The sequence below is a fragment of the Bordetella pertussis 18323 genome, assembly GCF_000306945.1.
GTDB lineage: Bacteria > Pseudomonadota > Gammaproteobacteria > Burkholderiales > Burkholderiaceae_B > Bordetella > Bordetella pertussis.
On record NC_018518.1, the window covers coordinates 2,104,903 to 2,159,827 of the forward strand.

A 54,925-nucleotide genomic window follows, 5' to 3' on the forward strand; every position below is an offset into this window, starting at 1 on the left:
GATCATGGTCATGCCGTCGCGCGCCAGCTCGACCATGGTGTCGAGTACTTCCTTGACCATCTCGGGATCCAGCGCCGACGTGGGCTCGTCGAACAGCATGATGCGCGGCTGCATGCACAGCGCGCGCGCGATGGCCACGCGCTGCTTCTGCCCGCCCGACAGCTGCCCCGGATACTTGTCGGCCAACTGCGCGATGCGCACCCGTTCGAGGAACTGCATGGCGCGCCGCGCCGCTTCGCCTTCGTCCAGCCCCTTGACGCGCATCGGCGCCAGGGTGCAGTTCTCCAGCACGGTCAGGTGCGGGAACAGGTTGAAGTGCTGGAACACCATGCCGACGTCGGCGCGGATGCGCTCGATATTGCGCAGTTCGCCGTCGAGCGTGATGCCGTTGACGACGATCTCGCCTTTCTCGTGCTCTTCCAGGCGGTTGAGCAGCCGGATGGTGGTGGACTTGCCCGATTCCGACGGGCCGCACAGGATGACCCGTTCGCCCTGGTAGACATCGAGATCCAGGTCCCGCAGCACCTGGAAATCGCCATACCACTTCGAAACGCCGCGCAGCGTGATGACCGGCGCCGGCTGGTTGCATGCATCCATCGTTCTGATCCTGTTAATGCGCTATGCCTTGGAGATGTCGTGGTTCTCGCCCGCCCCGCTCCAGTAGCCCGGCACCGTCAGGCGCTTCTCCGAGCGGCGGAACAGGTGCGCCAGCACGCTGCACATGGCGAAGTAGATGGCGCCGACCATCGTGTAGACCGTCAGGGCCTGGAAGGTGGCGCCCGCCAGCATCTCGCCGGCGCGCATCAGCTCGTACACGCTGATCACGGCCACCAGCGAGGTTTCCTTGATCAGCACCAGCGCGTAGTTGCCCAGCGCCGGAAACACCGTGCGCACGGCCTGCGGCAGCACCACGCGGCGCAGGCGGTCGACCTTGTTCAGGCCCAGCGCGCGCGCCGCCTCGTACTGGCCGGAATCGACCGACTGGATGCCGCTGCGAAACAGCTCGGCCAGGTAGGCGCCGAAGTTCAGCGTCAGGCCCAGCACGCCGGCCACGAACGCATTGATCACCACCCCCAGCTCCGGCATGCCGTAGTAGATGTAGAACAGCTGCAGCAGCAGCGGGGTGCCCCGGATGATGTCGATGTACAGGCGCGCGCCGCGGCTGAGCACGCGCGACTTGGACAAGCGGCACAGGCAGACCAGCAGGCCCAGGGCGACGGCCAGCACCGCCGAACAGAAGAACAGCGCCAGCATCCACATCGTGCCTTCGGCCAGCGGCGTCAGGTACATGCGCAAGGTTTCGAGATTCATCGTCGCCTCCTGCCGCGCGCGCTTATTTGCTGATGAGGTCGGCCACACCCCACTTGCGCCCGATCTCGGCCAGTTCGCCATTGCGCTTCATCTCGGCCAGCGCGACATTGACCGCGTCCAGCAGCGCCTTGTTGTCCTTCTGCACCGCCAGGCCCACGTGCCACTTTTTCTGCGGCTGGTACTGCGTGGCCAGCTTCACGCCGGGAATCTTCTTGGTGCGGATCTGGTAGATGATGCTGGGCGGGTCGATGATGCCCAGCTCGATGCGGCCGGCGCGCACATCGGCCAGCAGGGTCGAGTAGTCCTGGTAGGTGGAGACCTTGGTGTCCGGCATGTCCTTGATCATGTTGAACTGCACCGAATCCACCAGCACGCCGATGCGCCGGCCCTGCAGGTCCTCGAAGCGCTTGATGTCGTCGGGGTTCTGCTCGCGCAACACCAGGCCCTCGCCCCATTCGTACACGGGCGCCGAGAAGTCGATCACCTTGGCGCGCTCGGGCGTGACGAACAACGGCGCCGACATCACATCCGCGCGGCCGGACGTCAGCGTGGGGATCAGGCCCGAGAACGGCACGTCCTTCAGGTTCATGGCCACGCCCAGGTGCTTGGCGACGGCGGTGCCCACGTCGACCATGATGCCTTCGAGCTGGTTGCTGGCCGGGTTCTTGAAGCCGTGCGGCGGCGCCGACGCGGTGGTCACGACATTGGCGGACTTGGCGGCGCGCACTTCGTCCAGCGTGCGGGCCGCGGCGCTGCCCGCGTGCGCCAGCATGCCCACGGTCGCCAGGATGCCCAGAGCGGCTTTGATCTTCATGTGTATTCCCCTTGTAGCGTGGCGGCTCAGTCCGGCCGCCCTTGCGGATAGGCCTGTACCGCCGCGGCGGCCAGGGCGCAGAATTCTTGCATCACGGAGGCCGCCAGGAACGCCGTCGCGCCGCCCACGTCCTGCGGCGGCGATACGGTATTGACGTCGAAGGCGACGAAGTTCAGGCCGCTCAGGGCCCGCAGCAGGTTCAGGCCCTCCTTGGGCGAGAGGCCGCCCCACTCCGGCGTGCACACGCCCGGCGCGCAGGAGGGATCGAAGATATCCATGTCGAAGCACAGGTAGACCGGCCGGTCGCCCAATTGGCCGCGCAGGCGCGCCAGCGTGCCGGCCTGGTCGCGGTCGAAGTCGTCGTACGGGATCACCGTGTAGCCGACTTCGCGGCCGTACTCGATGACGCCGCCCATGAACGAATTGCCGCGCGTGCCCACGTGGAAACTGTGCGAGAGATCGATCAGCCCTTCCTCGGCGGCGCGCGTGAAGGTGGTGGCGGTGTTGTAGCCGGCGATGGGATAGGTGTCGGTGTGCGAATCGAAATGCAGCACGGCCACGCCCGGCCAGCGGCGCGCCACCGCGCGCAGCTGCGGCAGCGTGACCGCGCCGTCGCCGCCCATGGTGATGGGAATGGCGCCGGCTTGCAGCACCTGCGCGACGGCCTGCTCGATGGCCGGATAGGAAGCCTGCGGATCGCCCGGCACGCAGGCCACGTTGCCCAGGTCCAGCAGGCGCAGGAACTCCACCGGGTTGTCCACCCCGGCGCGGCGCGCCAGGTCGTACGGGCGCAGCAGGCGCGATTGCTCGCGTATCGCGTCCGGCCCCTGCCGCGCGCCCACCCGGAACGGATGCGTGCCGCAGTCGAACGGAATGCCCAGCACACAGGCCAACGCGGCCTCTCCGGCGGGGCGCCGCGCCGGCACACCCATGAATCCCCCACCTGCCTGGACCACTGCTTCTGTACCCTGCTGCACGACGAGCTCCCGGCTTGCGCCATCAGATAATTTCACACCAGCTGCATCGACTGTCAATACGATTATGTCGCAAATAGATTATCAATGCGCGAAAGATCCGGAAAGCTAGGGTATTCCCCTTGCTCTCCCATCAAATACCCGAGTGATTCAGTCTGAATTCAGCGCGGATGGCGGGGCCATCCGATAGAACGGCGGCAGCACGCCCAGCGTGCGCGAGGCGCTGATCGCATGCGCGGTCTCCAGCACTTGCGGACCGAAAACCGCCTGCGCTTCCTCGAAGCTCCAGCGGCTCGACGGCACCGAGATATTGACCGAGCCGGCCGGGGTGCCGGCGTTGTCCAGGACGGCGGCGCTGATGGTGATGTCGCCGGGATAGTACTCGCCGTTGGAGCGGGCATAGCCATGCTCGCGCGTGAACGCCAGCTCGGCCATCAGGGCGTCCAGGTCGGTCAGCGTCGTGGCGGTGCGCGCCGCCCGCGGGCTTTGCTGCAGCAGGCGGCGCGCGCGGTCGGGCTCGAGCCGGGCCAGCACGGCGCGGCCGGCGGCGGCGCAATACATCGGGATGCGCATGCCCACCGGCATGTGCACGAACATCTGCTTGTGGGTGGCGAAACGCGCCACGTACACCATGTCCAGGCCGTCCGGCTCGGCCAGGCTGCAGGTTTCCTGGCTGGTGCGGTTCAGCGAATGCAGGAACGGGTTGCCGCCCAGCACCAGCGGGCTGGTCTGGGCATATTGCATGCCCAGTTGCAGCGACTGCGGCGACAGCGAGAATTTCTTGCTGTCCGGATTCTTGCGCAGGTAGCCCAGCGTCCACAACGTGTGCGCAAAGCGCTGCGCCGCGCTCTTGGTCAGGCCTGTCGCCTCGGCCAGCTCGGGCAGCGTCATGGCCGGCCGGCCTTCGCTGAACGCCGCGAGCAGCGTCAGGCCGCGCGCCAGCGCGGCCACGAACAGGGGCGAGTCTTCGGGTGCAACGGTGGTCATGGCGGCGGGCAGGAGGCGGAAAGCGCATAGCGTACCGCAATACGGGACAGGCGTATCGCTTGGCGATCTTGCCCGCCCCGCCGCCCTCGCCCTAGCGTATCGGCCAGGGATACATGGCGCCGCCCTGGCTCCAGAGCGCGTTGACGCCGCGCTGCAGGCCCAGCCGGCTGTCCTTGCCGACATTGCGCTCGAAGATCTGGCTGTAGTTGCCCACCGCCTTGATGGCGTTATAGGCCCACTTCTCGTCCAGCCCCATGTTCTTGCCGGCGCCGGGCGTCACGCCCAGGATGCGCAGCACGTTGGGGTTCTTGCTCTTGAGCATCTCGTCGACGTTTTGCTGGGTGATGCCGTATTCCTCGGCCTCCATCAGCGCGAACAGGGTCCAGCGCACGATGCCCAGCCAGTTCTCGTCGCCCTGGCGCACCATGGGGCCGAGCGGCTCTTTCGAGAAGCGCTCGGGCAGGATCTCGAAATCGTCGGGCTTGGCCACTTGCGTGGCGCGCACGGCCGCCAGCTGGGAAGCGTCGTCGGTGAACGCGTCGCAGCGGCCCGACTCGAACGCCCGCACCACCTCCGTGACCTTGTCGATCACGACCGGCGTGAACTTGATGCCATTGGCGCGGAACCAATCGGCCAGGTTGAGCTCGGTGGTGGTGCCCGGCTGCACGCAAATGGTGGCCTCGTCGAGCTCCTTGGCGGATTTCACGCCCAGCGCCTTGCGCACCAGCACGCCCTGGCCATCGTAGAAACTGGCCGCCACGGCCGCCAGGCCGAGCGAGGTGTCGCGCGTCTGCGTCAGCGTCACGGTACGCAGCAGCACATCGACCTCGCCCGACTGCAGCGCGGTGAAGCGTTGCTGGGTGGACAGCGCCGTGCCCTTGAATTTGCCGGCGTCGCCGAACACCGCGGCGGCGACGGCGCGGCAGATGTCGACATCCATGCCCTCCCATTCGCCCTTGCTGTTGGTGGCGCTGAACCCGGCCACGCCATCGGTCAGCCCGCATTGGACGAACCCTTTCTTCTTGACCGCGTCCAGCGTGGGGCCGGCGTGCGCCGCCTGCGCGCCCAGGGCCAGGGCCAACGCCCCCGCCGCCATTGCAATATGCCGCTTCATAGCCGCTTCTCCTGGTGAGTGCCGTGGCCGACCTCGTGCGTGGCCATCCGGCGATGGGTACCCGCGTGTGGCAGGTCCACGTGAGATTACGCCCGGCCGGCAGGCGCGGCAATCAGGAGTTACGCCCCTGGCCCGCTCAGGTGCCGGGCAGGTCGGTGGTATCGAGAGAGAAGGCGGCCGCGGCGCGGCCGATGCGGTCGTTGACCGCGTCCCAGTCGCCGGATCGCGGCGGCTGCTCGACCAGGATGCGCGCATAGCCTTGCCGGTCGAGTTCGCGCAGCAGCGCGTACAGCGCCTGCGCGTAGCGCGCCGGGCCGGCCGGGGCCATGCGCCAGTGCACGTCGGCGGACAATCCGGCAGGCGCCGGCGCCAGGGCCACGACCGCCTGGCGTACGCCGGCGGGCGCGGCCGCCAGCGCGCGCGGCAACTGCGCGGCGTCGAGCAGCTCCAGCGGCGTGCGCGGCGCGTAATGCGCCTTGAGCGTGCCCGAGGCGCGCGGCGCCGCGGCGTCCGGGCGCGCGACCGGCATGCCCAGCACGGCGGCCACCTGCGCCGCGCTGATATGGCCAGGCCGCAACAGCACCGGGCCCACGCCCTGGTCCAGGCGCGACAGGTCGATGATGGTGGATTCGATGCCGACCTCGGCATCGCCGCCGTCGAGCACCGGCATGCCGGCGGCGACTTCGCGCGGGAACTCGGCGCGCACGTGCTCGGCCCGGGTGGGCGACACGTGGCCGAACGTATTGGCCGACGGCGCCGCCACCCCGCCCTGCCCGTTGGGCTTGCCGGCCGCGAAGGCGCGCAGCAGCGCCTGCGCCACCGGGTGCGAAGGGCAACGGATGCCGATGCTGTCCTGGCCGCCGCTGACCGCCGCCCCGATGTGGGGCGCGCGCTTGAGGATGAGCGTCAGCGGCCCGGGCCAGAACGCCTGGATCAACTGGCGCGCCGCCGCGGGCACGTCGCTGGCCCAGTAATCGACATCGCCTTCGGGAGCGATATGGACGATGACCGGATGATTCGACGGCCGGCCCTTGGCGGCGTAGATGCGCGCCACCGCCTGCGGATTCTCGGCGTCGGCGCCCAGGCCGTACACGGTTTCGGTGGGAAAGGCCGCCAGCTCGCCGGCCAGCAGGCAGGCGGCGGCGTGGGCGACGGCGGGATCGGCGGCGTTCATGGCGGCGGGAATCAATGCGTCAGAGCGGCGCGGCCATGCCCAGCGCGCACGCCACGCGCGCCGCGTCGTCGCGCGCCTGCTCGGGCGTGGCGGCCACGATGGTCACGTGCCCCATCTTGCGGCCGCGGCGCGCCTCGCGCTTGCCGTACAGGTGCAGCTTGGCGCTCGGCACCGCCAGCGCGGCGGACCAGTCGGGTTCGCGCGGCGCATGCGCGCCCGGCTCGAACCACACGTCGCCCAGGATATTGAGCATCACGGCCGGCGCCAGCAGATCGGCGCTGCCCAGCGGCAGCCCGGCCATGACGCGGGCCTGCTGCTCGAACTGGCTGGTGACGCAGGCGTCGATGGTGTAGTGGCCGCTGTTGTGCGGCCGCGGCGCGATTTCGTTGACCACCAGCCGGCCGTCGCCCAGCACGAAGAACTCCACGCACAGCACGCCGTGGTAGCCCAGGCCCTGCGCGATGGCCTGCGCCGCCTGCGTGGCCTGGACCTGGCGCGCCGCGTGGCTGGCGTCGGCCGCGCCCGGCGTCACGGACGACACCGCCAGGATGCCGTCGCGGTGCACGTTGCGGGCGATCGGGAACACCATGCTGGCGCCGTCGAAGCCGCGCGCGATCACCACCGAGATTTCGTAGTCCAGCGGCAGCAGCGCTTCCAGCACACAGGGGATGCCGCCGAACTCGTCGAACGCGGCCAGCGCCTCTTCGCGGCTGGCGATGCGCGCCTGGCCCTTGCCGTCGTAGCCCAGGCGCGCCACCTTGAGGATGCCCGGGAACAGCGCCTGGGGCGCGGCCAGCAGATCGTCGCGGGCGCAGATCGCGGCGTGCGGGGCGACCTCGATGCCCTGGCCGGCGATGAAGGTTTTCTCGGCGATGCGGTCCTGCACCACGGCCACCGCGTCGGCCGCGGGGCTGACGCGGCAGCGCGCCGCCAGCGCGCGCAGGCTGTCGGCCGGCACGTTCTCGAATTCGGTGGTCACCGCGCGGCAGCGGCCGGCCAGGCGCGCCAGGCCGTCGGCGTCGTCGTAGGCGGCCTGGATATGCAGATCGGCCACCATGCCGGCCGGACACTCGTCGGCCGGGTCGAGCACGGCGACCTTGTAGCCCAGGCTCTGGGCGGCATGACAGAACATGCGGCCCAGCTGGCCGCCGCCCAACAGGCCCAGCCAGTCGCCGGAAGCAATGGGATCGAACGTGGAGGATTGCGTCATGGTCAGGCTTCGGGAGGCACTTTCATGGCGCGCGCCGCATCGGTCTGCCGCGCGCGGAACGCGACCAGCCGGGCGTGCAGGGCGTCGTCGGTGGTGGCCAGCGTGGCGATGGCATGCAGCGCCGCGTTGGCCGCGCCGGCCTCGCCGATGGCAAAGGTGGCCACCGGCACGCCCTTGGGCATCTGCACGATGGAAAGCAGCGAGTCCTCGCCGCGCAGGTACCTGGACGGAACCGGCACGCCGAATACCGGCACCTCGGTCAGCGCGGCCATCATGCCAGGCAGGTGGGCCGCGCCGCCGGCGCCGGCAATGATGGCGCGCAAGCCGCGCGCGCGCGCCGCCGCGCCATACTCGGCCATGTCCTGCGGCATGCGGTGCGCCGAAATCACGCGCGCCTCGTGCGCCACGCCGAAATCCTGCAGCATGGCCACGGCGTGTTTCATGACCTCCCAGTCGCTGGAAGATCCCATGATCACGCCCACCAGGGGCGCGCCCGATGCGCTAGAGTTGCTCGTCATAACCGGTATGTAGATAGGGATGGAAAGACGGCCCGCCAGGCGGCCGCGAATCGGCTATTTTACCGTGCCGCGGCAGGCGCCTGCCGGCATGGCCATCCCCGCGCCCACGGGCGGCGCCGCACGCAGCCGCGCGGGACCGTGATCGCGCGCTACAGGGCGGTGCCGGCGGCATTGGCCAGCACCGCCACCAGGAACAGGCCCATCACCAGCGCGCCGGGCAGCGCCACCGGTTTTTTCAGGGCGTTGTCGCCCCATTTGCGGTCGGCCGCCAGCATCAGGGTGCAATACACCAGCATGGCGCCGAACAGCAGGAAGGCCCAGCCCTGCCAGGGCGGCGCCGCCGCGCCGGCGTCCGGCGACAGCAATTGCCAGCCCGCCGCAGTCAGCCCGCCCAGCGCGGGCGCCAGCACCATGGCGTAATGCAGCGGCGACGGCCCCATGCGCACGTTCAGCAGCAGGCCGACGCCGATCAGCACCAGCGCCGCGCGCTGCAGCAGGCACAGCGGACAAGGCGCCTCGGCGTCGAGCCACTGCCAGGCCAGCGCCGACAGCAGCAGCAGGCTGACCGCCAGCAGGACCAGGGTATTGACGATGCGGGAGCCGCGGCCGGGATTGCGCAGGAAGATCATGGCGGACTCAGAGCGCCAGCGGCAAGGGCACGGGGCCGGTCATGTAGCGATGCGCGCCCACGGCGAACACCGCCAGCGTCACCAGCCAAAGTGCGAAACAGGGCCGCCGCTTGCCCAGGATGCCGAACCAGACGGCCAGTGCTCCGCTCAGAAATGGCAACATCATGAGCATTTCATCGCTCCCCTTGCGTTTGCCTTTATGGGATGAAGGGCGAGTATAACGTAACAATACGAAATAATTCACGATAAATCCGTAGCAAGGCTCAATCCGCACGGACTTCCTCCAGCAGCTCCGGATGGCGATCCAGCAGCCTGAGCAGCTTCACCAGCGCCAGCGGCGGGCGCGTCTTGCCGTTCTCGTAACGCGAGAACGCATTGGTGCCGCCGCCGAACAGCGCCGCGGCTTCGCGCTGGTCCAGCCCCAGCTTCCTGCGCACCCGCACGATGAACCCGGGGTCGACGCGGCGGGCGTTGACCAGGCGGTTGAAAGCCAGCATGGCCTCGCTCACCCGCGCCGATTCAGCGCCATCGAGCACGTTCTCGCCGCATGCCGGACACCAGTCGCCCGTCACCGCCGCAATCGTGATGGTCTCGCCCTTGTAGCTATAGGGCACATCGCGAGTATCACGCGCCAGCGCGGCCGCTCCGCATACGGGACACTTCATGGTCACAACTCCTTGAACGACACGATCGGCACGCCGTCGAGGACCGTCAGCTTCAGGTAGACGGCGCCCATCGCTGTCACCGGGCAATAGACGTCCTGCCAAATGCGATGGTCGGCATGGGTAGTCATGCTTTTGTGGAAATCCCGCGGTGTCAATGCAAGCACGATTTCGACCATGGCGCTGAAATCCAGCCCCAGCGCCGCCGCCCCGGCGCGACGCTTTTGTCCCGGCTTTTTTGTCGCCGCGCCTCCAATGAAAAAAGCCCGCGCGCCCCGAAGGGCGGCGGGCCTGGACGGCGCCGGCAGGGCTCAGGCGAGCAGGCGGTCGAGCGCTTCGCGGTACTTGGCGGCGGTCTTTTCCAGCACGTCGCGCGGCAGGCGCGGCGCGGGCGGGGTCTTGTCCCAGGGCTGGGTTTCCAGCCAGTCGCGCACGAACTGCTTGTCGAACGAAGGCGGGCTGATGCCCACCCGGTAGCCGTCGGCCGGCCAGAAGCGCGACGAGTCGGGCGTGAGCACTTCGTCCATCAGGTGCAGCGTACCGTTGTCGTCCAGCCCGAATTCGAACTTGGTGTCGGCAATGATGATGCCCTTGGTGGCGGCAAAGCGCGCCGCCTCGCCGTACAGGCGCAGCGTCACGTCGCGGATGCGCTCGGCCATTTCCTGGCCGACTTCCTTGACCACATGGGCGAAGTCGACGTTCTCGTCGTGCATCCCGAACTCGGCCTTGGCCGCCGGCGTGAAAATCGGCTCGGGCAACTGGCTGGCCTGCTGCAGGCCGGCGGGCAGCGCGATGCCGCACACCGAGCCGCTGGCCTGGTAGTCCTTCCAGCCCGATCCGATCAGGTAGCCGCGCGCCACCGCCTCGACCAGGATGGGCTTGAGGCGCTTGACCACCACGGCGCGGCCGCGCACCTGGTCGACCTCGTCGGGCGCCACCACGTCCTCGGGCTGGATCCCGGTGGAGTGGTTGGGCAGGATATGGGCCAGCTTGCGCAGCCAGAAGTCGGTCAGCTCGGTGAGCACCTGGCCCTTGCCGGGGATGGGATCATCGAGGATGACGTCGAACGCCGAGATGCGGTCGGACGCCACGATCAGCAGCTTGTCGTCGCCCACGGCGTACATATCGCGCACCTTGCCGCGCCCCAGGAGCGGCAGGGACTTGATGCTGGATTCATGCAAAGCGGAAGTCACGGGATGGCCTATGGCAAAAATAAAACTTCCCGCCCGCGCGAGGCTGGGCAGGAAGCGTCGATGACGGGCGTGCCGCGGCGGCTCGCGAGGCAGCCAGGGCCGCGGGCGCGGCACGCGCAGGCGTTAGGTTACTGCAAATGGCCCCGCCCTGTCCGGCCGCCCTCGACGCAAGCGGCCGGGACAGGTAGCCTCGGGGCATCCCTGCCAAACGGAGAGTCCGATCCCATGAGCCCTGCCCCCGCCGCCGGCACGCCGGCCGACATCCATACCTATACCGGCGGCTGCCTGTGCCAGGCGGTGCGTTTCCGCGCCACCGGCCCGCTGCTGGCCGCCGCCACCTGTCATTGCCGCGAATGCCAGTACCTGAGCGGCGGCGCGCCGGCGCATGCCCTGCTGCTGCCGGCCGGCGCGCTGCGCCTCGAACGGGGCGCCCCGCGCGAGTACCATTACCGCAGCGCGGCGGGACGCCGGGTCATGCGCAGCTTCTGCGCCGACTGCGGCACGCCGCTGTTCGGCCATACCGAAGACGCCGGCTACACCGTGGTGCGGGCCGGCGCGCTGGACGAACCGGAGCGCTTTGCCAACCAGCTCACGGTCTGGACCGCCTCGGCGCCGCCCTGGCACGCCATCGACACTGCCCACCCGCACTTCGCGGGCAATGCGCCGTCATAGCGCGAGGACATGAAAAAACCGGACGCTCGCGCGTCCGGTTTTCCATGCGGGCGGGCGGCGCCGGGCGCCGCGCCGGTCGCCGCCTTACTGCACCACCTGGGCCAGCTTGCCGGCGGCGTATTGCTGCGCCATGTCGGCCAGCGGCAGCGGCTTGATCTTGCTGGCGTTGCCGGCGGTGCCGAACTGGGTGTAGCGCTGCACGCAGATCGCCTTGGCGGCGGCGCGGGCCGGCTTGAGGTATTCGCGCGGGTCGAACTTGCTCGGGTTCTCGGCGAAGAAGCGGCGGATCGCGCCGGTCATGGCCAGGCGGATGTCGGTATCGATGTTGATCTTGCGCACGCCGAACTTGATGGCTTCCTGGATTTCCTCGACCGGCACGCCGTAGGTTTCCTTCATGTCGCCGCCGAATTCGCGGATCTCGGCCAGCAGGTCCTGCGGCACGCTGGAGCTGCCGTGCATCACCAGGTGGGTGTTGGGCAGGCGGGCGTGGATTTCCTTGATGCGCGCGATCGACAGGATGTCGCCGGTGGGCTTGCGGGTGAACTTGTAGGCGCCGTGGCTGGTGCCGATGGCGATGGCCAGCGCGTCGAGCTGGGTGCGGCGCACGAAATCGGCGGCCTGCTCGGGGTCGGTCAGCAGCTGTTCCATGGTCAGCTTGCCGTCGGCGCCGTGGCCGTCTTCCTTGTCGCCCTGCATGGTTTCCAGCGAGCCCAGGCAACCCAGTTCGCCTTCGACCGTCACGCCCAGCTTGTGGGCCATGTCCACCACTTTCTTGGTGACGTCGACGTTGTAGTCGTAGTCGGCGATGGTCTTGCCGTCTTCTTTCAGCGAGCCGTCCATCATCACGCTGGAAAAGCCCAGGTCGATGGCGCCCTGACAAACCGCGGGCGACTGGCCGTGGTCCTGGTGCATGACGACCGGGATGTGGGGGTACGACTCGACGGCGGCCTGGATGAGGTATTTCAGGAAGCCTTCGCCGGCATATTTGCGGGCGCCGGCCGAGGCCTGCATGATCACCGGGCTGTCGGTCTCGGCGGCGGCTTCCATGATGGCCTGGACCTGCTCCAGGTTGTTGACGTTGAAAGCGGGAATGCCGTAGCCGTGCTCGGCGGCGTGGTCGAGCAATTGGCGCATGGAAACTAGGGCCATGGGGAGACCTCCTGAGGTACTTTATTGATGGATTGGTTAAAGCCTGCTGAACCACATGATTTTACGGGGGATTGAAAGAAAGGTCTTGCAACGCCTGCGCCGGCTTCCCCCGGAAGACCGTTACATCCCTTCGCAATCAGCGCGGGACGGCGCGCCGGTCCCTGTTCCGCGGACCATAGACGCAATCGAGCCGATGATGCGGCGGCGGCGGCAGGACGACTTCGATCGGGTCGCCGGCGCGCACGTCGCCGCCGGCCTCCACCACCGCCATGATGCCGGCCTTGCGCACCAGCCCGCCGGCGGCGTCGCGCTCCAGCACGGCGGCCATCAGGCCGCGCTGGTAGCGGTCCAATTGTGCGCACGGATTGCGCAGGCCGGTGATGCGCACGATGGCCTGGCCGCCCAGGTACAACAGGCTGTCGCGCGGCAGGTCCAGCAGGTCGATGCCGCGCGTGGTGATGTTCTCGCCCAGGGTGCCCTCGGCCACGTTGAAACCGGCCTGCTGCAGCGCGTCGTGCAGCTCGCCATGGATCAGGTGCACCTGCCGCAGATTGGGCTGGCCGGGATCGGCGCGCACGCGGGAACGGTGCCGCACCGTCGCGCCCTGGTGCGCGTCGCCCGCCACGCCCAGGCCGGCCACCAGCGTGATGGCCTCGCGCACGGGCTTGCTGAACGTATGGCCGGGGCTGCTGCACACGGCGGTCACGATGGCTGTCATGGGGCCCCCTCGTACGGATGAACGCAACGGCCGGCGCGCCGCCCCCACATGGTAGCCGTTTGCGCGGCCGACCGGGCCGGATACCATCCCCCCGCTGTGCGGCGCCGCATAGAGAAAATGAATGGGACAGCGGGATCGCCCACGCTCACAATATTGCGACTAATTCGCGTCGCGCCCGCCGCCCGGCGAGGCGCCCAGGCAACCATGCCCCCGACCTTGCCGCCGAGGACAGCGATGGACGCCAAACCAGCCGCCGCGGCCGCCGCGCAAACCGAAGACCGGCTGCTGCACGTGCTCTACGGCACCTTGAACGATGACACGCAATGGCAGCAAGTGCTGGCGGCGCTGTGCCGCCGCTTCGCCACGCGCGCCGCCGCCCTGGCCCACTACGATTTCGATGCCGGCGCCGGCCGCATTCTCTACCAGGCGCCGGCCGATGGCCCGCTGCAGGCCATCTACGACCAGGGCCGCCCGCTCAACCCCTGGTTCCTGTCCAAGGCGCCCTACCTGCCCGGGCGCATCCTGGACAGCCCGGAACTGATCGCGCCCGAGGACTTCCTGCAGACGGATTTCTACCGCGAGATCCTGCGGCCGCACGGCCTGTTCCATCGCCTGTGCGGGGTGCTGGCGCGCCAGCGCAACCATGTCTGGTATCTGGTCCTGCATCGCCGCAAGGAGCAGATGCCGTTCGACAGCGCCGACCGCGCGCGCCTGCGCACGCTGATGCCGCACCTGATGACGGTATTCGAGGTGCGCACGCGCTGCGCCGCGCAGGTCCGGCTGGCCGGCCTGCTCGCGCGCATCGTGCAGGCCTACCTGCCGCCGGTGCTGGTGCTGGATCGCGATGGCGCCGTGCTGCACGGCGAAATCGCGGCGGACGCCCTGCCGGCGCAACTGCGGCTGGTCGATGGCCGGCTGGCCACGCGCGATGCCGCGCTGCAAAAGCCGCTGCGCGACCGCATCCGCCGTATGGCCGAGGCCGCGCAGGCCGGCAAGCCCGGCCGCGCCAGCCTGGCGCTGGACGAGGCCGATGGCGCCGCCCCCATCCAGCTGACCCTGTGCGCGCTCGGCCCGGACACCAATGCCCAGGGCGGCCAGGCCGGCGCCCTGGTCGGCCTGCTGATCAGCGATCCAGGCCAGGACGCGCGCCAGGCCATGCGCCGGTTCGCCGATCATTTCGCGCTCAGTCCGGCCGAGGAAAAGGTCAGCGCCCTGATCCTGCAAGGCATGACCCCGGCGCGGGTGGCGCGCTCGCTGCACATCTCCGAGCACACCGTGCGCAGCCATCTCAAGCAGATCTTCCGCAAGACCAACACCCACCGCCAGGCCGAGCTGATGAGCCTGCGCGAGCGTGCCGACTACTGAAACCGGGGACGCGCGCCTCACCCAGGCAGGGGAGCGCCGCTGCCTCGCTCAGGCGATCTGTAATTCCCTCGCGCAAAGGCTGTGCCCTGCCCGGCGCGTCCCTAACATGGCAGGAAACCGGCCACGATGCACGCGCCGGCCGCGCCCGTCCGCGGGCGACCACCAGGAGACAAGGCCATGGCACAAACCGCATTTCATGTCGAATTCAACAAGGCGCCGGAAGACCAGGCGACCAAGACCCACAACCGCTGGCACCCGGATATTCCCATGGTCGAATGGTTCAATCCGGGCGACGAGTTCCGCGTCGAATGCTACGACTGGACCGGCGGGCAGATCAGCAACGACGACAGCGCCAACGACGTGCGCGACGTCGACCTCACGCGCGTGCACTACCTGAGCGGGCCGTTCGGGGTCAAGGGCGCCGAGCCGGGCGACCTGCTGGTGGTCGACCTGCTGGATGTCGGCGCGCTGCCGGAGTCGGCCTGGGGCTTTACCGGCATTTTCGCGCGCGAGAACGGCGGCGGCTTCCTGTGCGAACACTTCCCCGACGCGCGCAAGGCGTGCTGGGACTTCCATGGCATCTACACCACCTCGCGCCACGTGCCCAACGTGCGCTGGCCGGGCATCATCCATCCGGGGCTGATCGGCTGCCTGCCCGACCGGGCGCTGCTGGAGCGCGCCAACAAGCGCGAAGCGGCGCTGCTGGCGACCGACCCGAACCGCGTGCCGCCGCTGCTGGCGCCGCCCTACGCCGACACCGCGCTGATGGGCCAGATGAGCGGCGAGGCCGCCCGCAAGGCCGGCGCCGAGGCGTGGCGCACGGTGCCGCCGCGCGAACACGGCGGCAACTGCGACATCAAGAACCTGTCGCGCGGCTCGCGCGTGTACTTCCCGGTGTACGTCAAGGGCGGCGGCCTGTCGATGGGCGACATCCACTGGTCGCAGGGCGACGGCGAGATCACGTTCTGCGGCGCCATCGAAATGGCGGGCTTTCTCGATATACGGGTCGACCTGATCAAGGACGGCATCAACAAGTACGGCATCGTCAACCCGATATTCAAGCCCAGCCCGATCGAGCCGCACTTCGCCGAATACCTCGTGTTCGAGGGCATCTCGGTCGACGAGCATACCGGCGAGCAGTACTACCTGGACGCCCACGTAGCGTACCGGCGCGCCTGCCTGAACGCCATCGAATACCTGAAGAAATTCGGCTACACCAGCGAGCAGGCCTACATCATCCTGGGCACGGCCCCGGTCGAAGGCCGCATCAGCGGCATCGTCGACATCCCCAACGCATGCTGCACGCTGGCCATCCCGACCGAGATCTTCGATTTCGACATCCGGCCCAACGCGGCAGGCCCGTCGGCCAAGGTGGGCAAGGCCAAGGTCGCCGTCACCAGCTGAGGCGCACGACGCACGGCGCGCGCGCGGCCTTGCCGCGGCGCGCGCGAAGGAGCCCTTCATGTTGCTCGGATTGACACTACTGTATGTCGGCGCGGTGCTGTTCCTCAACGGCCTGTGGCTGCTCGAGAAGATCGGCGACAAGGAGATCTGGATCATCAACATTTTCTCGGGCGCCCTGACCTTGCTGGTGTCGCTGCGCCTGGCCTTCGGCGAGGACGCCACGCCGCTGTCGGTGCGCGCCGCCGCGCTGACGCTGCTGTTCACCTTCACGTATATCTGGGTGGCGCTGAACCGCTACAACGGCGCGGACGGCCGCGGACTGGGCTGGTACAGCCTGTTCGTGGCGCTCACCGCCGTGCCGGTAGCGCTGCAGACGCTGGCCGGCGCCACCACGCTGTGGGGATACTGGCTGGGCCTGAACTGGGTGGCCTGGGCGGTGCTGTGGTTCATGTTCTTCCTGCTGCTGGTCAAGAAGCGGCCCATCGCCCGCGCCACCGGCATCCTGACCGTGCTCGAGGGCATCGTGACCGGATGGATTCCCGGCTTCCTGCTGCTCAACGGCATGCTGGCCTGACACCCTATCGAGGAGATCCGCCATGCCCCTGTACGACTACGCATGCCCGCAGTGCGGCCCGTTTCGCGCCTGGCGCGCCCTGCGCGAGGCCGGCGCGCCGCTGGCCTGCCCGCAATGCGGCGAACACGCGCCCAAGGCGGTCACCGCGCCGTTCCTGGCCGACATGAATCCGGCCGTGCGCCAGGCGCATGCGCGCAACGAGAAAAGCGCGCACGAGCCGACGGTGGCCAGCCGCCCGGCGCCAGGGCACGACCACGGACACGGGCATGGCCACGCGCCGGTGCCGGCCGGGCTGGACCCGGGTCCGTGGGTGGTCTCGCCGCACCGGTCCATGGTCGGCCATCACTGAACGCCGCCCGCGCCGCGGCCTGGAGCAGCAAACATGGCCAAGATACTTTGCGTCCTGTACGACGACCCGGTCGGCGGCATGCCGGCCACCTATGCGCGCGACAGCCTGCCGGCAATCGCGCGCTACCCCGGCGGCGCCACGCTGCCCACGCCGTTGGCGCTCGACTTCACGCCGGGCCATCTGCTGGGCTGCGTGTCGGGCGAACTGGGCCTGCGCCCCTTCCTGCAGGCGCGCGGCCACACCCTGGTGGTGACTGCGGACAAGGACGGCCCGGGCAGCGTGTTCGAGCGCGAACTGCCCGACGCCGACGTGGTGATCTCGCAGCCGTTCTGGCCGGCCTACCTGACCGCGGCGCGCATCGCCAAGGCCCCGCGCCTGAAGCTGGCCATCACGGCCGGCATCGGCTCGGACCACGTCGACCTGCAGGCCGCCGCGCAACATGGCCTGACCGTCGCCGAGGTGACCTACAGCAACAGCATCAGCGTCTCCGAGCATGTGGTGATGATGGTCCTGGCGCTGGTGCGCAATTACCTGCCCTCGTACCAATGCGTGCTCGACGGCGGCTGGAACATCGCCGATTGCGTGGCGCGCTCGTATGACCTGGAAGGCATGCAGGTAGGCGCGGGCCGCATCGGCAGCGCAGTGCTGCGGCGGCTCAAGCCATTCGACGTGGGGCTGCACTACACCGACCAGCACCGGCTGCCGGCCGCCACCGAACAGGAACTGGGCGCCCGGTACCATCCCGACGCGGCCGCGCTGGCCGGCGCGTGCGACGTGATCTCCCTGCATTGCCCGCTGCACCCGGGCACCGAGCACCTGTTCGACGCCGCCATGCTGGCGCGCATGAAGCGCGGCGCCTATCTCATCAACACCGCGCGCGGCAAGATCTGCGATCGCGACGCGGTGGTCCAGGCCCTGGCCAGCGGCCAGTTGGCCGGCTACGCGGGCGACGTGTGGTTCCCGCAACCGGCCCCGCGCGACCATCCCTGGCGCAGCATGCCGCACCATGGCATGACCCCGCACATCTCGGGCAGCTCGCTGCCGGCGCAGGCCCGCTACGCCGCCGGCACCCGCGAAATCCTCGAATGCTGGCTGGACGGCCGGGCGATCCGCACCGAATACCTGATCGTCGACCAGGGCCGGCTGGCCGGCGCGGGCGCGCATGCTTACACGCCGGGCGACACCACCGCCGGCTCCGAGAACGCCGCCCGGTTCCATCCATAACCCCATCGGAGACCGCGCCGGACCGCCGGGCAACGGGTATATTGGGAATATCCGTCTTTCCGAGACTGCGATCATGCTCAACGGTTCCTGCCTGTGCGGCCGGGTGGCCTACACCGTCGACGGCCCGCTGGCCGATGTGGTCAATTGCCATTGCGCCATGTGCCGCAAGGCCCATGGCGCCGCGTTCCGCACGCGCGCCACGGTGCGGGCCGAGCATTTCGCCTTTGTCCGTGGCGAAAGCGACATCACCTGGTACAGCTCCTCGCCGGGCAATTACCGCGGTTTCTGCAGCGCCTGCGGCACCCCGCTGCTCAGCCGCTTCGACCAGACGCCCGATGTCTACGCGCTGCCCCTGGGCGCGCTGGACGACGACCCCGGCGTCAAGGCGGCCTGCCACGTCTACGTCGCCCACAAGGCGCCGTGGCACGACATCACGGATGACCTCCCGCGGCATCCCGAGGGCCGCCCCGGGCACTGAATAACGCTGCGCGGGGGCTGGTCATTATTTGACAACCGCGCTACAATAAGTGATTGATTTTTCCGCAAAAGCCGTCGGATTTGCCTTGGCGCAGATCGTTTTCGCCGGCTTTCCTGGGTGCCCAACCTGTCCTCCCGACAGGGGCGTCGCCCGTCCGCTTCTTCCGGCGACACCCGTATCGCTGCGACCAAGCCGCGCCCCCGAGCGCACACAGCCCTAGCTGTGAACTGTCAATAGGTTGTATTCGTCCAGGTTGAGTCTGGAGATGGGTACAGCGCGCCCGATGCCTTGGTGGGGTCGATGCCAGTTGTAGTGGTGTAGCCAGGATTTCATGGCATCGGCTCGGTGTTGGGAGTTCTGGTAGGTGTGAGCGTAAGCCCACTCACGCAAGGCCGACTGGATGAAGCGTTCGGCCTTGCCATTGGTCTGTGGGCGGTAAGGTCGGGTAAAGCGGTGCTTGATGCCCAGCTCATGGCACAGCGCGGCGAAGGCGCGGCTGCGAAAGGCCGAGCCATTGTCGGTGAGCAAGCGCTGGATGGTCACGCCCAGGCGCTGGTAGTAGGCCACTGCGTCCTTGAGGAACTGGACGGCGCTGGGGAAGCGCTCGTCGGGGTGGATGTCGGTGAAGGCCACGCGGGCGTGGTCATCGATGGCCACGAAGACGAAGTCCCAGCCGGCCCCCTCAACGGTATCGCGTCGGTTGCCCGTGACCCGGTGGCCAGGGCGCTGGATACGTCCCAGCTTCTTGATGTCGATGTGCAGCAGATCGCCGGGGGCCTGATGCTCGTAGCGCACCACCGGCTCGGCCGGCTCCAGGTCGGCCAGGTGCGACAGACCGGCGCGGGCCAGGACGCGGCTGACGGTGCTGGCTGACACGCCCAGCGCCTGGGCGATGCGCGCTTGGGTCAGCCGCTTGCGGCGCAGCTCCACGATAGCCAGCGCCTTGGCCGGCGCAATCGCTCGGGGCGAGACCGTCGGGCGCGAGGACGCATCGGCCAAGCCCGCCTGGCCCTGAGCCAGGAAGCGGCCCAGCCATTTGCGCACAGTCGGCGCGGTGACCCCATAGGCGCGGGCCGCTTCAGGCACACAAACTTGATGGGCGATCAATTGCTGGACCATTTCGAGTCGACGTAGGAAGGTCAATCGGGCATGCTTATGGGTGTTCATCCGGCCGGGCTCCTTGAGTGAACTGGGGGGGTGGCGATTTCCAGTTTCTCAAATCCGGTTCGGATGAACCATGCATACAACCTATTGAATCTTCACAGCTAGCCAGGCCATCCACAGGCTCAAGGCCGCCACCTCGCACGGGCGCACCAGGCCATCGCAGCCCGCCCTGACGATGGCCCGCTCGATGACGGCGCGCATGCGCCATGACAGCAGACGGTCGCACCATGGCAGCAACGGCCCCAGCCAGGGCCTGCAACAGCGCCAGGCGCGCGGCAGGCGCCACGCCGGCGGACCGGAGGCGGGCCCGGGCCCGCACGTCGCCGCCCAACCCGCGCCGCACCACCCGCGCAACAGGGCGAGGCACGCCCAGCCTGCCGCCACGCCCGCCACGCTCGCCGCCAACCACAGCCACATGCCCGGCTCCTCAAACGTCGATGGCGACGATGCGGCGGATCAGCCAGATGCCGGTCCCTTCCAGCACGACGATCAGGGCCAGCGCCGCCCACCCGTACAACGTATGCCACAGCGCCGCCATCGCCTCGGGCTGCAGGCGTCCGAGCACGCCCATCAGGACGGGCGGCAAGGCGCCGACGATCCAGGCCTGCATGCGTCCCTGGGCGCACAGGGCGCGCACGCGATCCTGCAACTGCAGCCGGGCCGATACCGTCTGGGCAATGCCTTCCAGGGTCTCGGCCAGATTGCCGCCGGTGTGGGCCGCCACGCGCAAGGCCGCCGCAACCAGCGCCATCGACTCGAACGAGGCGCGGCGCGCCAGGCGCGCGAGCGCCGCGTCGAACGACACGCCCATGCGCTGCTCGCGCAACAGCAGCCCGAACTCCTGGGCCAACGGCGCCTCGCCATGCTCCACCAGCTGGCGCAACGCCGCGGCAATGCCGGCGCCGGCGCGCAAGGCGCACGCCATGGCCACCAATGCCCCCGGCAGCTGCCGCTCGAGCTGGCGCAGGCGGCGTCGCCGCGCGGCGCCCAACAGCAGGTGCGGCAAGCGCAGCAAGGCCACGGCGGCCACCGCCGCCAGCCAGGCGCTACCCGAAAATACCCAGGCCCCCGCCCCGCCCGCGGCCGCCATCGCCAACGCCGCCGCCCACAACTGGGCCGGGTCGACGAACAGGAATACTTCGCTCAAGTGCGCCCCGGCCTGTTGCGTGTACACGGCGCGATAGCGCCTTGCCGCGGGTCCCGACCAGGCCAGTACCCGCCAGGCCAGCCATGCCGCCGCCGCCATCGCCATGCCCATGGCCAGCCAGATCATGGCGCCGGCTCCGGCTGCCCCGTGAACGGGCCGCGCGCCCATGCGCCATCCGGCCAGGACGGGCGCATCGCCCGCGATGAAGCCGTGCCGCGCATCGTAGCGAAACAGCTCCTGGGTCTGGATGCGGCCGCTTTCCATGCCGGCGATCTCAACGATCGCCGTCACGATGCGCCGCCCGTCGGCCATGCGCGCCTGCTGCACGATGATGTCGATGCTGGCGGCAATATGCTCGCGCACCACCGGCAGCGGCAGATCCAGCCCGGCCATCAGCGTCATGGCCTCCAGCCGCGCCAGGGCATCACGCGGCGTATTGGCATGCAGCGTCGTCAACGAGCCCTCGTGGCCGGTGTTCATGGCCGTCAGCATGTCGAAGGCCTCTGCGCCGCGGCACTCGCCCACCACGATGCGATCAGGCCGCATGCGCAAGGCGTTGCGCACCAGGTCGCGGATGTCGACGCGGCCACGGCCCTCCGCATTGGCGGGACGGGCCTCCAGCGCCACCAGATGCGCATGGTCCAGCCGCAGCTCGGCGGCGTCTTCGATCGTCACGATGCGCTCGCCTTCGGGGATTGCGTTGGACAGGATGTTCAGCAAGGTGGTCTTGCCCGAGCCCGTGCCGCCCGAGACGAGCAGGTTCTTGCGTGCGTGCACGCATTGCAGGAGAAACCGCGCCATGGGCTCGCTGAGCGAACCGGCCGCCAGCAAGTCGGCCATGCCGGGGCGCTGCCGTGGAAACTTGCGTATGGTCAGGCTCACGCCGCGGATGGCAATGGGCGCGATCACCGCATTGACGCGCGACCCGTCCGGCAAGCGGGCATCGACCATGGGGCTGCTGTCGTCGATGCGACGCCCCAGCGGCGCCACGATGCGCTCCACCACCCAGCGCACGGCCTGCTCGCTGCTGAATGCGGCCGCGTGCCGCTGCAAGCGCCCGGCGCGCTCGACATAGATCTCGTCGTGGCGGTTGACCATGATTTCACTGATGCCGCCATCGGCCAGCAAGGGCTCCAACGGACCCAGCCCGACGGCTTCGTCCAGCACCGCGCGGCAAAGCTGGGCGCGATCGATGCCCTCGGGCAGCTCCCCATCCTGGCCCACCAGCTCGACCAGACGCTGCTCGGCCTGTGCACGCAGCATGCGGTCGCTCATGGCCGACACGTCCCGGCGCCGCAGGTCGAGCGCCTCCAGCAGCGCGGCATGCAAGCGGCGCCGGTGCGGCAGCAGGACGAGCGATTGCTGCAGGGCGGCGTCGAGATCCTCGCCACGCGAGGCGCCGTCCGCGGGCAAGGCGGCAGGCGTCGGCGCGGGCACGCTACCGGTGCAGCATGCGCTGACGCGGATCAGGCACGGGCCGATCACGATCTCGTCGTCGGGCAGCACCGGCGCATGGGTGGCCACGCGCAGGCCATTGACGCTGGTACCGCCAAGCGTGCCCAGATCCTCCAGCACGACGGCGCCGTCCAGGCACGACAGGCGCGCATGCACCCTGCCCACTCGCCAGTTGGCGATGCGTAACGCGCATTGCGCGCCGCGCCCGATGGTCACCGGCGCGGCCAGCCGCATGCGTCGGCGGGCGCCATCCTCGAAATGCAGCGCCAGTTCGAGAACGTTCATGGGGCGCCCTCCTGTGCGTCGGCCCAAAGCGGCCGGCGCCATTGCGAACCCGCGCCCCCCGGACGGCTCCAGTCGGCGGACTGGTCGGCCGCCGCGCCCGTGCCCAGCCGCGGGGCTTCGGGAAATGCCTGATCCAGCTGCATCTGCCCCAGCAGCGCGCGGCGTTGCAAGAATGAATCCGAGGGAGAGACGATGGTGGGCGTCACGAAAATGGCCAGCTCGGTTTCGCGCAGGGCGGCACGGCGCGCGCCGAACAAGGCGCCGATCAAGGGCAGCTCGCTCAGCCACGGCAGGCCTTTTTCCTCGTGCGATCGTTCACGCGACAGGAAACCGCCCAACACCAGCGTCTGGCCGGAATGCACGTTGAACTCGGTTACCGCGCGGCGCTTGCGCAAGGCCGGCCCCGCGGCCAGCGCCAGCGTGGGATCGACCGAACTCGCCTCGACTTCGATGCGGGCGTGCACGGCGTCATCGGCATCGATACGCGGCGTTATCTGCAAGGACACGCCATACGGTTTGAACAGGGTCGTGCCGTTGCCTTCCTTGTCGGTCGTCCGGTAGGGCAGCTCTCCGCCCGCCTGGAACGATGCGGTCGCGCCGCTGCGGGCCAGCAGTTGCGGCTGCGCCAGCAGTACGGCTTCGCCGCGCTGGGCCAGCGCCGACAACCGGGCCGACAGCAAGGCATTGACGCCCAGCAGCCCGCCTGCATGCCGCACTGCCGCGGCGCCCGCGAGCGGCCCGGGCGGCGGCGCCAGCGCGGCCGAACTGCCGTTCCAGACCGCGCCGGCGTGCACGCCGCCGACGGCCGGCTCGTCCCAGCGCAAACCCAGTTCACGCAGGCTCTGGCGCGGCAGCTCCACCACCTGTACATCCAGCAGCACCATGCGATCCCAGCCGACCCGGCCGGTGAAATCCAGCACCTCCGGGTAGCGCTGCGCCAGGGCGGCGATACGCGCGTGGTCGTCCTCGGAAAGCTGGCTGCCTTCGATGACGATATGCGCGCCCACCGCGCTGCTGCGCGCACGCGGTATGCGCGCCAGCAAGGCAGCCACTTCCTCGCGCAGGCGGCGCCGGCCCGCCGGCAGAACCTCCACGGCATAGGCCTGGCGTGCGCCCCGCCCTGACCAGATATGCACCGACGAGGTGCCGGGCTGGCGCGCGAACAGCGCCACCTCGGCGCCATCGACCACGGTGGCGCTGAGCACCTGGCCGTTGCCGACCGCCACGCGGGTGACGCCAGCCGCCGCAAGGACCTGCGTCTCGCCCACCTCCATGCGCAGCACGGCCGGCTGGGCTGGCGGCGCAGCCCGCCCGCCTGGCGTCCAGAGCATGGTTCCCCCGGCCAGCAACACCGCCATCCATGGCAGCCAGCCTCGCGCGTGCAACGGTAGCCGGGACCGCATGCTCATGGCATGGCCGCTTCGCTATCGCCGGGCAACGCCCCCGCTGGCGCGTCGAGCCGATCGCCGTAGAGCACGGGCACTGCCGCCCGGGGCGCGGCGTCGCGCGGCATGCCCAGCAGGGCCGGCAGATCGCCTGCCTCGCGGGCCGACGGCGCTGCGAAAGCCCGAGCCGGCCCCTGGGCCGGTGCGCCGGCGCGCCGCAGCACCGCGGTAAGCGTGCCCTCTTGCCGCGCGGCGACCAGGCGCGCCACCTCCCGGGCCGACGCCCGCAGGGTGATGGTGGACGCCCCTCCTTGGGCGTCGGCGGGATCCAGCGCCAACACTTTGCTGCCCGCAAGCAACGGCATGGTGAGTTGCCGCTGCCGATGCGTGAACGAGACATACAGGTCGACAAGGTCGCCGGGACGCGCCGCCGCCGACAGGCCCGGCAACTCCTGCAGCGGCAAGGTAATGGCCCCCTGCCCGGCCTCGAGCTGTTCGGTAAGGGCAGGCGTCTGTTCCGGGTAGCTCAGCAAGGCTGCCTGCAAGGCCTCGCCCGCCTTCACAGGGGCGCGCAACACCGCGCCATCGAGCCGGGCCGCCTCGTCGGGCAGCAAGGCGCCAGCCGGCAGCCACGCCTGGGGCATGTCGCGGACCGCGACCAGTTCGTCGTGCAAAGGCGTGCCAGCCTCGAGATCGAGCGCAGCCACCAGGCTGGCAACCATGGGAACGCGCGCTTGCTGCTCGATGTCGTGGACACGCCGCTGTATGTGTTCGCGGGCCGCCCATGCCGCCAACGACCCGGCGACCAGCGCGAAGGCGTAACCGCCGAGCGCGCGCAAGCCTTGGCGCCATCGCGCCGCCCTCATGGCGCACCGCCGATATGCAGCAGCCGCATGCCGCATCCGTTGGCGTGCAATGCCGGCTGCAGCGACAGGCGCTCGCGCCCCTGCGGTCCGGCACGCAGCCAGGTCTGCGGCGCGCCGCAGCGGCATGCCGGGCCAGCCGCGCCCTGCAGGCGCCAACCGGACGCGCGCAAGCGCGCTTCGCGTCGCACGGCCCACCGAGCCGTCACGGTCGGCCCGGCGGCACGCCAATGCCAGACCTGCTGCGCCACCGAGACTGGCCCGTCACGGGTAGCAACATCCAGGCGCAGGCGCGCATGCGGCGGCAGCAGCACGTCGGCCAACGGCTGTCGGCTCGGCAGGCCGCGCGGCCAGCACAGCCGCGCCGCAACGCCCTCGACCCCACCGAATTGCGGCGCCAGGCTGATCGTATGGGTGCAGTCGCCTGCCCCGCCCGCCAGCACCGCCAGACCCGGCAGCACGGTGAGATCGCGCAGCTCGGCGTGACGCGTCGCGAAATGCGCGAGCAAGGCGTCGATGCCCTGCGGGGCGTGAAATACGCGTACCTCGGCCGGCACGCCGAACATCTGGATCTGCCCCGCCAGCGCCGCCGCAACCACGCCGGGCGGCAGGTGCAGCCAGGTCGAGGCCGACGCGGCCAGATGGGCGGGCGTCAAGGTTGCCTCCGCAACACGGCGCCATCGGCCGATGCCATATCGGCCCAGGTCCGCAGCCAGTCCTGCCCGGCGTCGCGCAGGCCCCAGGCAGCCTCGACCGGACGCACGCGCCGCCGCTCGGTGCGCAAGCTGCCAGCCGGCGACCGACCGCGCCAGCCTGTCGTTGCCCCCCCTGGCGTCCGAGGCGTGCCCGGGGCCGATGGCAAGCACCGTGACGCCCCTCAGGGCGGCGGTAATCGCGCCTTCGCGCAGCAGTCCGCCCGGCATGGCCGCGGGCTCGGCGGCTTGCGCACGCAGCAGGCGCGTGTCGACCTGCAGCCAGTCGCGCGCCAGCAAGGCAGGCATGCCATCGGCAGCCGTGCGCCCGGCAACGCCGGCCTGCCGCGCCAAGATGGCGGTGCGCGGGGCAGACGGCGCCGCCGCGGCCGCCATGAACGCCGCGACCCGGCTGTGCTGTCCCAAGCGCAGCGCCTGGTGGCGCAACGTACCCAACCATGCCACGGCGGCCCAGGCCAACAGCAACACGGCCAGCAACGGCAAGGCCTCGGCCAGGGCCTGGCCCCGTTGCCTGCGGGAGAAGGCCGCGACCCTCATGGCCGGCTTTCCGGGCCGCGGACCGTACGCCGCGCCCCCATGGGCAAAGCGGCGTCGGCCGCCGCGCGGCGCGCCTGCCAATAGGGCAGGAACAACACATCGGGGCGGCCACGCGCCACGCTCGTGCCCGGCGGCAACGAGAAATGGCTTTGCCCGGCGGCCCGCGCCGACAGGACGATGCCCTCCTCGCGCCGCTGCGTACGTATTTCGAAACCCACGGCCGCCTCGGACGAGGACGCCGGCTCATACACGGCGGGCAACCCGCGCCCGCCCGGCGAAAGACGGCGGGACGCGGCATACGACAACGCCAATGGATTGTGCCGGCCGCCAAGCAGATTCCAGGACGTATGGCGATGCACCCAGCGCCAGAAGTCCTGTTGCGAGAAATCCTCGGGCGCACGCAGCACGTGCGGGCCGGCGCGCGTCGCGCCGGAGTCGGCCGCGAGGCCCCAGCCCATGGCGTACTCGCGAAAGTAGCAGCCTATCCAGCGATTGGAGCGCACAGCATGGAACGACAGCGTATCGCTTGCGCCCCAGCGGCCATCGCGGTCCAGCCAGGTGACGCCGCGCCGGCGCAGTTCATGGCGGCGCGTGGGGCAGCGCGGCGAAACGATCCAGTTTCCCTCGCGGGTGAAGTCGCGCGGCTGCAGAAAATCGAAGTAACCCGCCGCGCGCTGCGCCCACCCTCGCAGCCCGCGTGCGCCCGTGCCTGTGACGCGCCGCAAGTAACCCGGCCAATCATCGCGCAACACTTCGAGGGTGAGGCCATCATCGCCTTGCGGATAGTGCGCGCGCAGGACTGCACGCATGGTCGCGTCGCGCGTGGCGCGCGCATCGCGCGCGAGCGTATCGGCAGCCTGCTGCAGAACGCGGTGCGCAAGCTCATCGTGCGCGGCATAGGCTTGCATGAGATCGCCGGCAGGCGCATCTTGCGCCGCGCCGTAGCCGCGTGCCGCGCGAGGCCCGAACAACAGCCCGATCAGGGCGACCGGCGGATTCTGTGCAGTGCGCCGCGCGGCCTGAGTCTGCGCGAATCGTGCCCAGGCAGCCAGGGATGCCAGATGCGCCAGCGCGACCTGGTGGCCGACCTGGGCGCGATGTATGTAGGCCAGCAGGTTCAGCGCGCGCGCCTGGACCACGGCCCCGCTGTAGGCGGCGGCATCCGTCGCCCGCAGCAACTGCGCCCGTGCGCCGGCGCGCTGGCCCAGCCCGTACAGGGCCAGCCACGCCATGCCGGCCAGCGCCATGAGCGCCAGGCCCAGCGCCAATGCCTGGCCCGCCTGGCGCGTGACGGCCGCGCGAGTCGGCCTCATTTGGCGCCCTGGGCATTGCCGGTGAACGACTTGAGCGAACGCGCCCGTGTCTGCGAGGCCGCACGGCCCGCCGCCGACTGCGCGGCGCGCGCCTGCGCGCTGCCATCCTCGCCTGCCAGTTCGCGCGCCATGGCCGCGGTCTGAGACCGCACCACCTGCCCGAACAACTGATACACGGCGATCGCGGCGACCGCCACCAGGGCAACCACGATGATGTATTCGGTCATGCCCTGACCAAGTTGACGCTGCTTGACCGACATAGGCCCTCCTGCTGTTCGACGAGGCCCCAGTGTGGCCGTGGCGGGGCCTGCCTACAATTCGTACATGCCGAGCCGGATCAATGTGTCATCGGGACTTGACTCGACGCGCGCCGACGCCAGCCGTCCGTGGACGCCGCGGCAAAAGAAAAGCCCCCGGATGACCGGGGGCTTGCATCATGCCGGCGCGGGCCGGCTACTTCTCGGCAGCGTGGGTAATGGCACTGCCCGCATCGGACATGTCCTTGCCCATTCCTGCAACGGTGTTGCAGCCCTGCAGGACGAATCCAAACACCACGAAAGCCGTCAGCACAATCTTGCTGCGCATATGAAATCTCCGCCGTTACGCTATGTTCAGGCGATGCGTACGCGCAGCTCGCCCAGGCCCTCGACGCCACCGACGATGACGTCTCCCTTGACCACCGCGCCCACGCCTTCCGGCGTGCCGGTGAAAATGATGTCGCCCGGTTGCAGCTCGAACAGGCCCGACAGATAGGCGATGCTTTCGGGGATGTTCCAGATCATCTGCGAAATGTCGCTGGATTGCTTGCGCTCGCCATTGACGTCCAGCCAGATGGCGCCTTTGTCCAGCGTGCCGACGGCGCTGCGCGGATGGATGGGGCCGAGCGGCGCCGAGAGATCGAAAGCCTTGCCCACTTCCCAGGGACGGCCCTGCTTCTTGGCCTCGCCCTGCAGGTCGCGGCGTGTCATGTCCAGGCCCAGGGCGTAGCCCCATACGCATTCGTCGGCCTGCTCGACGGTCAGGTCGCGCCCGCCCTTGCCCAGCACGACGACCAGCTCCATTTCGTAGTGCAGGTTGGCCGTTTTGGGCGGGTACGGCATTTCGCCCGTGGCGCCATCGCCCACCGACAGGATGGCGTCGGCAGGCTTGCAGAAGAAGAACGGATCTTCGCGGCCGGTGAAGCCCATTTCCTTGGCATGCTCGGCGTAGTTGCGGCCCACGCAATAGACGCGGCGCACCGGGAAGCGGGCGTTGCCGCCTGCCACCGGCACGGCCGCCGGCGGCGAAGGGGGAAATACGTAATCCATGTGATTTGACCTCGTAGCACACAAGGCCGGACAACGCCGGCGAGAATATTCAATGCGCGAGTTTATACGCTTCGGGCCAGGCCGCGCGCGGCGCGCCCGGCGCATGACGCAAGCATGACGCAAAACGGCGCGGATGCGAGCGGCTGCCTGCCGTCGCTTCCGCGCCGCCGGCCGCCCCAGGCGGCCAATCTATCTCAGGCCTGGCCCTTGGCGTAGCGCTCGGCGCTGCGCACGATTTCCTCGTGCGCGGCGTCCACGCCCTTCCAACCCTTGACCTTGACCCACTTGCCCTTTTCCAGATCCTTGTAGTGCTCGAAGAAATGCTGGATGCGGCTGACGTCTTCGGCCGGCAGGTCCTCGTACGACTTGATGTTGCGGTACGGCGGGTACAGCTTCTCGATGGGCACCGCCAGCAGCTTGGCATCGCCGCCGGACTCGTCGTCCATCTCCAGCACGCCAATGGCGCGGCAGCGCACCACGGCGCCAATCTGGATCGGGAACGGCGTGAGAACCAGCACATCGGCGGGATCGCCATCTTCCGACAGCGTCTGCGGGATGTAGCCGTAGTTGCACGGATAGTGCATGGCCGTCAGCATGAAGCGGTCGACGAAAATCGCGCCGGACTCCTTGTCGACCTCGTACTTCACCGGGTCGGCGTTCATGGGGATTTCGATGATGACGTTGAAATCGTCCGGCAGCTTCTTGCCAGGAGCGACACGATCTAGACTCATGATTGACCTTGTCTTGATGAAAATGAAATCAGGCTTTGTCGCCGGACGCCGGGCCGGCGGATGATCCGGCGCCGCCGGGCTTGGCCGGTTGCTCGTCGTCCGCGCCGGCGCGATAGCTCGAGACCGGCGCTTCGATGGCGGCCGCCGGAATGGGCGCGCTGTCGAAGTAGTCTTCGATATCGATGGCGGTGCGCGGCGGCACGCTGACGGGTTCGGGCGCGACGGCGGACGCGGGCTCGTGCTCGCCCGCTGCGCGCGCATCCGGATCGAGCACGTAGTCGACAGCGCCCGGCTCGGCTTCGGGCGGCGCCTCGGCGATGACGGGCGCGGTGTATTCCGACATATTGGGCACGTACTCGCGCTCGGCGTCCAGCCACGCGGGGTCGGCCTTGGTGTCGGCCGCCGGCAACGCGATGTCCGCCACCAGCACCGGCAGCGCCACGCGGGCCGCGGTGGCCTGGCGCCAGTGGCGCGCCGCGTCGGCGGGCCGGTCCAGCCTGTCGTACAGGCTGCCCAGCAAGGCATGCGCCTGCGGATCGTTGCGCCGGCTGACGCTGCGTTGCAGATAGCGTTCCGCCTGCCTCCACAGCTGTCCGTTCAGGCACAGCAGGCCCAGCGCCGTCAGCAGGTCGGTATCGGCCGGACGCTGCTGCAGCCAGGTCTCGGCCTTGGCAAGGCGGTGCGGCACCTGGGCGGCATCGCAGCGCGCATAGGCGGCCACCAGCGCGGGGTTGAACTTGACCGCCACCGCGGCCTCGAGAATGCGCGCGGCCTCGTTGGCCTCGCCCGCGTCCTCGAAGGCGGCAGCGCCGGCCAGCGCGATGTTCGGCAACAGCCGCTCATCGCTCTTGAGGTCTTTCCAGATGGGGCGCCACTGGTCCACGGCCATGCCTGCGCGCAGGCGCGCGGCGCCCGCGCTGTCGATCAGCTGCTCGGCCTCGGCCTTGCCGATGGCATTGCGCCGCAACAGGCCGCGCGCCAGCATGAACACGCGCTCGTGATGCTGCAAGGCCGTCTCGGCGCGCAGCAGCAGGCGCATGGTGTGCAGATGGCGCGCGCCGCCGTCCTGCAGCGGCTCCAGCAGGTCCAGCGCCTGCTGGGCGCGCCCCTGGTCCAGCAGCATGTCGGCCGATACCGTGGCGGTGGCTTCCTGCAGCCCGGCATCCTCGCCTGCCTGTTCGCGGGCGGATTCCAGCATGCGGTCCCGGCGCTCGTACTCGCCCAGGTTATGCGCCGCGCGCGCGCCCGACAGCGCCGCCAGGACGCGGCTGCTGCGCACCTTGGTCTGGTCGAACAGCTTCGACAGGTCCTTCTCGGCCTGCGCGAAACGCCCTTCCAGCAGGCCGATCCAGCCGCGTTCGAGCAGTTCGTGGTCGCGTTCCTGGGCACGGCGGCCGCGCCAGGCGCGCAAGCGATCGGGAATGGCCACCAGCCAGGCCAGCAGGCGCAGGCCGACGTACAGCGTGACGAAGGCGGCCACCAGCAGCAATACCGTCAGCGTCAGCGACAACTCGATGCGCCACGGCCAGACCAGCAGCAAGACGTTGCCCGCGTGGGCGCGCAGCACGACGGCCAGCGCCACCGCGACAACGGCCAACAATAGAGTCCAGAACCAGGTACGCATGCGTCAGTCCTGTTGCCCGTCGGCGTTGAAGCCGGCCGCGCGCAGGGCCGCAATGCCATTGAGGCTGTCGGCCACATCGGGGACGCGCACGGCGATCTCGACCTGTCCCAGTTCGCGGGCCAGCGCCAGCGCGGCGACGGTATCCGGCGCCTTGCCGTCGAAATACTGGGCCAGGGTCGCGGCCACCGCGTCCAGTTCGCTATTCCAGACAGCGGGCTGGCGCATCAGCATCGACAACTGCGCCGTGAGCAGGCGCTGGCGCAGCGTGGAACGCAGCTGGCCGGCCTGCTCGGGCGAAAGCAGCAGCGCCGTGGGCTGATCGACACGCTGCACGCGGATCAGGTCGCCCAGCTCATGGGCCAGCGCACTGCCGGCGCGGCCCGGCCAGGAGGCGATCTCGGCCTGCCAGCGCTGCCACCAGGCCGCATCGGCCGGCAGGTCGGCGCCCGGATCGACGCTAGCCGACACGGCCTCGTTCGCCTGGGGCACGGCGGTCACGCCAGGCGCGGCCGCGTCAGGCACCAGCAACGGCGCCCGGCCCACCAGGGCCACCAGGCGATCGATGCGGGCCGATTGAGCCGCGATGTCGACCACGCCGACCGCGCGCAGGCGGTCCAGGTCGCCGTTGATGCTTTGCTGCAGGCTGGCAAAGCGCGGCCGGTCGGCGCGCGCCAGGCGAGCCTGGGCCGTTTCCAGGGCCACGATGGCATTGCTGACATTGCCGGCCAGGCGCAGTTGCTGGCTGGCGATGGTGATCAGGCGCTCGATGTCGTTGGCCAGCATTTCGTCGCTGGCGCCGTCGTTGAGGTTCTGCAGCGCCTGCTGCAGCGCGCTGTACTGGCTTTGCGCTTCGCGCACCTTGCCTTCGAGCTCGGCCACCTTGCCGGACTGCGCCTGCGCCAGCGCCAGCGCCTCGCGCATGTCGTTGCGCGACTGCGTCAGCTCGGCGCCCAGCGTATTGAGACGGGCGGCCACTTCCTGGCCGGCGCTGACGAATTGCTTGCGCTGCAGCCATGCGGCCCACCCCAGGCCGACGGCCAGCAGGATGACGATGATAAGCGCGGTAACGAGCGTACTGTTTACGCCCTTGCCCTTGCGCGACTGGCTCGCGACGGCCTCGTCGGCGGCGGCCGTGCCCGGCGTACCCGGTACGGTGCCGGGCGGAGTAGCGGAGGTGTTGTCTGTCATGACGCGATTGTATTCGGTGATGGCATGTAACGACGATTCAAGCCGCAACAAAAGTCGCGAAGATCGCCTCATCGGCAGGCATGCAGTTTTTTACCATTGGCGCATCGGCGCCGCCACCGGCCAGCGCCCGCAGCCGCTCGGCCAGCACGGGGTGCGTGACGACGAAACGGCCCTGCAGCCACCAGTCCAGCAATTGCTCCTCGCGCAGGCCCTGAACCAGCGCGTCGATGCCCTCGCCGCTGGTGAGCAGCCAGGTCGGGCGCTCGCCCGCCAGGGCCCAGTCGCGCAGGCGCTGGCGCCCCTCCTGCGCCCAGGGCGCGGGCCGCCGGCGGTAGACGGCGTGGCGGCTGACCTCCACGCCAGCCGCAACCAGGCGATCGGCCAGCCAGTCGCGCCCCTGCGTGCCGCGCACCAGCAGCGCGCGGCGCGGCAATGCCGGACGCGCCCGCAACAAGGCCCACAAGGCTTCCGAATCGTGGGTGGGCGCGGTTTCCGCGGGGTGCAAAACTGTTGTATCGGCGCCAAACTGGCCCGAATCCAGCAGGGCGCGGGCGCTGGCCGGGCCCACGGTGGCGGCGACCGCGCCTGCCGGCCATGGCAATTCGCCCCGCTCCCTCAGCTGCTCCAGGTACAGGCGCGCCGCGTTGCCGCTGACAAACACCACCAGGTCGTAGTCGCGCGGCAGCGGCACCACGCCGTTTTCGGGCGGCAACGGCTCGATGCGCAAGGCCGGCAGGCAAAGGGTCTGCCAACCGGCGTCGTGCAGGCGTTGCGCAAGCGCGCCATTGCGGCCTTGCGGCCGTGTCAGGATGGCAATCTGCGACATAGGCAAGCCCCCGCGAGGGCCCGACCGCCCTGTCAAGGCGCGGGCGAGGTTGGCAGCAATTCGGCCAGTATTGCGTCGGCGCCGTCGGCCAGCAAGTCGCGCGCGGCCGACTCGCCGATGGCCTGGGCCTGGTCGCGCGGACCGCGGCGCTCGGCCCGCACGATGCGGCGGCCGTCGGGCGCGGCGACCAGCGCGCGCAAGGCGAGCTCATCGCCATCGATACGGGCATAGGCCGCCAGCGGCACCTGGCACGATCCGCCCAGCATGCGCGAGACCGCGCGCTCGGCGGTCACGCAGGCCAGGGTGGCGGCGTCGCCCAGCGGCGCCAGCATGGCGCGCACATCGGCGCGGCCCTGCAGGATCTCGATGCCCAGCGCGCCCTGCCCGGCCGCGGGCAGGCTGTCGTCCGGTTCCAGCAGCGCGCGGATGCGGGCCGCCAGGCCCAGGCGCTCCAGGCCCGCCGCGGCCAGCACGATGGCGGCGTAATCGCCGTTGTCCAGCTTGCCCAGGCGCGTATCGAGATTGCCCCGCAGCGGCTTGACGACCAGGTGCGGATAGCGGGCGCGGATCTGCGACTCGCGCCGCAGGCTGGACGTGCCGACCGCCGCCCCGGGCGGCAGGTCGGCCAGGCTGCCGTAATCGTTGGAGACGAACGCATCGCGCGGATCGGCGCGCTCGAGCACGCAGCTCAGCTCGAACGGCGCGTGCAGGTCCACCGGCACGTCCTTGAGCGAATGCACCGCGAGATCGGCGCGGCCGTCGAGCAAGGCGGTTTCGAGTTCCTTGACGAACAAGCCCTTGCCGCCCACCTTGGATAGGGTGCGGTCCAGGATCTGGTCGCCGCGCGTGGTCAGCGTCAGCAACTCGACGCTGCACGCCGGGTAGCGCGCGCGCAGCAGATCGCGCACATGCTCGGCTTGCCACAAGGCAAGCCGGCTGGCGCGCGTGGCGATGGTCAGGCGTTCTACAGCGGCCACGTCAGGGCGTCAGAGAAAGCTGGAGACGATGACCGAAGCCACCACCCCCAGGATGGCCAGCACGAACAGGCCTTGCAGCAGGCTCAGGCCCGATTCGTTTTGCTGGGGGTTGGAAGTCTTACGCAGACTCATTGACGGATTCCTTGGAAGCGGTTTTACGGCTTGCCAGCCACCGCCCGAGGAGAACGACGAGCAGCGCACCGGCAATTTCAACGCCGATTTTAACCGCGCTGGGCTGTTCGCCGAATTGACGCACGACAAACACGTCGGTAATCAGCATGCCGCCGGCGATCCAGCCCAGCAGCGCCGCGCCGAAGGTGACGACCATCGGGAAGCGGTCGATCAGCTTGAGCACCAGCGTGCTGCCCCAGATGATGATGGGCACGCTGACCACCAGGCCGAAGACCACCAGGCCGATCTGGTGGTCGGCATGGGCGTTCTGCGCCGCGCCGGCAATGGCGATGACGTTGTCCAGGCTCATCACGAAGTCGGCGATGATGATGGTCTTGACCACGGCGACGATGGACGTGCCGCCCTTGATGCTGTCATGCCCTTCGTCCTCGGGCACCAGCAGCTTGACGCCGATCCAGACCAGCAGCAGGCCGCCCACGACCTTCAGGAACGGGATGTTCAGCAGCGTGAGGGCGAAGGCAATCAGCACCACGCGCAGGATGATGGCGCCGGCCGTCCCCCACAGGATGCCTTGCATGCGCTGCTTGGGCGCGAGATTTCGACACGCCAGCGCGATCACGACCGCGTTGTCGCCACCCAGCAGGATGTCGATGAGGATGATCTGGAAGACTGCCGCCCAACTCAGCGTCTGGAAAAACTCAAGCATTTGGAACCCCCAACAGGCGTTATTTGTAAAAACCGGAGAAATACCGGGAAGACCGCCGTCAGCCTCGCCGTGGCAAAACGCGGCCAAAAGAAAACGGGCTGGTCAGCCCCGCCTGAAGGCGGGGCCCGAACAGCCCGCTATTGTAGTTCAGCTTTGCGTCAGGCCCGTTGCCTGGCCTGGAAAATTTTGCCCAGCGCCAGCACCAGGATTGCACCAATTGCGCCTACCATCAGCGCGAAATCGTGTTGCGTGACACCCAGCATGGTGTCGATCCGCGCCACCGATTCTTCCAGTGCAGGATCGCCCACCAGCAGTTCGCCGGCGATGAAACCCAGCAGCGCCGCCCCCACCCAGACGATGATGGGAAAACGCTCGATCACCTTGAGCAACAGTGCGCTACCGAATATGACCAGCGGGATGCTGATGGCCAGGCCCAGCACCAGCAGCGTGGTGTCGCCCATGGCCGCGGCGGCGACAGCCACCACGTTGTCCAGGCTCATGACCAGGTCGGCGATCATGATGGTCCGGATCGCGACAAGCAGCGAGCCATGGCCCTTTTCCGCGCCATCGTCCTCGCCCTCGGGCAGCAGCAGCGACACGCCGATATAGACCAGCAGCGCGGCCCCGATCAGCTTCAGCCAGGGCAACAGCAGCAACTTGGCGGCCACCAGCGTCAGCGCGATACGCATCACGATTACCGCGGCCGACCCGACCACGATGGCCTTCTTCTGCTGATCCGGGGGTAGCGAGCGCGCGGCCAGCGCGATCACCACGGCGTTGTCTCCCGATAGCAGTATGTTTACCCAAATAATCTGGAGCAAGGCGATCCAGAACGCCGCAGAACTAAGTTCCATTCCTCTCTTTCCTAGTGATGATCCCCTAGGATTGAACAAACACAAGACACGCGTGGCCGCCTTCGACCAGGCGAGCCCTGGCGGCATTCTTGGTGCGTGGGTGGACAGGCAAATCGAAAAGCCCCTCGCTTTTGATTATAGGTTCGCGCGAATTCCTCTCTTTTCAATTCACTTTCAATATTCTTTCAATCCGCTTTCAGCCGGCCGCGGCATGCGAAAAAAAACGGCCCGCGATCGCGGGCCGTCCTGGGACAGGCGGGCTGTCCGGCGCGTGATTACAGCACGGACTTGAGCAGCTTGCCCATTTCCGACGGGTTGCGCGTGGTACGGATACCGCACGCTTCCATCACTTCCAGCTTGGCATCGGCCGTGTCGGCGCCGCCCGAGATCAGGGCGCCAGCATGGCCCATGCGCTTGCCGGCCGGCGCGGTGACACCGGCGATGAAGCCGACCACGGGCTTCTTCATGTTGTCCTTGGCCCACTGCGCGGCATTGACTTCGTCCGGACCGCCGATCTCGCCGATCATGATGACGGCGTCGGTGTCGGGATCGTCATTGAACAGCTTGAGCACGTCGACGTGCTTCAGGCCGTTGATGGGATCGCCGCCGATGCCCACGGCGCTGGACTGGCCCAGGCCGAGCTCGGTGACTTGCGCCACGGCTTCGTAGGTCAGCGTACCGGAGCGGCTGACGATGCCGATGCGGCCCTTGCGGTGGATGTGGCCGGGCATGATCCCGATCTTGATTTCGTCGGGCGTGATCAGGCCGGGGCAGTTCGGGCCCAGCAGCAGCGTCTTGCTGTTCATGGCCTGCATGCGGTTCTTCACTTCCAGCATGTCGCGCACGGGAATGCCTTCGGTAATGCAGATCACCAGGTCCAGTTCGGCCTCGACGGCCTCCCAGATCGCGGCCGCGGCGCCCGCCGGCGGCACGTAGATCACCGACACGGTAGCGCCGGTATCCGCCTTGGCGTCCTTGACGTTGGCGTAGATGGGCACGCCTTCGAAATCCTCACCGGCCTTCTTGGGGTTCACGCCGGCCACGAAGGCGGCCTTGCCGTTGGCGTACTCGCGGCACATGCGGGTATGGAACTGACCCGTCTTGCCCGTGATGCCCTGGGTGATGACTTTGGTGTCCTTGTTGATCAGAATCGACATTTGTGAATCCTTGGCAATTTTATTTGACGGCGGCAACGACTTTGGTGGCCGCTTCGGCCATCGTGTCGGCGCTGATGATCGGCAGGCCCGATTCGGCCAGCATTTTCTTGCCGAGCTCTTCGTTGGTGCCCTTCATGCGCACGACCAGCGGCACATTCAGGTTGACCGCCTTGCACGCCGTGATCACGCCTTCGGCGATCACGTCGCAGCGCATGATGCCGCCGAAGATGTTGACCAGAATCGCCTTCACGCTCTTGTTCTTGAGCATGATCTTGAATGCTTCGGTGACCTTCTCGGCCGTGGCGCCACCGCCGACGTCCAGGAAGTTGGCCGGCTCTCCGCCGAACAGCTTGATGGTATCCATGGTGGCCATGGCCAGGCCGGCGCCGTTGACCAGGCAGCCGATGTTGCCGTCGAGCTGGATATAGGCCAGGTCGAACTTGCTGGCTTCGATTTCGGCCGGGTCTTCCTCGTCCAGATCACGGTAGGCCACGATCTCGGGGTGGCGGAACAGCGCGTTCGAATCGAAGTTGAACTTGGCGTCCAGCGCGATGATGTCGCCGCTGCCGGTCAGGATCAGGGGGTTGATTTCAGCCAGCGAGGCGTCGGTGTCCCAGTACGCCTTGTACAGCTTCTGGAATTCGGCGGCAGCCTTGCCCACGGAGGCTTCGGGCACGCCGATGCCGCGCGCCAGTTCGGCGGCCTCGGCGTCGGTCAGGCCGGCGGCCGGATCAACGAAGACCTTCAGGATCTTCTCCGGGCTGTGCGCGGCCACTTCCTCGATGTCCATGCCGCCTTCGCTGGAAGCCATGACGCACACGCGCTGCGTGCCACGGTCGGTCACGATGCCAACGTAGTATTCCTTCTTGATGTCCGCGCCCTCTTCGATCAGCAGGCGGCGCACTTTCTGGCCTTGCGGGCCGGTCTGGTGCGTGACCAGCTGCATGCCGAGGATCTCCGACGACAGCTGGCGCACTTCGTCGATCGAACGCCCCAGTTTGACGCCACCGCCCTTGCCACGGCCACCCGCGTGGATCTGCGCCTTGACGACCCAGACCGGCCCACCCAGCTTTTCAGCGGCAGCCACGGCCTCGTCTACGGAAAAAGCGGGGATCCCGCGTGGCACGGTCACGCCAAACTGCTTCAGCAGTTCCTTGCCTTGATACTCGTGGATTTTCATGTGATACCTGTCAGGACGTATGAGAGAGAGAGGGTGAATCGGAAGACGTATCGGCCGACGACCCGGCGTTGGCGCCCGTATACCATTTGGGGTAGTACTCCTGCACGACCGGACCGTCGGTGCGCAAGGCATGGCAACCGCCAAGCTGGAACGGGCGCTTGTCTGGGTTGCTGTTCTGACGGCGCCGGCCGGCCATGGACTGGACGGCGGCTGTCGGCAGCACCTGCGAAAGCTCGGTCATGTGCGTACAGCCCGCGACATGACCGAAGCGCTCCTTGACCTGGCGACGAAACCCCTTGAGCAGGTTCATGCCGACCAGGTCGCGATAGGCTTGTTCGATGTTCGTGCACACGCCGTCGTACGGGGCGGCATCATAGACGGCCTGTGCCGCAATGATGGTATACGCCTCGTCGATCGTAATGCGCAAGTGCATGTGATGGATGAATTCGCCGGCCTTGAAAAGCTGGCCGTCGCGCTTGGGAAAATCGTAACCCTTGTAATCGATCAGCTCGGCTTCGAGATCCCACAGGCCATCCTCGCGCCCATAAGACTGCACGCGTATCGAACGCGTGTGCAGGGGCTGGCGAGGGGTATCCGGCGGTGGCAAGGGCATGGTCGAACCTGCTGGGCGCGATTTTGACGCAAGGCAGCAAATCCTGGGGAGTATAACGCAGCCGATTGCCGGCGACGCGGCCCGGGCCGACCCTCCCCCGGAGCACGCGCCGCACAAATTTCAGGCGCGGCGCCGGGGGCCCGCCCCGGCCGGGACAGCCTCCCCCCGCGCCGCCGCAAGGGGACGGATACGGATTACCCGCCGTCAGGCGGCGCGCAGCGTGCGGGCCGCCTGCACCATGCCGATCAGGGCGGCTTCGGTTTCGGGCCAGGTGCGCGTCTTCAGGCCGCAGTCCGGATTGACCCACAGGCGCTCCTTGGGCAGGCGCGCGGCAGCCTTGCGCATCAGTTCCACCATCCAGTCCACCTCCGGCACGTTGGGGGAATGGATGTCATACACGCCAGGCCCGATGTCATTGGGATAGTGGAAATCCTCGAACGCCTTGAGCAGCTCCATGTTGGAACGCGATGTCTCGATAGTGATCACATCGGCGTCCATGGCCGCGATCGACTCGATGATGTCGTTGAACTCGGAGTAGCACATATGGGTATGGATCTGCGTCGCCTCGCCCACGCCGGCGGTCGACAGACGGAAGCAGTCGACCGCCCAGTCCAGATAGGCGCGCCAGTCGGCCCGGCGCAGCGGCAGCCCTTCGCGGATGGCCGGCTCGTCGATCTGGATCACGCGGATTCCGGCAGCCTCCAGGTCCACCACTTCGTCGCGCAGGGCCAGCGCCAATTGGCGGCAAGTGGCTTCGCGCGGCTGGTCGTCGCGCACGAACGACCACTGCAGGATCGTCACCGGCCCGGTCAGCATGCCCTTGACCGGTTTGTCGGTCAGCGATTGGGCGTAGGCGGACCAGCCCACCGTCATGGGCGCGGGCCGGGCGACGTCGCCGAAAATGATGGGCGGCTTGACGCAGCGCGAGCCGTAGCTCTGCACCCAGCCGTTCTTGGTGAAGGCAAATCCGGCCAGCAACTCGCCGAAGTACTCGACCATGTCGTTGCGCTCGGGTTCGCCATGCACCAGCACGTCCAGGCCCACCTTCTCCTGGAAGCGGATGACTTCCTCGATTTCCTTGCGAATGGCGTTCTCGTACGCCGAATCGGTCAGCGCGCCGGACTTCCAGTCGCGCCGCAGGGCACGGATTTCTGCGGTCTGCGGAAAGGAACCGATCGTGGTGGTGGGAAAGGCCGGCAGCCGCAACTCGCTTTGCTGGCGCGCGATCCGCTGGCCGAACGGCGCGCGTTCGCGCGACACCCCGGCCTGCCCGGCCATGCGTTGCGCCACGGCCGGATTGTGGATGCGAGGCGATTGGCGACGCGCCTGCAGGGCGGCACGCTGGGCGGCCAGCCCTTGCTGCACCGCCGGGTCGGCATCGCCGCCCAGCGCCTTGCCCAGCAGGCACAGCTCGTCCAGCTTCTGGACGGCGAACGACAGCCAGCCGAGCAACTCGGCATCAAGCTCGGTTTCTCCGGCAAGGTCCACCGGTACGTGCAGCAGCGAGCATGACGGCGCCAGCCACAGGCGTTCCTGCAATTGCTCGCGCACCGGCACCAGCATCGCGAGCGCCGCATCGAGGTCGGTGCGCCAGATGTTGCGGCCGTTGATCACGCCTGCCGACAGCACCTGGCCGGGGCGCAGCCCGCTTGCCACGTCGCTCAGCTGGTCGGGCGCGCGCACCAGGTCCACGTGCAAGCCGGCCACCGGCAGGGCCAGGGCGGTGGCCAGATTGTCCTTCAGGCCATCGAAATAGGTGGCCAGCAACAGCTTGACCGGGCTGGCCGCCAGCTTGGCGTAGACAGCCTGATAGGCATCCCGCCAAGCCTGCGGCAAGTCCAGCACCAGCGCCGGCTCGTCGATCTGCACCCATTCGACGCCCAGCCCCGCCAGGCGCTCGAGCACTTCGCCATAGACCGGCAGCAAGGCGTCGAGCAACTGCAGCTTGCCGATGTCGCCGGCCCCCTGGGCAAAGGCATCGCCCTTGCCCAGCCACAGCCACGTCAGCGGCCCCGGGATGACCGGCTTGACGCGGTGCCCCAGGGCCTGGGCCTCCTTGACCTGCTCGAACAGGTCTTCGCGGGCGACGCGGAAGGTCTGTCCGGGCGTCAGTTCCGGGACGATGTAGTGGTAGTTGGTATCGAACCACTTGGTCATTTCGCAGGCAGCGGCCGGCTTGCCGCTGGGCGCGCGGCCACGGCCCATGCGAAACAGGGTGTCCAGGTCCACCGGCTTGCCTTCGGGATGGCCAAAGCGGGCCGGCACGGCGCCAAGCAGCGTGGTCCACTCCAGGATGTGGTCATACCATGCAAAATCGCCCACCGGCACGAACGCCACGCCGGCGTCGGCCTGGCGCTGCCAATGGGCCGCGCGCAAGGCACGGCCGGTCTCATGCAGCGCCTCGGCGGTCTGGCGGCCCGCCCAATAGGCTTCGACGGCGCGCTTGAGTTCGCGCTGGGCGCCGATGCGCGGAAAACCCAGATTATGAATAATAGTCATGACAATACCGGCCTTTCGCAAAAGTTATTCAAGTCAGGCCGCTATTGTGCGATCATCAACACATGAATCAAAATCAAACTCTACATTCATAAGTTGAGTATTATTCATATAAAACCAAAGGCGACGATTCATGCCCGCTCGCCGCGACCTCTATTGCCGCCATGCTCGAAATCCGCCATCTCGAAACCCTGGCCGCCATCCGCGATGGCGGCAGCCTGCAGGAAGCCGCCGAGCGCCTGCACCTGACCCAGTCCGCGCTCTCGCATCAGCTGCGCGACCTGGAAACCCGCCTGGGCACGCCGCTGCTCAACCGCCGCACGCGGCCGGCCCGCCTGACCACGGCGGGACTACGCGTGCTCGCGCTGGCCGACGACGTGCTGCCCCGGCTGCGCGCCACCGAACGCGAGCTGCAACGCCTGGCTGCCGGGCGAACCGGACGGCTGCACCTGGCGATCGAATGCCACTCGTGCTTTCAGTGGTTGATGCCCGCACTGGACGCCTTTCGCGGGCAATGGCCGGATGTGGCGCTGGACCTGTCGGCCGCCTTCTCGTTCGCGCCCCTGCCCGCGCTGGTGCGCGGCGACCTGGACCTCGTCATCACGTCCGATCCGCAAGCGCTGGAAGCCGTCACCTATCTGCCGCTGTTCAAGTACGAGCTGGTATTGGCGGTCGCCGAATCCAATCCGCTGGCCGCCAACCGCCACGTGATGCCGGAACAACTGGCCGACCAGACGCTGATCACTTATCCGGTGGACCGCCAGCGCCTGGATATTTTCACGGGCTTTCTCGATCCGGCCGATATCGAACCCGCCGCGATCCGGCGCGCCGAACTCACGCCCATCATTGCGCAACTGGTTGCCAGCAATCGGGGCGTCGCCGCCCTGCCCAACTGGGCGTTGACCGAGTATCTGGGCCAGGGCTGGCTGCGTGTTTGCCACCTCGGGCCGCAAGGCGTCTGGCCCACGCTCTACGCCGCGGTGCGCACGGAAGACAGCGACAGTTCCTATATCGACGAGTTTTTGACGATTGCCCGTGACGTCTGCTTCAAGACGCTTAGCGGCATCAAGGCGGCCAAGGGCCTGCCGGCCTGATCGAACGGGCCGCAAGCAAGCCCCAGGCAGGCGGGCCCGCATCGCGCGCCGCCGCCCGCACGAAGCGGCATCGTTCAGTCGAGTTCGTCGTCGCCACCGCCCAGAATGCGGCGGATAACATCATGGGCGAAGCCACGGCCCGCCAGGAAGCGGGCCTGCCGCGCGTACGCGGCGCGGTCGGCGGGCTTTTCGCCAAAGCGCTTCTGCCAGACGGCCAGCGCGCGTGCGTATTCGGTGGCGCGCAGTTGTTCGCGCAACTCGGCCACCTGGTCGTCGGCCACGCCCTGTTGCTTCAACTCCTGGACGATGCGCGAAGCGCCCTGGCGTGGCGCGCGCCGATGCGCCAGGCTTTGGGCAAAACGCGCATTCGACAACCACCCTTCGCGCTGCAGATCATCGAGCACCGCCTCGATGTCATCGCCCTCTTCGGCGTAAGGCTGCAGCTTGCGCGCCAGTTCAAGGCGCGAGTATTCACGCCGCGACAAATAGCCGACCGCGCGCGCCTTCAGAGTCCGGCCCGGGCGCGACGGTGCCGCCGCGTCGTCCCGGGATTGGGCCAGTGTCTCGAACTCATCGTCGGGATTTGCGGTCCGCCGCCCGGCTCGGGCGGCGGATGGCGGACGGCGGTTGAAAGTCGCCATGCCGGAGTGGGTGTGGATGCAGGCCTGACGGCTTATTCGCCGTCTTCGGCTTCGCTGACCGGAAAGGTGGCGGCGCGGCTGACTATGCCCTGGTTCTCGCGCACCTTGTTTTCGATCTCGATGGCCATTTCCTTGTGCTCTTTCAGGTACTCGCGCACATTGTCCTTGCCCTGGCCGATGCGGTTGCCGCTGTAGCTGTACCAGGCGCCGGACTTGTCGACCACATTGGCTTGCACGCCCAGGTCGATGATTTCGCCTTCGCGCGAGATGCCGCTGCCATACATGATGTCGAACTCGGCCTGCTTGAACGGCGGCGCCACCTTGTTCTTGACCACCTTGACGCGGGTTTCGTTGCCGACCACCTCGTCGCCCTTCTTGATGGCGCCGATGCGGCGGATGTCCAGGCGCACCGAGGAATAGAACTTGAGCGCGTTGCCGCCGGTGGTGGTTTCGGGGTTGCCGAACATCACGCCGATCTTCATGCGGATCTGGTTGATGAAGATGACCATGCAGTTGGTGCGCTTGATGGTGGCCGTCAGCTTGCGCAGCGCCTGGCTCATCAGGCGGGCCTGCAGGCCCGGCAGGGAGTCGCCCATCTCGCCTTCGATTTCGGCCTTGGGCACCAGCGCCGCGACCGAGTCGATGACGATCAGGTCGACCGAGCCCGAGCGCACCAGCGCGTCGGTGATCTCGAGGGCCTGCTCGCCCGTGTCCGGCTGGGAGATCAGCAGGTCGGTCAGGTTGACCCCCAGCTTGGAGGCGTATTGCACGTCCAGCGCGTGTTCGGCGTCGACGAAGGCGCAGGTGCCGCCCAGCTTCTGCATTTCGGCGATGACCTGCAGCGTGAGCGTGGTCTTGCCGGACGACTCGGGGCCGTAGACCTCGATCACGCGGCCGCGCGGCAGGCCGCCGACGCCCAGCGCGATGTCCAGCCCCAGCGAACCGGTGGACACGACCTGGATGTCGTGTTCGACCTCGTTGTCGCCATAGCGCATGATCGAGCCCTTGCCGAACTGCTTTTCGATCTGCGACAGCGCGGCGGCCAGCGCCTTGGCTTTCTCGGCCGCGGCGGCCTTGCTGGTTTTGTCGTCCATGTAAAGTCCTGTATTGAAGCGGCGCCTGCAAGGGTGCGAAGCAGGCAGCCGTTGTCTAGCCGGAGAAAAAGAGCCTGGAGAAAACTCGAACCTTGGCGATTATGGCATTGGATTGTACTGGATAAAAATCCAGTGTGCCATATATTTCCACGTATACCCTGAGTGGGCAAGCTCCATCCCCTGTGCCAGAATGGCCGGCGTAGCCAGCGCCCGCTGGCGGTTCCGCCGATGTTGCACGCATGCGTATCCTGATAGCTGAAGACGACAGCATCCTGGCCGACGGCCTGTCCCGCTCGCTGCGGCACAACGGCTATGCGGTCGACGCCGTGCGCGACGGACTGGCCGCCGATTCGGCGCTGGCCGTCCAGCCCTTCGACCTGCTGATCCTCGATCTCGGCCTGCCCCACCTGCCCGGGCTGGAGGTGCTGCGCAGGCTGCGCGCCCGCAACTCCGTGCTGCCGGTGCTGATCCTCACCGCCGCCGACAGCATCGAACAGCGCGTCAAGGGCCTGGATCTCGGCGCCGACGACTACATGGCCAAGCCTTTCGCGCTGTCCGAGCTCGAGGCCCGCGTGCGCGCCCTGACGCGGCGCGGCGCCGGCGGCGGCGCGACGATCGTGCGGCACGGCCGCCTGGTGTTCGACCAGACGGGCCGCATCGCCACGGTCGACGACCAGACCCTGGACCTGTCCGCGCGCGAGGTCAGCCTGCTGGAGATCCTGCTGGCGCGCAGCGGCCGCATGGTCAGCAAGACGCAACTGGTCGACCACCTTTGCGAATGGGGCGAGGAAGTCAGCACCAACGCCATCGAAGTCTATGTGCACCGCCTGCGCAAGAAACTCGAGCCCAGCGGCGTGAAAATCATCACCGTGCGCGGTCTGGGCTATTGCCTCGAGCGGGACCAGGGTGCCTCGTATCTCGCCAGCTGAAACGGCTTCGCGCGAACCGCTGAACCAAGAAGCCCTGGATGCGCTGCGCGGCGGGCCGCGCGGGCCGAGTTTCGCGCCGCCGCAGCGCTCGCTGCTGGGCGAGATCCTCGACTGGATGCTGGCGCCGCTGTTTCTCCTGTGGCCCATGAGCGTGGCCATCACCTACGTGGTGGCGCAGAACATCGCCAACGTGCCGTACGACCGCGCGCTGGCCAACAACCTGAACGTGCTCAGCCACCAGGTGCACGCCGTGGACGGACGCGCCGCGCTGCGCATGACCGACGCGGCCCGCGACGTGCTGCGCGTGGACGAGACGGAAAGCGTGTTCTGGCTGGCCCTGGGCAGCCGCGGCGAATACCTGGGCGGCGATCGCGCCCTGCCGCTGCCGCCCAACGTCGGCCAGCCCCGGCCGGGCGAGATCCTGTACGCCGACGACACCTTGCGCGGCTTCGGCGTGCGGCTGGCCTACACCTGGATCGACCTCGGCCTGCCGGATACCCAGCCGGCCCTGGTGATGGTGGCCGAAACCGTGGAAAAGCGCGCCCAGCTGGCCAACGACATCATCAAGGGAGTCATCATCCCGCAGTTCGTGGTGCTGCCGATCGCGGTGCTGCTGGTGTGGTTCGGCCTGTCGCGCGGCGTGGCGCCGCTCAACGCGCTGCAGCAGCGCCTGCGCGCGCGCCGCCCCGACGACCTCTCGCCCATCGACGAACAGGCCGCCCCCTCCGAGATCGCGCCGCTGGTCGGCGCCATGAACGACCTGCTCGACCGCCTGTCGGCCAACATCGAAACGCAGCGCCGCTTCGTGGCCGATGCCGCGCACCAGCTCAAGACGCCCCTGGCCGGCCTGCGCACCCAGGCCGAGCTGGCGCTGCGCGACGCCAGCCCCGAGGAAATGCAGTCCAGCCTGCACCAGCTGGTCACCGGCTCCGAACGGGCCACCCGGCTGGTCAACCAGTTGCTGCTGCTGGCGCGGGCGGAAAACCCGGACTCGCCCGGCCAGGCGCTGACCGACCTCAACGCCATCGCCTACGAACAGACGATGCAATGGGTGCCGCAGGCGCTCGCCCTGTCGACCGACCTCGGCTTCGAGGGCGCCGACCGACCGGTCGGCATCAGCGGCAACGCCATCCTGCTGGCCGAGCTGCTGAACAACCTGATCGACAATGCCCTGCGCTATACCCCGCGCGGCGGCCACATCACGGTACGGGTGAGCGCACGGGGCGATCACGCCGTCCTCGACGTCGAAGACTCCGGGCCGGGCATCGCCCCGGAAGAACGCGAGCGGGTCTTCGACCGCTTCTACCGCGTCCTGGGCACGGCGTCCGACGGCAGCGGCCTGGGGCTGGCCATCGTGCGGGAGATCGCCCAGAAGCACCAGGCGGAAGTCGTGATCGACGATCACCCCACTCCCTACTCGGACCTGCCCGGCACCCGCATCCAGGTGCGCTTCCCCCTGCCCGGCGCGCTGTAGCCGCCAGCCGGCCCGTCGATCCGGGCTGGTACGCGCGATAGTTACCTATTATTTCAAATTTAAGATTCAGGTAAGGGTTACGTCAGAACCTCGTCAGCCTGGAGCCCTACCTTGTTCGGTAGCTCGATGTCGGCGCGGCCGGCGGAGGGTGCAGAGCACGGTGGCACACCACTGGCCTAACGCGAGGAGACAACATGAGCACAGCAACCCTATCGGGCCAAAGCCCGTCGGCGCAACGGCGCCCCATGACCCGCGAGGAGCGGCGCGTGATCTTCGCGTCGTCGCTCGGCACGGTTTTCGAGTGGTACGACTTCTACCTCTACGGTTCGCTCGCAGCCATCATCGCGCAGCACTTCTTCTCCGGGGTCAATCCCACCGCGGCTTTCATCTTCGCGCTGCTGGCCTTCGCGGCTGGCTTCGCGGTGCGCCCGTTCGGCGCCCTGGTGTTCGGCCGCCTGGGCGACCTGGTGGGCCGCAAGTACACCTTCCTGATCACCATCGTCATCATGGGCCTGTCGACCTTCCTGGTCGGCGTGCTGCCCAGCTACGCCAGCATCGGCATCGCCGCGCCCGCCATCCTTATCATCCTGCGCCTGCTGCAGGGCCTGGCGCTCGGCGGTGAATACGGCGGCGCCGCCACCTACGTGGCCGAGCACGCCCCGCATGGCCGCCGCGGCTTCTACACCAGCTGGATCCAGACCACCGCGACGCTGGGCCTGTTCCTGTCGCTGCTGGTGATCCTGGGCGTGCGCACCTTCATGGGCGAAGAAGCCTTCAAGGACTGGGGCTGGCGCATTCCGTTCCTGATCTCGGTGGTGCTGCTCGGCATCTCGGTGTGGATCCGTCTGCAGCTCAATGAGTCGCCGACGTTCAAGCGCATGAAGGAAGAAGGCAAGGGCTCGAAGGCCCCCATCGCGGAATCGTTCGGCCAATGGCGCAACCTGAAGGTGGTGATCCTGGCGCTGCTGGGCCTGACCGCCGGCCAGGCCGTGGTGTGGTACACCGGCCAGTTCTACGCGCTCTTCTTCCTGACGCAGTCGCTGAAGATCGATTCCAACACCGCCAACATCATGATCGCGATTGCCTTGCTGGTGGGCACGCCGTTCTTCGTGCTGTTCGGCGCGCTGTCCGACAGGATCGGCCGCAAGCCCATCATCATGGCGGGCTGCCTGATCGCCGCGCTGACCTACTTCCCCATCTTCAAGGGCCTGACGCACTACGCCAACCCGGCGCTGGAAAAGGCCCAGGCCACCGCGCCGGTCACCGTGATCGCCGACCCCGCCACCTGCTCGTTCCAGTTCAACCCGGTGGGCACGGCCTCGTTCACCAGCTCCTGCGACGTGGTCAAGTCGTTCATGGCGCGCAACTCGGTGAACTACGAGAACCAGGCCGCCGCGGCCGGCTCGGTCGCCAAGGTCATGATCGGCAACGACGAGTTCGCATCGTTCGACGGCAAGGGCCTGGCGCCTGCCGAGTTCAAGACCAAGGCCACCGAGCTGGACAAGGCGCTGACCGCGGCGATCCGCAGCCATGGCTATCCGGCCAAGGCCGATCCGGCCCAGACCAACTACTTCATGGTGGTCGTGCTGCTGACGCTGCTGGTGATCTACGTCACCATGGTGTACGGCCCGATCGCGGCCATGCTGGTGGAGATGTTCCCCACCCGGATCCGCTACACCTCGATGAGCCTGCCCTATCACATCGGCAACGGCTGGTTCGGCGGCTTCCTGCCTCCGGTGGCCTTCGCGGTGGTGGCGGCGACAGGCAACATCTACGACGGCCTGTGGTACCCGATCATCATCGCTGTCATGACCCTGGTCATCGGTACGCTGTTCGTACGCGAAACCAAGGACAACGACATCAACGCCTGATAACCATCCCCCGCCGGGTTGGACCGCTGCGCCAATCCGGCTTTTTCAAGCTCCCTCAGGGAGCTTTTTTTTTGCCGCCGGGCCGCCCCAAGGCAAAAAAGCCTCCTCGGGGGGCAGCAAGCCCGCATAGCGGGCGCAGCGTGGGGGCCTTTTTTTGCGCTCTCCGCATCTATCGGCCGCAGGCGCCTGTCTCCACGGGGACAGGCGCCTACGGCCGGCGCAGCATGCGGGGGTGCCGCGATGCCCGCGCTTACGCGCCGGTCCAGGCCGGCGCGCGCTTTTCCATGAAGGCACGCACGCCCTCCTGGAAATCGGCGGACATATAGCAGGCGGACAGGATGTCGTCGTCCGCAATGCCATCGACGGCCTTGTCGCGCAGGCGCAGCAGCGACGTCCTGGTGGCCCAGAGTGTCAGCGGGGCCAGCGCCATAACCTGGGCGGCGATGGCCTGGGCCCGACCATGCAGCGCGTCCTCCGGAACGATCTCCCTGATGGCACCCGCGTGCAACAAGGCATCGGCCGAAAGCAAGGACGCGGAAAACACCATGTCCCGTACTCGTTGCGCCCCCAGATTCTCCGCCAGGCGGGCGTAGTTCTTCACGCTCAGGCAGTTGCCCACCGTGCGGGCAATCGGAAAGCCGAACTTCAGCGACGGCGTGGCGATACGGATATCGCAGCACAGCGCCAGCAAGGCCCCGCCTCCGACGCATGCGCCCGCCATGGCGGCGATGGTCGGCACTCGCATGCCTTCGATGGCCTCGAGCAAGGCCTCGCTGCTGCGCTCCAGCGCAACGAACTCTTCGGCCGTCGTGGCCGTTTCCAGCGCACCGAAGTCGGCGCCGGCCATGAAGGCAGGCTTGCTGGCAGGCGCGCCGCTGAACACGACCGCCTTGATTTCCGGGCGATGGGCGACCGACTCGCACAGGGCCAGGATGGCGTGTTCCATCTCGGCCGTCATGGCGTTTCGCGCCGCCGGCCGGTCAAACAATATCCACAGCGCGCCCTCCCGGACTTCGCTGTGGACCATGAACGTATGGCTGCTCAAGACTGACTCCTAGGAAGTGGTGACGCTCAGGATCTGGCAATGCTCGATGGGCAGATGAACCTCGACGCGCTGGCCCGGCTCCAGCGTCGAGGACGGGTCGACGTAGGCGCGCACGAATTGCCCCGCCGCCAGCTCGACCTGGACGTCACGGTACTCGCCCAGGTACGCGACCCGCGTCACGGTGCCGCTCAGCGTATTGGCGCCGGGCGCGGCGCCCAGTTTGACGGCCGAAGGCCGAATGCACAGGCAAGCCGCGCCGCCGGCACCGGCCTGACTGCGGTCGTCGCCATGCAGAACCCTGTCCCCGACCCGCAAGGCCCCCGGTTCGGCAAGCTGGCCATGCAGCTCGTTGTTGGTGCCGATGAACGAGGCGACAAACGTGTTGGCCGGCCGCGAGAACACATTGACGGGGCTGTCGAACTGCTGCACCTGCCCGGACTGCATGACGGCGATCTTGTCGGCGGTGACCAGCGCTTTGCCCTGGTCGTGCGTGACATAGACCGTGGTCAGGCCCAGAAGATCGTGCACCTGGCGGATCTCGTAGCGCATCTCCTCGCGCAGATGCGCATCGAGATTGGACAAGGGTTCGTCCAGCAAGAGGATGTCGGGCTCGACCACCAGCGCCCGCGCCAGCGCAACCCGCTGCTGCTGTCCGCCGGAGAGCTCCGACGGATAGCGTTGCGCGAGCGCCGTGAGGCGGACCGTGTCGAGCGCGCGCTTGACCCGCTGCGCGAGCTCGGTGCGAGCCACCTTGCGTACCTGCAGGCCATAGGCAACGTTCTCGAAGACCGTCATGTGCGGCCATACGGCGTAGTTCTGGAACACCAGCGAGATATTGCGCCGCTCGGGCGGCACCATGACGCCCGCGCCCGAAACCTGGCGATCGCCGATCCATATCTGGCCGTCGGTCGGCTGGTCGAAGCCTGCAAGCATTTGCAGGGTGGTCGACTTGCCGCAGCCCGAGGGGCCGAGCAAGGCCAGCAGCTCGCCTTGGGCCAGCTCCAGATCGATGCCGCGCAGAACCTGGTGTGCGCCATAGTGCTTGGTAAGACCTTGGATGCGAATTGCCTTCACGACGTAACTCCGGCGGTAACGGGCGCCGCGCCGCGGCGACGGGCAAGACCCGTCAGCAGGCGGCCCAGCATGACAATCAGGATGGTGCCCAGCAACAGCACGTTGCTGGTAGCGCAAACGGCTTCGTAGTTGCCGCCGTCCTTGTAGTTGTAGATCAGCGTCGTCATGACGTTGGTCTGCGGGGTGATCAGGAATACCGCCACCGACAGCTCGCGCATCACCGGGATGAACACCAGCATCCACCCCGACACCAGGCCGGGCTTCATGAGCGGCAGCGTGATGCGGCCGAACGTGCCGACCTGCCCCGCGCCCAGGATGCGCGACGCCCGCTCCAGATCGGGGCTGATGGTCTTGATGATGGCGCCGCCGTGCGAATAGGCGATCGGCAGGAACGTCGCCACGAAGGCCAGCACCAGCAACGCGCCCGTTCCATAGAGGCCATAGAACGGCTGGGTGAAGGCCGAGAAGAACCCCACCGACAGCACGATGCCCGGGATGATGATGGGCACGGACGCCGTCGCGCCCAGGGCCCAGGCGCCACGGAACAGCTTGCGCTCGACCATATAGGCCACCACCACGCCCAGCAGGAGGCAAACCGTCGCCGCCATCGTGGCGTAGAGCAGGGAATTGACGATGGCCGACTGGGTTTGCGGGTTGTCCAGCACGGCCCAGCGATACCAATGCAGCGTCAGGTTGTCCCACGAGGGCCCCTGGCCCCAGGCCTTGCTGAGCGACACCAGCGTCAGCGAGGCATACGGCAGGAACACGGTCACCGCGGGCACCAGCAGCGCGCCCAGCAGGGCCGGCCAGCGCCAGCGGCCCAGCCCGACCAGCCGCGATCCGCGCGCCTTGCCGCCTATCATGACGTACTGCCGGCGGCCGAGAATGCGCCTGCGCAGGAAGAACAGACCGCCGGTCATCAGCAGCAACGGCATGCAGTAGGCCGCCGCCAGATTGAGCTCCGGCGGGAACATCTGATAGAACTCGGCCAGCTTGGTCGTGACCACCGGGACACGCGCCGGCGTCAGCAGGAACGCGGGAACGCCGAAGAGCGTCATGCCCTGGATGAACGACAGGATGAAACCGGCCACGATGGCAGGCATGACCAACGGCAAGGTGACGCTGCGCATGGTCCGCAGGATGCCCCCGCCCAGCATGGCCGAGGCATCCTCCAGCTCCACGGCCATCTCATCGAGCGCGGTGGCGACAATGGTGAACGTGAACGGCACGGTATAGACGGCGCACACGAAAACCGCCCCCCACATCGAGTAGATATTCAAGGGGGAATCCCCGCCCAGCCATTGCCTGAGCCAGACGTTGAGCCAACCCGAGTTGGGCGCCGCCAACAGTATCCACCCCAGCGCGCCGATGAAAGACGGCGTGATGAACGCCGCCAGCACCAGCACCCGGATCAGGCCGCGCCCGGGCATGTCCGTGCGCGACACCAACCACGCCATGGGCACGCCAAGGGCAGTGGCGATCACCGCCGTGCTGCCGGCCAGCACCAGCGAATTGAGCATGGGCTCGATCAGGTTGGGCGTGGTGAATATGCGCAGGTAATTCACCAGCGACCATTGCCCGGTCAGGTCGTCGCGCCAGCTGTTGAGCGCGATGATGCCGACGGGCTGCAGGACCAGCAATGCCAGCGCTGCCGCCACCAGCACGGTGACGGCGATGGCTGGCAGCGCATGACGCCCGGCACGCGGCTCCCGCGCTACGGCGGGTTTTTCAGTCATTGCGACAGACATGGAATCCCCTGTTTCTTCCCCTGCGGACTCAACCGACCGTCGAGCGCCACAGGGCAATCGTGTCATTGATCTGCTTGGTCAGGTCATCGGTCGGATTGCGGAACCACTTCAAGGACTCGAGGCTGCGGCCTTCGGCCCAGGGCACGTCCGTGCGCAGCGTGGGCCAGTAGTTGCGCGCCAGGATCTGCGACACCTCGGTCGAATACAGGAAATCCGTGAACAGCTTGGCCGCGTTGGGATGCGGGGCCTTGGCGGGAATCGCGGTCAGCCCGAGGTTGAGGATGGCATCATCGGTAGGCACCTTGACGTCCACCGGCTGGCCGGCCGCCTTCTGCGTCAGCGAATAGCTGAAGGGCGCGGCGGCGCCCACCACGCGCTCGCCTGCCAGGATATCGGTAACGGTATCGACGTTGGACTGGCCGACCTTCGGCTTCTGGGCGGCGAATTTCTTGAAGAAATCATCGCCGTACTTCAGGCGCATGGCCAGCGCCCAATGCGCGACGTCGCCCGACGACGCCGGGCTCCCGACCGTGATCTTGCCGGCCCAAGCGGGATCCAGCAACGCCTGCCAGCTCTCGGGCGGATTGGGCACCTTCTGCGACTGGAAGTTGATCGACGTAATGCTGATTGCGCCGACATGGAAAGTGTTGTCCGGGTCCAGGCCGCGAAAGGCCTCGGGCAAATGCTCGGCCCCCGTCGGGCGGTACGCCATCAAGGCATTGATCTTCTTCAGTTCGGTGTAGTGCAGCAGATTGGTGGTGCCCAGCGAATCGCAGTTGGCGGCGTTGTTCTGCAGCTCCAGGCGCAGCCGGGTATAGACCGTTTGCGAGCCCTGGCGCAGCAGATTGACCTGGATGCCGGGGTATTTCTTGACGAAAGCGTCACGAATGTCCTCGATGGACTTCTGTTCGTAGGAGCCCCAATACAGGTTGAGGGCCCCTTCCTTGCGCGCCGCCTCGTAGAGCGGATTGTCCTGCGCGCGCACCGGCAGGAAGACGCTGCCTGCCAACGCTGCCGAGGCGGACACGCCCAGACGCAACATGTCCCGACGAGAATACTGATTCATGATGGTTCCCCTTTTCCTATGCGATGTAATGTGGCGCTCAGTAGTCGCCCGTGGTTGCCCCGCCGTCGACGACGAGGGTCTGCCCGGTCATATAGCTCGCATCGTCAGAGGCGAGAAAGGCAATGACAGCGGCGATTTCTTCAGGCCGCGCCGTGCGCTTGAGCGGCATCCGGGCCAGCCAGCCTTCGCGAACCTGGTCGGGGACATCGGCCAGGATCGCGGTTTCGACGATACCTGGCGCCACGACGTTGACCAGGATGCCGCGCTTGGCCCCTTCCAGCGCCGCGGTTCGCGTCAACCCCACGATGCCGGCCTTGGCGGCGGAATAATTGGCCTGGCCATAGGCGCCGAAAATGGCGGTGGACGCCACATTGATGATGCGCCCCCAGCCGCGTTCGCCGATCCACGCAAAGGCGCTCTGGCAGCCCAGCCAGGTACCGCGCAGATTCACGTCGATGACGGCGCTCCATTCGGCGTCCGACATCTTGGCCAGCGAACGATCGCGCACGATACCGGCCACATTGACCACAATGTCCACCTGCCAGCCCTGCGCATCCACCGCCCGCTTGGCGGCGGCCCAACTCTGACGGTCCGCCACGTCCAGGAATACGCCAAGCGCCCCCTCGCCCAGCGACGCCGCCGCGGCAAGCACGCGCTCCTCGCCAATGTCGCCCACCACGATGCGCGCGCCTTCGGCCTGCAAGCGTCGACACACCGCCAGGCCTATGCCGCCCGCGCCGCCCGTGACCAGCGCCACCCGCCCCTGCAATCGTTCGTTCTTCATTTACGCTACTCCACCGCCCATGGCGACCGCGAACACGTCTTCGCCGTCCTGCACTGTCACGCCATCCTGATTGCGCAGCTGCATGGATACCTTGACCACGCCGAAAGGCTTGGACCGGCTGGGCCGCAGCTCCAGCACCTCCGCCTCGTACCGTACCGAATCGCCGGCCAGGATGGGCGCGACAAAACGGCGCCGGGTTTCCAGGAAAGCCACGATGTCCCAATCGTCGATGCCCGAGCGCAGGCCGGTGCTCACGGCATGCCCCAGCATCCCATGCGCGATGCGCTGGCCGTAGCCGTTTTCGCGTGCCGCCACCTCGTCCATGTGCAGCGGGTTGAAATCGCCGGTCAGGCCGGCAAACGTGACGATATGGCTTTCGGTGATCGTGATGCGCGACGAGACATGGCGCTCGCCCAACTGTATTCGCTCGAATTCGACAGGCATTCAGGACTCCACGGGAACAAAGACGGGCAAGGTCAGCGTATCGCCGACCTTCTCGAAGGCCACGCGCATCGGCATGTCGACCTGCAGCGGCCGCTCGCTCGGGCAGCGGGTCAGCATCAAGGGCCCTTCCTCCAGCTCGACCAGCACGCAGGTGTAGGGCGCCCTCTGCACACCGCCCTTGTGAATAACGGTGTAGGAAAACAAACGAGCGCGCCCGCTGGCCTGCACCCAGCGCGGCGCCACGCCGGGGTCGGCCAGCGAATGAGCGCGCGGATACCACTGATGGCGGCCGGTCGTCGGGCATTGCTGGACCAGCAGGCGCTGTTGGCGCGCCGCCTCCCAGAAAGGCTGGCTGCAGGCGTCCTGCACAGGGGGCATCGTTACGTCGAACATGGCGTCCTCACACGCTAAGAATGGCCGTGGCCGCGGCGCAAAAAGTGCCGCCCAGGCCGTGGACCAGGGCCCGCCCGGCATCGGGCACCTGCACGC

At 68.1% G+C, this 54,925-nt stretch carries 59 protein-coding genes and 1 pseudogene (2 of these 60 running past the window's edge); 12 read left to right on the plus strand and 48 right to left on the minus strand.

From position 1 onward, the window contains the following. The 14 genes from BN118_RS09865 to BN118_RS09925 all read right to left on the minus strand — a co-directional run. On the minus strand, positions 1 to 597 hold the 5' portion of the coding sequence (locus BN118_RS09865) for an amino acid ABC transporter ATP-binding protein (protein WP_010930410.1). Its footprint begins 156 nt before the window's first position; only the first 597 of its 753 coding nucleotides appear in the window; the start codon lies at positions 595 to 597; the stop codon falls past the left edge of the window. 21 nt (positions 598 to 618) lie between these two features. Next, complete coding sequence (locus BN118_RS09870; RefSeq protein ID WP_010930409.1) at positions 619 to 1,311, minus strand: amino acid ABC transporter permease; 693 nt, start codon at positions 1,309 to 1,311, stop codon at positions 619 to 621. Between the two features lie 22 nt (positions 1,312 to 1,333). Then, positions 1,334 to 2,125, minus strand: coding sequence for an ABC transporter substrate-binding protein (locus tag BN118_RS09875; RefSeq protein ID WP_014905780.1), 792 nt, complete (start codon positions 2,123 to 2,125; stop codon positions 1,334 to 1,336). A 26-nt stretch (positions 2,126 to 2,151) separates the two neighbouring features. After that, positions 2,152 to 3,057 (minus strand): arginase family protein, encoded by a 906-nt coding sequence (locus BN118_RS09880; protein WP_003809536.1) that lies wholly within the window; start codon positions 3,055 to 3,057, stop codon positions 2,152 to 2,154. 192 nt (positions 3,058 to 3,249) lie between these two features. After that, entirely contained in the window at positions 3,250 to 4,086 is an 837-nt protein-coding gene (locus BN118_RS09885; protein WP_003819839.1) for an IclR family transcriptional regulator, read from the minus strand. A gap of 91 nt (positions 4,087 to 4,177) precedes the next feature. Continuing rightward, on the minus strand, positions 4,178 to 5,200 hold the full coding sequence (locus tag BN118_RS09890) for an amino acid ABC transporter substrate-binding protein (protein WP_003809532.1): 1,023 nt from the start codon (positions 5,198 to 5,200) through the stop codon (positions 4,178 to 4,180). A 136-nt stretch (positions 5,201 to 5,336) separates the two neighbouring features. Beyond that, positions 5,337 to 6,374, minus strand: coding sequence for an L-threonylcarbamoyladenylate synthase (locus tag BN118_RS09895; RefSeq protein ID WP_023853543.1), 1,038 nt, complete (start codon positions 6,372 to 6,374; stop codon positions 5,337 to 5,339). A 19-nt stretch (positions 6,375 to 6,393) separates the two neighbouring features. Continuing rightward, the gene (locus tag BN118_RS09900) at positions 6,394 to 7,584 is read right to left on the minus strand and encodes a 5-(carboxyamino)imidazole ribonucleotide synthase (RefSeq protein WP_014905781.1); all 1,191 of its coding nucleotides are present in this window, start codon (positions 7,582 to 7,584) and stop codon (positions 6,394 to 6,396) included. Between the two features lie 2 nt (positions 7,585 to 7,586). After that, the gene (gene purE, locus BN118_RS09905; RefSeq protein WP_019247930.1) at positions 7,587 to 8,102 is read right to left on the minus strand and encodes a 5-(carboxyamino)imidazole ribonucleotide mutase; all 516 of its coding nucleotides are present in this window, start codon (positions 8,100 to 8,102) and stop codon (positions 7,587 to 7,589) included. A 149-nt stretch (positions 8,103 to 8,251) separates the two neighbouring features. After that, positions 8,252 to 8,731 carry a disulfide bond formation protein B gene (locus BN118_RS09910; RefSeq protein ID WP_010930405.1) on the minus strand — a complete coding sequence of 160 codons (480 nt, stop codon included), beginning with the start codon at positions 8,729 to 8,731 and terminating at the stop codon, positions 8,252 to 8,254. Positions 8,732 to 8,738: 7 nt separating this feature from the next. Continuing rightward, positions 8,739 to 8,975 carry a DUF5993 family protein gene (locus tag BN118_RS19510; protein ID WP_010930404.1) on the minus strand — a complete coding sequence of 79 codons (237 nt, stop codon included), beginning with the start codon at positions 8,973 to 8,975 and terminating at the stop codon, positions 8,739 to 8,741. Positions 8,976 to 8,994: 19 nt separating this feature from the next. Next, on the minus strand, positions 8,995 to 9,396 hold the full coding sequence (locus BN118_RS09915) for a type II toxin-antitoxin system MqsA family antitoxin (protein WP_003809516.1): 402 nt from the start codon (positions 9,394 to 9,396) through the stop codon (positions 8,995 to 8,997). 2 nt (positions 9,397 to 9,398) lie between these two features. After that, positions 9,399 to 9,650 (minus strand): type II toxin-antitoxin system MqsR family toxin, encoded by a 252-nt coding sequence (locus BN118_RS09920; protein ID WP_047122780.1) that lies wholly within the window; start codon positions 9,648 to 9,650, stop codon positions 9,399 to 9,401. Positions 9,651 to 9,704: 54 nt separating this feature from the next. Further along, positions 9,705 to 10,586, minus strand: coding sequence for a phosphoribosylaminoimidazolesuccinocarboxamide synthase (locus tag BN118_RS09925; protein ID WP_003809513.1), 882 nt, complete (start codon positions 10,584 to 10,586; stop codon positions 9,705 to 9,707). A 225-nt stretch (positions 10,587 to 10,811) separates the two neighbouring features. Between BN118_RS09925 and BN118_RS09930 the strand changes: the two genes are divergently transcribed. After that, positions 10,812 to 11,258 (plus strand): GFA family protein, encoded by a 447-nt coding sequence (locus BN118_RS09930; protein WP_003819827.1) that lies wholly within the window; start codon positions 10,812 to 10,814, stop codon positions 11,256 to 11,258. A gap of 84 nt (positions 11,259 to 11,342) precedes the next feature. Here BN118_RS09930 and fba read toward each other — a convergent pair whose 3' ends face one another. Together fba and BN118_RS09940 are read right to left on the minus strand one after the other, a co-directional pair. Next, positions 11,343 to 12,407, minus strand: coding sequence for a class II fructose-bisphosphate aldolase (gene fba / locus BN118_RS09935; protein WP_003809510.1), 1,065 nt, complete (start codon positions 12,405 to 12,407; stop codon positions 11,343 to 11,345). Between the two features lie 136 nt (positions 12,408 to 12,543). Then, positions 12,544 to 13,125, minus strand: a complete 582-nt coding sequence (locus tag BN118_RS09940; RefSeq protein WP_019247931.1) for an MOSC domain-containing protein — start codon at positions 13,123 to 13,125, stop codon at positions 12,544 to 12,546. A 234-nt stretch (positions 13,126 to 13,359) separates the two neighbouring features. On the opposite strand from BN118_RS09940, the gene BN118_RS09945 reads away from it, so the two are divergent. The 6 genes from BN118_RS09945 (at position 13,360) to BN118_RS09970 (ending at position 18,519) form a co-directional block, all read left to right on the plus strand. Continuing rightward, positions 13,360 to 14,490, plus strand: coding sequence for a helix-turn-helix transcriptional regulator (locus tag BN118_RS09945; RefSeq protein ID WP_010930401.1), 1,131 nt, complete (start codon positions 13,360 to 13,362; stop codon positions 14,488 to 14,490). Between the two features lie 177 nt (positions 14,491 to 14,667). Next, entirely contained in the window at positions 14,668 to 15,894 is a 1,227-nt protein-coding gene (gene fmdA / locus BN118_RS09950) for a formamidase (RefSeq protein WP_014905782.1), read from the plus strand. Between the two features lie 58 nt (positions 15,895 to 15,952). Continuing rightward, positions 15,953 to 16,468, plus strand: a complete 516-nt coding sequence (locus BN118_RS09955) for an AmiS/UreI family transporter (RefSeq protein ID WP_003809503.1) — start codon at positions 15,953 to 15,955, stop codon at positions 16,466 to 16,468. A 22-nt stretch (positions 16,469 to 16,490) separates the two neighbouring features. After that, positions 16,491 to 16,817 carry an FmdB family zinc ribbon protein gene (locus BN118_RS09960; RefSeq protein WP_010930399.1) on the plus strand — a complete coding sequence of 109 codons (327 nt, stop codon included), beginning with the start codon at positions 16,491 to 16,493 and terminating at the stop codon, positions 16,815 to 16,817. A 33-nt stretch (positions 16,818 to 16,850) separates the two neighbouring features. Beyond that, entirely contained in the window at positions 16,851 to 18,041 is a 1,191-nt protein-coding gene (locus BN118_RS09965) for an NAD-dependent formate dehydrogenase (protein ID WP_010930398.1), read from the plus strand. Between the two features lie 73 nt (positions 18,042 to 18,114). Next, a complete protein-coding gene (locus BN118_RS09970; RefSeq protein ID WP_003819820.1) occupies positions 18,115 to 18,519 on the plus strand; it encodes a GFA family protein in 405 nt (134 codons plus the stop codon). A 216-nt stretch (positions 18,520 to 18,735) separates the two neighbouring features. Here BN118_RS09970 and BN118_RS09975 read toward each other — a convergent pair whose 3' ends face one another. Further along, a complete protein-coding gene (locus BN118_RS09975) occupies positions 18,736 to 19,686 on the minus strand; it encodes an IS481-like element IS481 family transposase (protein ID WP_005012067.1) in 951 nt (316 codons plus the stop codon). Between the two features lie 17 nt (positions 19,687 to 19,703). On the opposite strand from BN118_RS09975, the gene BN118_RS20405 reads away from it, so the two are divergent. Beyond that, positions 19,704 to 19,856, plus strand: a complete 153-nt coding sequence (locus tag BN118_RS20405; protein WP_162291320.1) for a hypothetical protein — start codon at positions 19,704 to 19,706, stop codon at positions 19,854 to 19,856. Positions 19,857 to 20,110: 254 nt separating this feature from the next. On the opposite strand, the gene BN118_RS21365 is transcribed toward BN118_RS20405, so the two are convergent. From BN118_RS21365 to metE, 21 genes and pseudogenes are all read right to left on the minus strand, one after another. Beyond that, complete coding sequence (locus BN118_RS21365; RefSeq protein ID WP_374189239.1) at positions 20,111 to 20,998, minus strand: type II secretion system F family protein; 888 nt, start codon at positions 20,996 to 20,998, stop codon at positions 20,111 to 20,113. Further along, positions 20,953 to 22,570: pseudogene (locus tag BN118_RS09990) on the minus strand (ATPase, T2SS/T4P/T4SS family). The gene BN118_RS21365 and the pseudogene BN118_RS09990 overlap by 46 nt, the downstream one beginning before the upstream one ends. Continuing rightward, a complete protein-coding gene (locus tag BN118_RS09995; RefSeq protein WP_014905783.1) occupies positions 22,567 to 23,979 on the minus strand; it encodes a type II and III secretion system protein family protein in 1,413 nt (470 codons plus the stop codon). Before BN118_RS09995 ends, BN118_RS09990 begins: the two are co-directional and overlap by 4 nt. Beyond that, positions 23,976 to 24,821, minus strand: coding sequence for a Flp pilus assembly protein CpaB (gene cpaB / locus BN118_RS10000; RefSeq protein WP_010930978.1), 846 nt, complete (start codon positions 24,819 to 24,821; stop codon positions 23,976 to 23,978). The genes BN118_RS09995 and cpaB overlap by 4 nt, the downstream gene beginning before the upstream one ends. Beyond that, positions 24,818 to 26,068 (minus strand): hypothetical protein, encoded by a 1,251-nt coding sequence (locus tag BN118_RS20785; protein ID WP_227914992.1) that lies wholly within the window; start codon positions 26,066 to 26,068, stop codon positions 24,818 to 24,820. The genes cpaB and BN118_RS20785 overlap by 4 nt, the downstream gene beginning before the upstream one ends. Further along, on the minus strand, positions 26,065 to 27,381 hold the full coding sequence (locus BN118_RS10015; protein WP_014905784.1) for a hypothetical protein: 1,317 nt from the start codon (positions 27,379 to 27,381) through the stop codon (positions 26,065 to 26,067). Before BN118_RS10015 ends, BN118_RS20785 begins: the two co-directional genes overlap by 4 nt. Then, positions 27,378 to 27,641, minus strand: a complete 264-nt coding sequence (locus BN118_RS10020) for a membrane protein (RefSeq protein WP_003812728.1) — start codon at positions 27,639 to 27,641, stop codon at positions 27,378 to 27,380. Before BN118_RS10020 ends, BN118_RS10015 begins: the two co-directional genes overlap by 4 nt. A 193-nt stretch (positions 27,642 to 27,834) precedes the next feature. Continuing rightward, positions 27,835 to 27,966 carry an entericidin A/B family lipoprotein gene (locus tag BN118_RS10025; protein ID WP_003812730.1) on the minus strand — a complete coding sequence of 44 codons (132 nt, stop codon included), beginning with the start codon at positions 27,964 to 27,966 and terminating at the stop codon, positions 27,835 to 27,837. Positions 27,967 to 27,992: 26 nt separating this feature from the next. Next, a complete protein-coding gene (locus BN118_RS10030; protein WP_010930981.1) occupies positions 27,993 to 28,688 on the minus strand; it encodes a fumarylacetoacetate hydrolase family protein in 696 nt (231 codons plus the stop codon). A 194-nt stretch (positions 28,689 to 28,882) separates the two neighbouring features. Beyond that, positions 28,883 to 29,419, minus strand: a complete 537-nt coding sequence (gene ppa / locus BN118_RS10035) for an inorganic diphosphatase (RefSeq protein ID WP_003812734.1) — start codon at positions 29,417 to 29,419, stop codon at positions 28,883 to 28,885. Positions 29,420 to 29,447: 28 nt separating this feature from the next. Further along, positions 29,448 to 31,043 carry a heme biosynthesis HemY N-terminal domain-containing protein gene (locus BN118_RS10040; RefSeq protein WP_010930983.1) on the minus strand — a complete coding sequence of 532 codons (1,596 nt, stop codon included), beginning with the start codon at positions 31,041 to 31,043 and terminating at the stop codon, positions 29,448 to 29,450. Positions 31,044 to 31,046: 3 nt separating this feature from the next. Beyond that, on the minus strand, positions 31,047 to 32,231 hold the full coding sequence (locus BN118_RS10045) for a uroporphyrinogen-III C-methyltransferase (RefSeq protein WP_014905785.1): 1,185 nt from the start codon (positions 32,229 to 32,231) through the stop codon (positions 31,047 to 31,049). Between the two features lie 37 nt (positions 32,232 to 32,268). After that, positions 32,269 to 33,057, minus strand: coding sequence for a uroporphyrinogen-III synthase (locus BN118_RS10050; protein ID WP_010930985.1), 789 nt, complete (start codon positions 33,055 to 33,057; stop codon positions 32,269 to 32,271). 32 nt (positions 33,058 to 33,089) lie between these two features. After that, positions 33,090 to 34,034, minus strand: a complete 945-nt coding sequence (gene hemC / locus BN118_RS10055) for a hydroxymethylbilane synthase (protein ID WP_003820470.1) — start codon at positions 34,032 to 34,034, stop codon at positions 33,090 to 33,092. 9 nt (positions 34,035 to 34,043) lie between these two features. Next, positions 34,044 to 34,166, minus strand: a complete 123-nt coding sequence (locus BN118_RS21065; RefSeq protein WP_019247280.1) for a hypothetical protein — start codon at positions 34,164 to 34,166, stop codon at positions 34,044 to 34,046. Continuing rightward, positions 34,153 to 34,872 (minus strand): TerC family protein, encoded by a 720-nt coding sequence (locus tag BN118_RS10065; protein WP_014905786.1) that lies wholly within the window; start codon positions 34,870 to 34,872, stop codon positions 34,153 to 34,155. The genes BN118_RS21065 and BN118_RS10065 overlap by 14 nt, the downstream gene beginning before the upstream one ends. A 158-nt stretch (positions 34,873 to 35,030) precedes the next feature. Next, complete coding sequence (locus tag BN118_RS10070) at positions 35,031 to 35,726, minus strand: TerC family protein (RefSeq protein WP_010930987.1); 696 nt, start codon at positions 35,724 to 35,726, stop codon at positions 35,031 to 35,033. Positions 35,727 to 36,001: 275 nt separating this feature from the next. Beyond that, positions 36,002 to 36,883 (minus strand): succinate--CoA ligase subunit alpha, encoded by an 882-nt coding sequence (gene sucD, locus BN118_RS10075; protein WP_003812748.1) that lies wholly within the window; start codon positions 36,881 to 36,883, stop codon positions 36,002 to 36,004. A gap of 19 nt (positions 36,884 to 36,902) precedes the next feature. Continuing rightward, the gene (gene sucC, locus BN118_RS10080) at positions 36,903 to 38,063 is read right to left on the minus strand and encodes an ADP-forming succinate--CoA ligase subunit beta (protein ID WP_003812749.1); all 1,161 of its coding nucleotides are present in this window, start codon (positions 38,061 to 38,063) and stop codon (positions 36,903 to 36,905) included. A 10-nt stretch (positions 38,064 to 38,073) separates the two neighbouring features. After that, positions 38,074 to 38,676, minus strand: a complete 603-nt coding sequence (locus tag BN118_RS10085; protein WP_010930988.1) for a DUF2889 domain-containing protein — start codon at positions 38,674 to 38,676, stop codon at positions 38,074 to 38,076. A gap of 204 nt (positions 38,677 to 38,880) precedes the next feature. After that, complete coding sequence (gene metE / locus BN118_RS10090; RefSeq protein WP_014905787.1) at positions 38,881 to 41,175, minus strand: 5-methyltetrahydropteroyltriglutamate--homocysteine S-methyltransferase; 2,295 nt, start codon at positions 41,173 to 41,175, stop codon at positions 38,881 to 38,883. 161 nt (positions 41,176 to 41,336) lie between these two features. Between metE and BN118_RS10095 the strand changes: the two genes are divergently transcribed. Next, entirely contained in the window at positions 41,337 to 42,266 is a 930-nt protein-coding gene (locus tag BN118_RS10095; RefSeq protein WP_003812755.1) for a LysR family transcriptional regulator, read from the plus strand. A 74-nt stretch (positions 42,267 to 42,340) separates the two neighbouring features. Here the strand turns inward: BN118_RS10095 and recX are convergent, their stop codons facing one another. Continuing rightward, positions 42,341 to 42,907 (minus strand): recombination regulator RecX, encoded by a 567-nt coding sequence (gene recX / locus BN118_RS10100; RefSeq protein WP_010930990.1) that lies wholly within the window; start codon positions 42,905 to 42,907, stop codon positions 42,341 to 42,343. Between the two features lie 32 nt (positions 42,908 to 42,939). After that, on the minus strand, positions 42,940 to 44,001 hold the full coding sequence (recA, locus tag BN118_RS10105) for a recombinase RecA (protein ID WP_014905788.1): 1,062 nt from the start codon (positions 43,999 to 44,001) through the stop codon (positions 42,940 to 42,942). A 239-nt stretch (positions 44,002 to 44,240) separates the two neighbouring features. Here recA and BN118_RS10110 point away from each other — a divergent pair, with 239 nt between their 5' ends. The 3 genes from BN118_RS10110 (at position 44,241) to BN118_RS10120 (ending at position 48,275) form a co-directional block, all read left to right on the plus strand. Then, the gene (locus tag BN118_RS10110; RefSeq protein ID WP_003812762.1) at positions 44,241 to 44,930 is read left to right on the plus strand and encodes a response regulator transcription factor; all 690 of its coding nucleotides are present in this window, start codon (positions 44,241 to 44,243) and stop codon (positions 44,928 to 44,930) included. A gap of 115 nt (positions 44,931 to 45,045) precedes the next feature. Then, complete coding sequence (locus tag BN118_RS10115) at positions 45,046 to 46,404, plus strand: sensor histidine kinase (RefSeq protein ID WP_014905789.1); 1,359 nt, start codon at positions 45,046 to 45,048, stop codon at positions 46,402 to 46,404. A 194-nt stretch (positions 46,405 to 46,598) separates the two neighbouring features. Beyond that, positions 46,599 to 48,275, plus strand: a complete 1,677-nt coding sequence (locus BN118_RS10120; protein WP_003820458.1) for an MFS transporter — start codon at positions 46,599 to 46,601, stop codon at positions 48,273 to 48,275. 250 nt (positions 48,276 to 48,525) lie between these two features. Here BN118_RS10120 and BN118_RS10125 read toward each other — a convergent pair whose 3' ends face one another. The 8 genes in view from BN118_RS10125 to BN118_RS10160 are tightly spaced (at most 37 nt apart) and all read right to left on the minus strand, a layout consistent with a single transcriptional unit that may run on beyond the window. Beyond that, positions 48,526 to 49,302 (minus strand): enoyl-CoA hydratase/isomerase family protein, encoded by a 777-nt coding sequence (locus BN118_RS10125; RefSeq protein WP_015041674.1) that lies wholly within the window; start codon positions 49,300 to 49,302, stop codon positions 48,526 to 48,528. Between the two features lie 27 nt (positions 49,303 to 49,329). Further along, the gene (locus BN118_RS10130) at positions 49,330 to 50,394 is read right to left on the minus strand and encodes an ABC transporter ATP-binding protein (protein WP_010930993.1); all 1,065 of its coding nucleotides are present in this window, start codon (positions 50,392 to 50,394) and stop codon (positions 49,330 to 49,332) included. Then, a complete protein-coding gene (locus BN118_RS10135; protein ID WP_014905790.1) occupies positions 50,391 to 52,142 on the minus strand; it encodes an ABC transporter permease in 1,752 nt (583 codons plus the stop codon). The genes BN118_RS10130 and BN118_RS10135 overlap by 4 nt, the downstream gene beginning before the upstream one ends. Before the next feature lie 28 nt (positions 52,143 to 52,170). Continuing rightward, positions 52,171 to 53,208: an ABC transporter substrate-binding protein gene (locus BN118_RS10140; RefSeq protein ID WP_004567469.1), complete on the minus strand. Its 1,038-nt coding sequence runs from the start codon at positions 53,206 to 53,208 to the stop codon at positions 52,171 to 52,173. 37 nt (positions 53,209 to 53,245) lie between these two features. After that, on the minus strand, positions 53,246 to 53,992 hold the full coding sequence (locus BN118_RS10145) for an SDR family oxidoreductase (RefSeq protein ID WP_010930995.1): 747 nt from the start codon (positions 53,990 to 53,992) through the stop codon (positions 53,246 to 53,248). Beyond that, positions 53,993 to 54,436 (minus strand): MaoC/PaaZ C-terminal domain-containing protein, encoded by a 444-nt coding sequence (locus BN118_RS10150; RefSeq protein ID WP_003820449.1) that lies wholly within the window; start codon positions 54,434 to 54,436, stop codon positions 53,993 to 53,995. Continuing rightward, positions 54,437 to 54,829: a Zn-ribbon domain-containing OB-fold protein gene (locus BN118_RS10155; protein ID WP_010930996.1), complete on the minus strand. Its 393-nt coding sequence runs from the start codon at positions 54,827 to 54,829 to the stop codon at positions 54,437 to 54,439. Positions 54,830 to 54,836: 7 nt separating this feature from the next. After that, positions 54,837 to 54,925: the end of a thiolase C-terminal domain-containing protein gene (locus BN118_RS10160; protein ID WP_014905791.1), read on the minus strand. 1,075 nt of this gene lie beyond the right edge of the window; the window shows 89 of its 1,164 coding nt (coding positions 1,076-1,164); its start codon lies beyond the right edge, outside the window — the gene reads right to left on this strand; the stop codon is at positions 54,837 to 54,839.

Excerpts from the sequence above, each read along its gene's own strand:
- BN118_RS09870 (WP_010930409.1), bottom strand. The coding sequence starts at position 1,311 with ATGAATCTCGAAACCTTGCGCATGTACCTGACGCCGCTGGCCGAAGGC.
- BN118_RS09875 (WP_014905780.1), bottom strand. The coding sequence starts at position 2,125 with ATGAAGATCAAAGCCGCTCTGGGCATCCTGGCGACCGTGGGCATGCTG.
- BN118_RS09880 (WP_003809536.1), bottom strand. The coding sequence starts at position 3,057 with ATGGGTGTGCCGGCGCGGCGCCCCGCCGGAGAGGCCGCGTTGGCCTGT.
- BN118_RS09885 (WP_003819839.1), bottom strand. The coding sequence starts at position 4,086 with ATGACCACCGTTGCACCCGAAGACTCGCCCCTGTTCGTGGCCGCGCTG.
- BN118_RS09890 (WP_003809532.1), bottom strand. The coding sequence starts at position 5,200 with ATGAAGCGGCATATTGCAATGGCGGCGGGGGCGTTGGCCCTGGCCCTG.
- BN118_RS09895 (WP_023853543.1), bottom strand. The coding sequence starts at position 6,374 with ATGAACGCCGCCGATCCCGCCGTCGCCCACGCCGCCGCCTGCCTGCTG.
- BN118_RS09900 (WP_014905781.1), bottom strand. The coding sequence starts at position 7,584 with ATGACGCAATCCTCCACGTTCGATCCCATTGCTTCCGGCGACTGGCTG.
- purE (WP_019247930.1), bottom strand. The coding sequence starts at position 8,102 with ATGACGAGCAACTCTAGCGCATCGGGCGCGCCCCTGGTGGGCGTGATC.
- BN118_RS09910 (WP_010930405.1), bottom strand. The coding sequence starts at position 8,731 with ATGATCTTCCTGCGCAATCCCGGCCGCGGCTCCCGCATCGTCAATACC.
- BN118_RS09915 (WP_003809516.1), bottom strand. The coding sequence starts at position 9,396 with ATGAAGTGTCCCGTATGCGGAGCGGCCGCGCTGGCGCGTGATACTCGC.
- BN118_RS09930 (WP_003819827.1), top strand. The coding sequence starts at position 10,812 with ATGAGCCCTGCCCCCGCCGCCGGCACGCCGGCCGACATCCATACCTAT.
- fba (WP_003809510.1), bottom strand. The coding sequence starts at position 12,407 with ATGGCCCTAGTTTCCATGCGCCAATTGCTCGACCACGCCGCCGAGCAC.
- BN118_RS09940 (WP_019247931.1), bottom strand. The coding sequence starts at position 13,125 with ATGACAGCCATCGTGACCGCCGTGTGCAGCAGCCCCGGCCATACGTTC.
- BN118_RS09945 (WP_010930401.1), top strand. The coding sequence starts at position 13,360 with ATGGACGCCAAACCAGCCGCCGCGGCCGCCGCGCAAACCGAAGACCGG.
- fmdA (WP_014905782.1), top strand. The coding sequence starts at position 14,668 with ATGGCACAAACCGCATTTCATGTCGAATTCAACAAGGCGCCGGAAGAC.
- BN118_RS09955 (WP_003809503.1), top strand. The coding sequence starts at position 15,953 with ATGTTGCTCGGATTGACACTACTGTATGTCGGCGCGGTGCTGTTCCTC.
- BN118_RS09960 (WP_010930399.1), top strand. The coding sequence starts at position 16,491 with ATGCCCCTGTACGACTACGCATGCCCGCAGTGCGGCCCGTTTCGCGCC.
- BN118_RS09965 (WP_010930398.1), top strand. The coding sequence starts at position 16,851 with ATGGCCAAGATACTTTGCGTCCTGTACGACGACCCGGTCGGCGGCATG.
- BN118_RS09970 (WP_003819820.1), top strand. The coding sequence starts at position 18,115 with ATGCTCAACGGTTCCTGCCTGTGCGGCCGGGTGGCCTACACCGTCGAC.
- BN118_RS09975 (WP_005012067.1), bottom strand. The coding sequence starts at position 19,686 with ATGAACACCCATAAGCATGCCCGATTGACCTTCCTACGTCGACTCGAA.
- BN118_RS21365 (WP_374189239.1), bottom strand. The coding sequence starts at position 20,998 with ATGGGCGCGCGGCCCGTTCACGGGGCAGCCGGAGCCGGCGCCATGATC.
- BN118_RS09995 (WP_014905783.1), bottom strand. The coding sequence starts at position 23,979 with ATGAGCATGCGGTCCCGGCTACCGTTGCACGCGCGAGGCTGGCTGCCA.
- cpaB (WP_010930978.1), bottom strand. The coding sequence starts at position 24,821 with ATGAGGGCGGCGCGATGGCGCCAAGGCTTGCGCGCGCTCGGCGGTTAC.
- BN118_RS20785 (WP_227914992.1), bottom strand. The coding sequence starts at position 26,068 with ATGAGGGTCGCGGCCTTCTCCCGCAGGCAACGGGGCCAGGCCCTGGCC.
- BN118_RS10015 (WP_014905784.1), bottom strand. The coding sequence starts at position 27,381 with ATGAGGCCGACTCGCGCGGCCGTCACGCGCCAGGCGGGCCAGGCATTG.
- BN118_RS10020 (WP_003812728.1), bottom strand. The coding sequence starts at position 27,641 with ATGTCGGTCAAGCAGCGTCAACTTGGTCAGGGCATGACCGAATACATC.
- BN118_RS10025 (WP_003812730.1), bottom strand. The coding sequence starts at position 27,966 with ATGCGCAGCAAGATTGTGCTGACGGCTTTCGTGGTGTTTGGATTCGTC.
- BN118_RS10030 (WP_010930981.1), bottom strand. The coding sequence starts at position 28,688 with ATGGATTACGTATTTCCCCCTTCGCCGCCGGCGGCCGTGCCGGTGGCA.
- ppa (WP_003812734.1), bottom strand. The coding sequence starts at position 29,419 with ATGAGTCTAGATCGTGTCGCTCCTGGCAAGAAGCTGCCGGACGATTTC.
- BN118_RS10040 (WP_010930983.1), bottom strand. The coding sequence starts at position 31,043 with ATGCGTACCTGGTTCTGGACTCTATTGTTGGCCGTTGTCGCGGTGGCG.
- BN118_RS10045 (WP_014905785.1), bottom strand. The coding sequence starts at position 32,231 with ATGACAGACAACACCTCCGCTACTCCGCCCGGCACCGTACCGGGTACG.
- BN118_RS10050 (WP_010930985.1), bottom strand. The coding sequence starts at position 33,057 with ATGTCGCAGATTGCCATCCTGACACGGCCGCAAGGCCGCAATGGCGCG.
- BN118_RS21065 (WP_019247280.1), bottom strand. The coding sequence starts at position 34,166 with ATGAGTCTGCGTAAGACTTCCAACCCCCAGCAAAACGAATCGGGCCTG.
- BN118_RS10065 (WP_014905786.1), bottom strand. The coding sequence starts at position 34,872 with ATGCTTGAGTTTTTCCAGACGCTGAGTTGGGCGGCAGTCTTCCAGATC.
- BN118_RS10070 (WP_010930987.1), bottom strand. The coding sequence starts at position 35,726 with ATGGAACTTAGTTCTGCGGCGTTCTGGATCGCCTTGCTCCAGATTATT.
- sucD (WP_003812748.1), bottom strand. The coding sequence starts at position 36,883 with ATGTCGATTCTGATCAACAAGGACACCAAAGTCATCACCCAGGGCATC.
- sucC (WP_003812749.1), bottom strand. The coding sequence starts at position 38,063 with ATGAAAATCCACGAGTATCAAGGCAAGGAACTGCTGAAGCAGTTTGGC.
- BN118_RS10085 (WP_010930988.1), bottom strand. The coding sequence starts at position 38,676 with ATGCCCTTGCCACCGCCGGATACCCCTCGCCAGCCCCTGCACACGCGT.
- metE (WP_014905787.1), bottom strand. The coding sequence starts at position 41,175 with ATGACTATTATTCATAATCTGGGTTTTCCGCGCATCGGCGCCCAGCGC.
- BN118_RS10095 (WP_003812755.1), top strand. The coding sequence starts at position 41,337 with ATGCTCGAAATCCGCCATCTCGAAACCCTGGCCGCCATCCGCGATGGC.
- recX (WP_010930990.1), bottom strand. The coding sequence starts at position 42,907 with ATGGCGACTTTCAACCGCCGTCCGCCATCCGCCGCCCGAGCCGGGCGG.
- recA (WP_014905788.1), bottom strand. The coding sequence starts at position 44,001 with ATGGACGACAAAACCAGCAAGGCCGCCGCGGCCGAGAAAGCCAAGGCG.
- BN118_RS10110 (WP_003812762.1), top strand. The coding sequence starts at position 44,241 with ATGCGTATCCTGATAGCTGAAGACGACAGCATCCTGGCCGACGGCCTG.
- BN118_RS10115 (WP_014905789.1), top strand. The coding sequence starts at position 45,046 with ATGCTGGCGCCGCTGTTTCTCCTGTGGCCCATGAGCGTGGCCATCACC.
- BN118_RS10120 (WP_003820458.1), top strand. The coding sequence starts at position 46,599 with ATGAGCACAGCAACCCTATCGGGCCAAAGCCCGTCGGCGCAACGGCGC.
- BN118_RS10125 (WP_015041674.1), bottom strand. The coding sequence starts at position 49,302 with ATGGTCCACAGCGAAGTCCGGGAGGGCGCGCTGTGGATATTGTTTGAC.
- BN118_RS10135 (WP_014905790.1), bottom strand. The coding sequence starts at position 52,142 with ATGTCTGTCGCAATGACTGAAAAACCCGCCGTAGCGCGGGAGCCGCGT.
- BN118_RS10140 (WP_004567469.1), bottom strand. The coding sequence starts at position 53,208 with ATGAATCAGTATTCTCGTCGGGACATGTTGCGTCTGGGCGTGTCCGCC.
- BN118_RS10145 (WP_010930995.1), bottom strand. The coding sequence starts at position 53,992 with ATGAAGAACGAACGATTGCAGGGGCGGGTGGCGCTGGTCACGGGCGGC.
- BN118_RS10150 (WP_003820449.1), bottom strand. The coding sequence starts at position 54,436 with ATGCCTGTCGAATTCGAGCGAATACAGTTGGGCGAGCGCCATGTCTCG.
- BN118_RS10155 (WP_010930996.1), bottom strand. The coding sequence starts at position 54,829 with ATGTTCGACGTAACGATGCCCCCTGTGCAGGACGCCTGCAGCCAGCCT.